This window comes from Mycobacterium venezuelense, from assembly GCF_054919535.1.
Genome location: NZ_JBONDW010000001.1, coordinates 336,240 through 392,538, shown reverse-complemented (window position 1 = coordinate 392,538; position 56,299 = coordinate 336,240). Strand labels below are relative to the sequence as shown.

The 56,299-nt window shown below is 66.8% G+C and carries 57 protein-coding genes and 1 pseudogene (2 of these 58 only partly in view); 45 read left to right on the top strand and 13 right to left on the bottom strand.

All coding sequences use genetic code 11. The annotated features are described in order from the left end of the window. Positions 1-194, bottom strand: partial view of a Na+/H+ antiporter gene (locus ACRCUN_RS01995; RefSeq protein ID WP_462139970.1) — the 5' portion only. It extends 1,399 nt beyond the left edge of the window; only the first 194 of its 1,593 coding nucleotides appear in the window; it begins with the start codon at positions 192-194; its stop codon lies off the left edge, out of view. 43 nt (positions 195-237) lie between these two features. On the opposite strand from ACRCUN_RS01995, the gene ACRCUN_RS01990 reads away from it, so the two are divergent. From ACRCUN_RS01990 to ACRCUN_RS01945, 10 genes are all read left to right on the top strand, one after another. Next, the gene (locus ACRCUN_RS01990) at positions 238-540 is read left to right on the top strand and encodes a UBP-type zinc finger domain-containing protein (RefSeq protein WP_462139969.1); all 303 of its coding nucleotides are present in this window, start codon (positions 238-240) and stop codon (positions 538-540) included. Between the two features lie 24 nt (positions 541-564). After that, positions 565-1,866: a formate-dependent phosphoribosylglycinamide formyltransferase gene (gene purT, locus ACRCUN_RS01985; protein WP_462139968.1), complete on the top strand. Its 1,302-nt coding sequence runs from the start codon at positions 565-567 to the stop codon at positions 1,864-1,866. A 3-nt stretch (positions 1,867-1,869) separates the two neighbouring features. Beyond that, on the top strand, positions 1,870-2,325 hold the full coding sequence (locus ACRCUN_RS01980) for an Rv0361 family membrane protein (protein WP_462139967.1): 456 nt from the start codon (positions 1,870-1,872) through the stop codon (positions 2,323-2,325). Next, positions 2,322-2,735 (top strand): rhodanese-like domain-containing protein, encoded by a 414-nt coding sequence (locus ACRCUN_RS01975; RefSeq protein ID WP_462139966.1) that lies wholly within the window; start codon positions 2,322-2,324, stop codon positions 2,733-2,735. Before ACRCUN_RS01980 ends, ACRCUN_RS01975 begins: the two co-directional genes overlap by 4 nt. Before the next feature lie 8 nt (positions 2,736-2,743). Then, on the top strand, positions 2,744-3,985 hold the full coding sequence (locus tag ACRCUN_RS01970) for an O-succinylhomoserine sulfhydrylase (protein ID WP_462139965.1): 1,242 nt from the start codon (positions 2,744-2,746) through the stop codon (positions 3,983-3,985). A 3-nt stretch (positions 3,986-3,988) separates the two neighbouring features. Beyond that, the gene (locus ACRCUN_RS01965) at positions 3,989-4,393 is read left to right on the top strand and encodes a hypothetical protein (RefSeq protein WP_462139964.1); all 405 of its coding nucleotides are present in this window, start codon (positions 3,989-3,991) and stop codon (positions 4,391-4,393) included. Between the two features lie 9 nt (positions 4,394-4,402). After that, positions 4,403-5,332 (top strand): LysR family transcriptional regulator, encoded by a 930-nt coding sequence (locus ACRCUN_RS01960; protein WP_462139963.1) that lies wholly within the window; start codon positions 4,403-4,405, stop codon positions 5,330-5,332. Positions 5,333-5,436: 104 nt separating this feature from the next. Then, entirely contained in the window at positions 5,437-6,951 is a 1,515-nt protein-coding gene (locus tag ACRCUN_RS01955; protein ID WP_462139962.1) for an APC family permease, read from the top strand. 96 nt (positions 6,952-7,047) lie between these two features. Further along, positions 7,048-8,064 carry an aminotransferase class IV gene (locus tag ACRCUN_RS01950; protein ID WP_462139961.1) on the top strand — a complete coding sequence of 339 codons (1,017 nt, stop codon included), beginning with the start codon at positions 7,048-7,050 and terminating at the stop codon, positions 8,062-8,064. A 30-nt stretch (positions 8,065-8,094) separates the two neighbouring features. Next, positions 8,095-9,747 carry an acyl-CoA synthetase gene (locus ACRCUN_RS01945; RefSeq protein ID WP_462139960.1) on the top strand — a complete coding sequence of 551 codons (1,653 nt, stop codon included), beginning with the start codon at positions 8,095-8,097 and terminating at the stop codon, positions 9,745-9,747. Positions 9,748-9,775: 28 nt separating this feature from the next. Here the strand turns inward: ACRCUN_RS01945 and ACRCUN_RS01940 are convergent, their stop codons facing one another. Continuing rightward, positions 9,776-10,618: an oxidoreductase gene (locus tag ACRCUN_RS01940; protein ID WP_462139959.1), complete on the bottom strand. Its 843-nt coding sequence runs from the start codon at positions 10,616-10,618 to the stop codon at positions 9,776-9,778. A gap of 126 nt (positions 10,619-10,744) precedes the next feature. Here ACRCUN_RS01940 and ACRCUN_RS01935 point away from each other — a divergent pair, with 126 nt between their 5' ends. Then, positions 10,745-11,566: a helix-turn-helix transcriptional regulator gene (locus tag ACRCUN_RS01935; protein WP_462139958.1), complete on the top strand. Its 822-nt coding sequence runs from the start codon at positions 10,745-10,747 to the stop codon at positions 11,564-11,566. Here the strand turns inward: ACRCUN_RS01935 and ACRCUN_RS01930 are convergent. Beyond that, positions 11,529-12,404, bottom strand: a complete 876-nt coding sequence (locus ACRCUN_RS01930; RefSeq protein ID WP_462139957.1) for an SDR family oxidoreductase — start codon at positions 12,402-12,404, stop codon at positions 11,529-11,531. The two genes, ACRCUN_RS01935 and ACRCUN_RS01930, sit on opposite strands and share 38 nt — an antisense overlap. A gap of 180 nt (positions 12,405-12,584) precedes the next feature. On the opposite strand from ACRCUN_RS01930, the gene ACRCUN_RS01925 reads away from it, so the two are divergent. The 5 genes from ACRCUN_RS01925 (at position 12,585) to ACRCUN_RS01905 (ending at position 15,684) form a co-directional block, all read left to right on the top strand. Then, positions 12,585-13,055: a hypothetical protein gene (locus tag ACRCUN_RS01925; RefSeq protein WP_462139956.1), complete on the top strand. Its 471-nt coding sequence runs from the start codon at positions 12,585-12,587 to the stop codon at positions 13,053-13,055. A 120-nt stretch (positions 13,056-13,175) separates the two neighbouring features. Beyond that, positions 13,176-13,685: a GNAT family N-acetyltransferase gene (locus tag ACRCUN_RS01920; protein WP_462139955.1), complete on the top strand. Its 510-nt coding sequence runs from the start codon at positions 13,176-13,178 to the stop codon at positions 13,683-13,685. After that, positions 13,682-14,785: an LLM class flavin-dependent oxidoreductase gene (locus ACRCUN_RS01915; RefSeq protein ID WP_462139954.1), complete on the top strand. Its 1,104-nt coding sequence runs from the start codon at positions 13,682-13,684 to the stop codon at positions 14,783-14,785. Before ACRCUN_RS01920 ends, ACRCUN_RS01915 begins: the two co-directional genes overlap by 4 nt. 42 nt (positions 14,786-14,827) lie before the next feature. After that, positions 14,828-15,139 (top strand): hypothetical protein, encoded by a 312-nt coding sequence (locus ACRCUN_RS01910; RefSeq protein WP_462140119.1) that lies wholly within the window; start codon positions 14,828-14,830, stop codon positions 15,137-15,139. Between the two features lie 89 nt (positions 15,140-15,228). After that, positions 15,229-15,684, top strand: coding sequence for a hypothetical protein (locus tag ACRCUN_RS01905; RefSeq protein ID WP_462139953.1), 456 nt, complete (start codon positions 15,229-15,231; stop codon positions 15,682-15,684). A gap of 19 nt (positions 15,685-15,703) precedes the next feature. Here the strand turns inward: ACRCUN_RS01905 and ACRCUN_RS01900 are convergent, their stop codons facing one another. Next, the gene (locus ACRCUN_RS01900) at positions 15,704-16,444 is read right to left on the bottom strand and encodes an MBL fold metallo-hydrolase (protein WP_462139952.1); all 741 of its coding nucleotides are present in this window, start codon (positions 16,442-16,444) and stop codon (positions 15,704-15,706) included. Positions 16,445-16,479: 35 nt separating this feature from the next. Here ACRCUN_RS01900 and fgd point away from each other — a divergent pair, with 35 nt between their 5' ends. The 12 genes from fgd to ACRCUN_RS01840 all read left to right on the top strand — a co-directional run bounded on the left by fgd (position 16,480) and on the right by ACRCUN_RS01840 (position 28,489). Beyond that, positions 16,480-17,490: a glucose-6-phosphate dehydrogenase (coenzyme-F420) gene (gene fgd, locus ACRCUN_RS01895; protein WP_462139951.1), complete on the top strand. Its 1,011-nt coding sequence runs from the start codon at positions 16,480-16,482 to the stop codon at positions 17,488-17,490. Continuing rightward, a complete protein-coding gene (locus ACRCUN_RS01890; RefSeq protein ID WP_462139950.1) occupies positions 17,490-18,446 on the top strand; it encodes an endonuclease/exonuclease/phosphatase family protein in 957 nt (318 codons plus the stop codon). The genes fgd and ACRCUN_RS01890 overlap by 1 nt, the downstream gene beginning before the upstream one ends. Before the next feature lie 246 nt (positions 18,447-18,692). Then, positions 18,693-19,466, top strand: coding sequence for an NAD(P)-dependent oxidoreductase (locus tag ACRCUN_RS01885; RefSeq protein ID WP_462139949.1), 774 nt, complete (start codon positions 18,693-18,695; stop codon positions 19,464-19,466). Positions 19,467-19,487: 21 nt separating this feature from the next. Next, positions 19,488-20,213 (top strand): PIG-L deacetylase family protein, encoded by a 726-nt coding sequence (locus ACRCUN_RS01880; RefSeq protein ID WP_462139948.1) that lies wholly within the window; start codon positions 19,488-19,490, stop codon positions 20,211-20,213. After that, on the top strand, positions 20,210-20,854 hold the full coding sequence (locus ACRCUN_RS01875; protein WP_462139947.1) for an RraA family protein: 645 nt from the start codon (positions 20,210-20,212) through the stop codon (positions 20,852-20,854). Before ACRCUN_RS01880 ends, ACRCUN_RS01875 begins: the two co-directional genes overlap by 4 nt. A gap of 1 nt (position 20,855) precedes the next feature. Continuing rightward, complete coding sequence (locus tag ACRCUN_RS01870; protein WP_462139946.1) at positions 20,856-21,980, top strand: ABC transporter ATP-binding protein; 1,125 nt, start codon at positions 20,856-20,858, stop codon at positions 21,978-21,980. After that, a complete protein-coding gene (locus ACRCUN_RS01865; protein WP_462139945.1) occupies positions 21,977-23,728 on the top strand; it encodes an ABC transporter permease in 1,752 nt (583 codons plus the stop codon). Before ACRCUN_RS01870 ends, ACRCUN_RS01865 begins: the two co-directional genes overlap by 4 nt. Before the next feature lie 26 nt (positions 23,729-23,754). After that, positions 23,755-24,864, top strand: a complete 1,110-nt coding sequence (locus ACRCUN_RS01860) for an ABC transporter substrate-binding protein (protein WP_462139944.1) — start codon at positions 23,755-23,757, stop codon at positions 24,862-24,864. Position 24,865: 1 nt separating this feature from the next. Beyond that, positions 24,866-25,504, top strand: coding sequence for a GntR family transcriptional regulator (locus ACRCUN_RS01855; RefSeq protein WP_462139943.1), 639 nt, complete (start codon positions 24,866-24,868; stop codon positions 25,502-25,504). Beyond that, positions 25,501-26,547, top strand: coding sequence for a 4-oxalomesaconate tautomerase (locus tag ACRCUN_RS01850; RefSeq protein WP_462139942.1), 1,047 nt, complete (start codon positions 25,501-25,503; stop codon positions 26,545-26,547). The genes ACRCUN_RS01855 and ACRCUN_RS01850 overlap by 4 nt, the downstream gene beginning before the upstream one ends. Further along, complete coding sequence (locus ACRCUN_RS01845) at positions 26,544-27,752, top strand: MFS transporter (protein ID WP_462139941.1); 1,209 nt, start codon at positions 26,544-26,546, stop codon at positions 27,750-27,752. The genes ACRCUN_RS01850 and ACRCUN_RS01845 overlap by 4 nt, the downstream gene beginning before the upstream one ends. A 68-nt stretch (positions 27,753-27,820) precedes the next feature. Further along, a complete protein-coding gene (locus ACRCUN_RS01840; protein WP_462140118.1) occupies positions 27,821-28,489 on the top strand; it encodes a GntR family transcriptional regulator in 669 nt (222 codons plus the stop codon). A gap of 3 nt (positions 28,490-28,492) precedes the next feature. Here the strand turns inward: ACRCUN_RS01840 and ACRCUN_RS01835 are convergent, their stop codons facing one another. The 3 genes from ACRCUN_RS01835 to ACRCUN_RS01825 are packed head-to-tail and all read right to left on the bottom strand — an operon-like array spanning position 28,493 to position 31,052. Beyond that, entirely contained in the window at positions 28,493-29,254 is a 762-nt protein-coding gene (locus ACRCUN_RS01835; protein WP_462139940.1) for a GntR family transcriptional regulator, read from the bottom strand. A gap of 2 nt (positions 29,255-29,256) precedes the next feature. Next, positions 29,257-30,033, bottom strand: coding sequence for a 3-oxoacyl-ACP reductase FabG (fabG, locus tag ACRCUN_RS01830; RefSeq protein ID WP_462139939.1), 777 nt, complete (start codon positions 30,031-30,033; stop codon positions 29,257-29,259). 8 nt (positions 30,034-30,041) lie between these two features. After that, positions 30,042-31,052 (bottom strand): phosphotransferase enzyme family protein, encoded by a 1,011-nt coding sequence (locus ACRCUN_RS01825; protein ID WP_462139938.1) that lies wholly within the window; start codon positions 31,050-31,052, stop codon positions 30,042-30,044. A gap of 219 nt (positions 31,053-31,271) precedes the next feature. Here ACRCUN_RS01825 and ACRCUN_RS01820 point away from each other — a divergent pair, with 219 nt between their 5' ends. Genes ACRCUN_RS01820 through ACRCUN_RS01805 form a run of 4 tightly spaced genes read left to right on the top strand, consistent with a single transcriptional unit; the run spans position 31,272 to position 37,402 of the window. Continuing rightward, positions 31,272-32,837: an APC family permease gene (locus ACRCUN_RS01820; protein ID WP_462139937.1), complete on the top strand. Its 1,566-nt coding sequence runs from the start codon at positions 31,272-31,274 to the stop codon at positions 32,835-32,837. Between the two features lie 17 nt (positions 32,838-32,854). Beyond that, complete coding sequence (locus tag ACRCUN_RS01815) at positions 32,855-34,177, top strand: aspartate aminotransferase family protein (protein WP_462139936.1); 1,323 nt, start codon at positions 32,855-32,857, stop codon at positions 34,175-34,177. Positions 34,178-34,196: 19 nt separating this feature from the next. Beyond that, on the top strand, positions 34,197-36,275 hold the full coding sequence (gene pta / locus ACRCUN_RS01810; protein WP_462139935.1) for a phosphate acetyltransferase: 2,079 nt from the start codon (positions 34,197-34,199) through the stop codon (positions 36,273-36,275). Beyond that, the gene (locus ACRCUN_RS01805; RefSeq protein ID WP_462139934.1) at positions 36,272-37,402 is read left to right on the top strand and encodes an acetate kinase; all 1,131 of its coding nucleotides are present in this window, start codon (positions 36,272-36,274) and stop codon (positions 37,400-37,402) included. Before pta ends, ACRCUN_RS01805 begins: the two co-directional genes overlap by 4 nt. A gap of 54 nt (positions 37,403-37,456) precedes the next feature. Here ACRCUN_RS01805 and ACRCUN_RS01800 read toward each other — a convergent pair whose 3' ends face one another. The 4 genes from ACRCUN_RS01800 to glnX all read right to left on the bottom strand — a co-directional run bounded on the left by ACRCUN_RS01800 (position 37,457) and on the right by glnX (position 43,021). After that, positions 37,457-38,332, bottom strand: coding sequence for an endonuclease domain-containing protein (locus ACRCUN_RS01800; RefSeq protein ID WP_462139933.1), 876 nt, complete (start codon positions 38,330-38,332; stop codon positions 37,457-37,459). Positions 38,333-38,457: 125 nt separating this feature from the next. Then, on the bottom strand, positions 38,458-40,734 hold the full coding sequence (locus tag ACRCUN_RS01795) for a serine/threonine-protein kinase PknG (RefSeq protein WP_462139932.1): 2,277 nt from the start codon (positions 40,732-40,734) through the stop codon (positions 38,458-38,460). Next, entirely contained in the window at positions 40,734-41,693 is a 960-nt protein-coding gene (locus ACRCUN_RS01790; protein ID WP_462139931.1) for a glutamate ABC transporter substrate-binding protein, read from the bottom strand. Before ACRCUN_RS01790 ends, ACRCUN_RS01795 begins: the two co-directional genes overlap by 1 nt. 8 nt (positions 41,694-41,701) lie before the next feature. Beyond that, entirely contained in the window at positions 41,702-43,021 is a 1,320-nt protein-coding gene (gene glnX, locus ACRCUN_RS01785) for a protein kinase G-activating protein GlnX (protein WP_462139930.1), read from the bottom strand. A gap of 156 nt (positions 43,022-43,177) precedes the next feature. On the opposite strand from glnX, the gene ACRCUN_RS01780 reads away from it, so the two are divergent. Continuing rightward, a complete protein-coding gene (locus ACRCUN_RS01780) occupies positions 43,178-43,684 on the top strand; it encodes an NUDIX hydrolase (protein ID WP_462139929.1) in 507 nt (168 codons plus the stop codon). On the opposite strand, the gene thiE is transcribed toward ACRCUN_RS01780, so the two are convergent. Further along, positions 43,668-44,339, bottom strand: a complete 672-nt coding sequence (gene thiE, locus ACRCUN_RS01775) for a thiamine phosphate synthase (RefSeq protein WP_462139928.1) — start codon at positions 44,337-44,339, stop codon at positions 43,668-43,670. The genes ACRCUN_RS01780 and thiE overlap by 17 nt on opposite strands. Positions 44,340-44,490: 151 nt before the next feature. Between thiE and thiO the strand changes: the two genes are divergently transcribed. The 6 genes and pseudogenes from thiO to ACRCUN_RS01745 all read left to right on the top strand — a co-directional run bounded on the left by thiO (position 44,491) and on the right by ACRCUN_RS01745 (position 48,461). Next, complete coding sequence (gene thiO, locus ACRCUN_RS01770) at positions 44,491-45,495, top strand: glycine oxidase ThiO (protein ID WP_462139927.1); 1,005 nt, start codon at positions 44,491-44,493, stop codon at positions 45,493-45,495. Next, on the top strand, positions 45,492-45,692 hold the full coding sequence (gene thiS / locus ACRCUN_RS01765; protein WP_462139926.1) for a sulfur carrier protein ThiS: 201 nt from the start codon (positions 45,492-45,494) through the stop codon (positions 45,690-45,692). The genes thiO and thiS overlap by 4 nt, the downstream gene beginning before the upstream one ends. Positions 45,693-45,735: 43 nt before the next feature. Then, the gene (thiG, locus tag ACRCUN_RS01760) at positions 45,736-46,476 is read left to right on the top strand and encodes a thiazole synthase (protein ID WP_462139925.1); all 741 of its coding nucleotides are present in this window, start codon (positions 45,736-45,738) and stop codon (positions 46,474-46,476) included. Between the two features lie 86 nt (positions 46,477-46,562). Continuing rightward, positions 46,563-46,787, top strand: a pseudogene (locus tag ACRCUN_RS01755) (SGNH/GDSL hydrolase family protein); the annotation flags it as partial. A gap of 13 nt (positions 46,788-46,800) precedes the next feature. Beyond that, entirely contained in the window at positions 46,801-47,712 is a 912-nt protein-coding gene (locus ACRCUN_RS01750; protein ID WP_462139924.1) for an ABC transporter ATP-binding protein, read from the top strand. After that, complete coding sequence (locus tag ACRCUN_RS01745; RefSeq protein WP_462139923.1) at positions 47,709-48,461, top strand: ABC transporter permease; 753 nt, start codon at positions 47,709-47,711, stop codon at positions 48,459-48,461. The genes ACRCUN_RS01750 and ACRCUN_RS01745 overlap by 4 nt, the downstream gene beginning before the upstream one ends. 7 nt (positions 48,462-48,468) lie before the next feature. On the opposite strand, the gene ACRCUN_RS01740 is transcribed toward ACRCUN_RS01745, so the two are convergent. Continuing rightward, on the bottom strand, positions 48,469-49,161 hold the full coding sequence (locus ACRCUN_RS01740) for an SPFH domain-containing protein (RefSeq protein ID WP_462139922.1): 693 nt from the start codon (positions 49,159-49,161) through the stop codon (positions 48,469-48,471). A gap of 332 nt (positions 49,162-49,493) precedes the next feature. Here ACRCUN_RS01740 and ACRCUN_RS01735 point away from each other — a divergent pair, with 332 nt between their 5' ends. The 6 genes in view from ACRCUN_RS01735 to ACRCUN_RS01710 are tightly spaced (at most 38 nt apart) and all read left to right on the top strand, a layout consistent with a single transcriptional unit that may run on beyond the window. After that, entirely contained in the window at positions 49,494-51,005 is a 1,512-nt protein-coding gene (locus ACRCUN_RS01735; RefSeq protein WP_462139921.1) for a M28 family metallopeptidase, read from the top strand. Next, entirely contained in the window at positions 51,002-52,441 is a 1,440-nt protein-coding gene (locus ACRCUN_RS01730; RefSeq protein WP_462139920.1) for a M28 family peptidase, read from the top strand. Before ACRCUN_RS01735 ends, ACRCUN_RS01730 begins: the two co-directional genes overlap by 4 nt. Before the next feature lie 23 nt (positions 52,442-52,464). Beyond that, positions 52,465-54,672, top strand: a complete 2,208-nt coding sequence (locus ACRCUN_RS01725; protein ID WP_462139919.1) for an MMPL family transporter — start codon at positions 52,465-52,467, stop codon at positions 54,670-54,672. Between the two features lie 38 nt (positions 54,673-54,710). Beyond that, on the top strand, positions 54,711-55,778 hold the full coding sequence (locus tag ACRCUN_RS01720; protein ID WP_462139918.1) for a type III polyketide synthase: 1,068 nt from the start codon (positions 54,711-54,713) through the stop codon (positions 55,776-55,778). Beyond that, positions 55,778-56,287, top strand: coding sequence for an isoprenylcysteine carboxyl methyltransferase family protein (locus ACRCUN_RS01715; protein WP_462139917.1), 510 nt, complete (start codon positions 55,778-55,780; stop codon positions 56,285-56,287). The genes ACRCUN_RS01720 and ACRCUN_RS01715 overlap by 1 nt, the downstream gene beginning before the upstream one ends. Continuing rightward, positions 56,284-56,299 carry the 5' portion of an NAD(P)/FAD-dependent oxidoreductase gene (locus tag ACRCUN_RS01710; protein ID WP_462139916.1) on the top strand. The gene runs 1,010 nt beyond the window's last position, so 16 of the gene's 1,026 nt are visible here — the first part of the coding sequence; its start codon is at positions 56,284-56,286; its stop codon lies beyond the right edge, outside the window. The genes ACRCUN_RS01715 and ACRCUN_RS01710 overlap by 4 nt, the downstream gene beginning before the upstream one ends.

Sequence of the window (56,299 nt, the reverse complement as noted above, 5' to 3'; positions counted from 1 at the left end):
GCCGACCACAGCAGTGGCGGCAGGATCACGAACAGCACGAGCTCTGGCTCGAGATGGACGTCGTCGAAGCCGGGGATCGCGCTGCCTGCCAGCCCCGCCACCACGAGCGCCAACGGCGCCGAGACGTCGAAGCGGCGGGCCAGCGCGGCCAGGAGCACCGCTGCCACCAGGGCAGCCAGCAGTGAGGCACCCACGTCGTCAGACCTCCTTCGCGTGCCGTCCTTATCCTTGATCAACATGTTGAGGAGATCACGCCGGCGCGAGCAGAGCTCGGCGCCGCGAACCTGTGAGCACCTCTCAGCTGAAGTCGCCGAGCCTGAACCCCTCACCCCGGGTCGATGCCAGGAGTGCGAGCAACTCGGCGAGAGTAGCTGGGCGCATCTGCGGATGTGTATGACGTGTGGTCACGTCGGCTGTTGTGACTCCAGTCCCCACCAACACGCCACAAAGCACTTCCAGCACACCGGTCATGCCGTCATGCGTTCTGCCGAACCCGGCGAGAGCTGGCGGTGGTGTTATATCGACCATCGCGTTGGTTGACGATCTGGCAGTCTGGGGGATGCGATGAGTGAATCGATTGAGGACGCCGTACACGAGGCAGAAGAAGCCACGGAACCGGAGGACACCGCGCCGGAACCGGCCGAGGCAGTCCAGGAACCGCAGGACGACGAGCAGCCGACGGACCCCCGCGCAACCGTGATGTTGTTGGGCGCCGGTGAGCTGAGCCGTGAGCTCGCGTTGGCGTTCCAGCGGCTCGGCGGCGTCGTCGTCGCGGTCGACCGGTACCACGCGCCGGCGCACGGCGTGGCCGACCGTTCGGCGGTGATCAAGATGAACGACGCCGAGGAACTCGCCGCACTCATCGAACGGGAGAAACCTCGGTACGTGGTCGCGGAGTCCGGCGTGATCGCCGCCGACGCACTCGTCGCGACGGCCGAACGCGGCGACATCGAGGTGCTGCCGACGCCGCGCAGTATCCGCCTCAGCCAGGACCGCGAGGGCCTGCGCAGGCTGGCGTCGGATGAGCTCGGCCTGCCGACCGTGCCGTTCTGGTTCGCGGGCTCGGTCGAGGAACTCAGCGCGGTCGCCGAGCACGCCGGTTACCCGCTTGTGGTCAAGCCAGTCGTCGGCGCGTTGCGTGACGGCGAGTCGGTGCTGCTGCGCCCCGATGACATCGAACCGGCGTGGCAGCGCGCGACAACGGCGGGGCGCATCGCACACAGCCGGGTGCTGGCGGAGTCGGTTGTCGAGGTGGATTACGAGGTCACGCTGCTGGCCATCCGCACCACCGGGCCTGCCGGTCCGGGCGTGCACTTCTGCGAGCCGATCGGACATCGCCAGGTCGACAGTGACGTGCTGGAGGCGTGGCAGCCACAGCAGATGCCGCCCGCTGCGCTCGACTCCGCGAAGTCGATCGCCGCGCGCATCGTCAACTCGCTCGGCGGGCGCGGTGTGTTCGGCGTCGAGCTGCTCGTGCAGGGCGACGACGTGTATTTCTCCGATGTCCGTATCCGGCCGCACGACAGTGGTCTCGTCACGCTGCGCTCGCAACGGCTGTCGGAGTTCGAGCTGCATGCCAGGGCCATCCTGGGCCTCGCGGTCGACACCATCATGATCTCGCCGGCCGCCGCCGAGGTCAGCTACGGCGGTGCCGACGCGGAAACCCCCGACGAGTTGTCCACGAACGTCACCGCGGTGCTGGCCGAGGCGCTGGCCACCTCGGAGAGCGACATCCGGCTGTTCGGCCGTCCCGACGAATCCGATTCGCGGCGCCGCCTCGGGGTGGCGATGGCCACCGCCCCCGACGTGATCGTCGCGCGGGACCGGGCCCGCCGGGTCGGCACAGCACTGCGCAAGCTCTGGTAGGACATGGCTGACACGGAGAATTCAGGGGCCGAGCGGCCCACCACCACACCGTTCTTCGCCGCTTTGGTGATCATTGTGCTCGTGGTGATCGGCATTGCACTCGTCAACGTGTTCCAGGGTGACGGGTTGACCGACGAGCAGCAGGTCGGCCGTGCAGCCGTCGGGCAGAACGACGCCATGCAGCGCGAGGATTTCGCCGCGTTCACCGATTACACGTGCGCCGAGCAGCGCGGCACCGAAGCCGATTTCCTTGCCCGCCAGAAGGATTCGGTGGCAGAGAACGGTGAGCGCTATATCGACGGGGTGACGACGGTGCAGATCGACGGTGAACGCGCGAGCGCGACGGTCGTTTATCACTTCAAGAATCAGCCAGACAACAAGATCAACGTGGAGACCGCGTTCGTGCGTGAGGACGGCGAATGGCGGGTCTGCTCGAGTATGGGAGACTCACGCCCGTGAGCTATGCCGGAGATATCACGCCTGAGGAGGCCTGGAAACTTCTGAGCGAGAACCCCGAGGCCGTACTGGTGGACTGTCGCACCGACGCCGAGTGGCGCTTCGTGGGGGTGCCGGACCTGACCTCGCTTCAGCGCGACGTCGTGTACATCGAGTGGAACCGGACCGACGGCAGTCACAACGACGCGTTCGTCGACGATCTTCAGTCATCCGGTGTCACGCCGGGCGACCGGCCGGTGGTGTTCCTGTGCCGCTCCGGCAACCGTTCGATCGGCGCTGCCGAGGCCGCGACGGCGGCCGGTATCGGGCCGTCGTACAACGTGCTCGACGGTTTCGAGGGCAACCTGGACGAGAACCGGCATCGCGGTGGCACCGGGTGGAAGGCCGTCGGCCTGCCTTGGAAGCAGAGCTAGGGGCAGTCATGAGCGACGACATTCCATCGGTGCGCACGCCCGCCCAGCTTCCCGACGGCGTCAGTCAGGCCACGATCGGCGTGCGCGGCGGCCTGCTGCGGTCTGGTTTCGAGGAGACCGCCGAGGCCATGTACCTGACGTCGGGCTACGTCTACGAGACGGCCGCCGACGCCGAGAAGGCCTTCACCGGCGAGATCGACCGCTACGTGTACTCGCGCTACGGCAACCCGACGATCTCGATGTTCGAGGAGCGGCTGCGCCTGATCGAAGGCGCGCCCGCCTGTTTCGCAACGGCCACCGGTATGTCCGCGGTGTTCACGGCTCTCGGTGCGCTGCTGGGCGCAGGCGATCGGTTGGTCGCCGCGCGCAGCCTCTTCGGTTCGTGCTTCGTGGTGTGCAACGAGATCCTGCCGCGCTGGGGTGTCGAGACCGTGTTCGTCGACGGCGACGACCTCGCGCAGTGGGAGGAGGCGCTGAGCAAACCGACCCAGGCGGTGTTCTTCGAGACCCCGTCGAACCCGATGCAGTCGCTGGTCGACATCGCCGCGGTCTCCGACCTCGCCCACGCTGCTGGCGCAAAGGTCGTGCTGGACAACGTCTTTGCGACACCGCTGCTGCAGCAGGGGTTGCCGCTCGGCGCAGACGTCGTGGTGTACTCCGGGACCAAGCACATCGACGGGCAGGGCCGCGTGCTCGGCGGAGCGATCCTGGGCGACCAGGAGTACATCGACGGCCCGGTGCAGAAACTCATGCGCCACACGGGCCCGGCGATCAGCGCATTCAACGCCTGGACGTTGCTGAAAGGTCTTGAGACGCTGTCGGTTCGGGTGGACTACGCGAACCGCTCGGCGCAGCGCGTCGCCGAATTCCTGGAGGGGCATCCCTCGGTGCGATGGGTGAAGTACCCGTTCCTGGAATCACATCCGCAGTACGACCTCGCCAAGCGGCAGATGCGGGGCGGCGGCACCGTCGTCACGTTCGAACTGGACGCGGTGCGGTCATCTGCCGCCTGCGGCAGCGCTGGCAAGGCGCGGGCTTTCGAGGTGCTCGACAAGCTGCGCGTCATCGACATCTCCAACAACCTCGGCGACGCCAAGTCCCTCATCACCCATCCGGCCACCACGACGCACCGGGCCATGGGGCCCGAGGGCCGGGCGGCCATCGGGCTTGGCGACGGTGTGGTCCGTGTTTCGGTCGGCCTGGAGGGAACCGAGGATTTGATCGCCGATCTGGACCAGGCGCTGGGTTAGCACATGTCCAAACAGAGCGCGGCCAAGAAAGCCCGTCGCAAGAAGCGGCAGGCGAGTCGCGACGCGCGCTGGGTGCCGGACGAGGTTGTGCAGCAACTGTCGGAGATACAGGACGCCGTCGTCGCCGACCTCGCCGAGTTCGACGAGCGAATCACCGAGCGCGGCTGGACTTTTGACGAGGAAGAATCCGACGACAATTTCGCGATCTGGTTCTACGAACCGTCCGGAAGCGAGGTCGAGGACGGTATCCCGGTGACGTCGCTGTGGCTCGATGCGGCCGAGGACGGTGAACTCGTACACGTGACGTTCGTCGGCACCGTCGACAAGATCACGTTCACGCACGAGGACCTGTTCGAAAACCTCGATGCGATCGAGGCATACCGCGTCGGTGATCCCACTCCTTTCTAAGTCGCCGGCATGACCGAGGTGACGCTGCGCCAGCTGCGCTACTTCGCCGTGTTGGGGGAGGAACTCAACTACCGCCGCGCAGCGCAACGGTTGTTCATCACGCAACCCGCGCTGTCGACCGCGATCAAGCAGCTGGAACAGGCCTTCGGTGTGGTTCTGCTCAACCGCAACACCCGCGAAGTGGCGCTCACCGACCTCGGCGCGGCTTGGTTGCCTCAGGTGCAGCAGGTGCTCAGCGGGATCGACGCGGTGGTGGAAAACCTGGTCACGCTCTCGGGCACCCGGCAGGGGCGGCTGCGGTTCGGTTATCTGATCGGGACGGGCGCCGACCTGTTGTTCCGGATCGTGCGGCACTTCGAAACGGCCTATCCCGACGTCAGTGTCGAGCCGATCGAGTACGACTTCGCCGACCCCACCGCGGGGCTCGCGGACGGGAGTGCCGAGGTCGCGCTGATCCGCCCGCCCGTGGATCTGCCAGAACATCGCATGCTGATCCTCGACTCCGAGTCATGGGTGGCCTGCCTGCCCAGGGATCATCGGTTGGCGGGGCGCCGTGAGGTCGCGATCGCCGAACTGCTCGACGATCCGATCGTGTGTGCGCCGCTGACCGCGGGCCCGTGGCGCGATTACTGGATGGCGATGGACGTCCGCGGAAACCGCCCGCCGACGATCGCCGCCGTGGCCGCGACGTACGAGGCCGAGACGACGGCGATCGCGCGCGGGCTGGGGATCAGCTTCACGACGGCGTCGGTGTCGCGGTTCTATGACCGGCCCGGCATCGTCTACGTACCCATAATCGACCGGCCGCCGAGTCACGTCGCGCTCGCCTGGCATCCCGGCACGCTCAGCCCGCAGGCGGATGCGCTGGTCAAACACGTGCAGCAGCAGTGGAGTTTCGGCGACGGCGAGGACGTGGCGGTGCCCGCCACGCAGTATTGATAACCCACAGTTATCAGTCCATCAAAAGATGGAACTTCCGGTGACCGGCCGGTGGCGCTTTCCTTACATCAATCGTTTTGCCTCACGTCTGACCTGGAGTGTTCATGACCGACGCCTTAGATGCCGCGGCTTCACCCACTCATTCGGCGCACCCGGATGCACTGGGAGCCGAGGACGCCAAACTCGCCCAGTTCGGTTACACGCAGAAGCTGGATCGCTCGGTGGGCAAGCTCGCGTCTTTCGCGATCGGCTTCGCGACCATCAGCGCCACCACCGCGGTATTCACCGGTTTCGGCGCCGGCTATTTCACCGCGGGCGCGCCGTTCGTGTGGACGCTCCTGCTCGCCGGTGCGGTGTTCTCACTGTGGGCCTTCATCGCCGCCGACCTGACGGCGAAGATTCCGCTGGCCGGTTACTCGTATCAGTGGATCAGCCGGATCAACGGGCCGAGCCTCGGCTGGTTCACCGGCTTCATCGCCTTGATGGGCTGGGTGTGCGGCATGACCGGCGTCGGGTTCATCCTGTCCGGTTATCTCGGTGGGCTGTTCGGCTGGAACATGAGCCAGTCCGAACAGATTCTCGTCGCCATCGGCGTGGTGTTCCTGTGTGTGCTCATCAACATCTACGGCGTCCGGTTCGCGACGATGGTCAACAACATCGGTGTCAGCCTGGAGTTGGTCATCACGGTCGGTGCCACCGCGCTGGTCGCGATCATCGCGTTCTCGGCGCCCGAGAACCATCAGCCGATCTCGGTGCTGTTCACCGGTGGCGAGGCCGGCGACAAGGATTCGTATCTGCTGGCGTGGCTCGCGGCCGCGCTGGGACCATTCTTCGGGTTGATCGGCGTTGAGTCCGGTGCCGATGTCGCCGAGGAGACCAAGGACGCGCGCCGGGTGGTGCCGAAGACGATGTTCTACGCGCTGGTCACCTCGATCGTCATCGAGCTGCTGATGTACATCGTCTACGTGCTGGCGATCCGCGACGTCAGTGCGGTCGAGGCCAACTCGGCCGCGCCGATCGAAGAGATCATCAACCAGCAGGCCGGTCCCTTCGTCACGAAAATCATTGTGGCGGTGGCCCTGACCAACATCCTGGCGTGCCTGCTCGCCAACATCCTGGTTGCCACTCGGCTGACGTACTCGATGGCGCGCGACAACATGCTGCCGCTGTCACACATCTGGCGCCACGTCTCGCCCAAGACCAAGGCGCCCACGTATGCGGTGATCGGTCTCGGCTGCCTGTCGACGCTGCTGCTGCTCTCGGCGCTGGTCAACGAGAAGGCGTTCAACTACATCATCGGCATCGCCTCGCTGCTGTTCTTCTTCGTCTACATCCTGCAGACCGTCGGCCTGCTGGTCGGTTACCGCAACGGCACCATCCCCAAGGGCGAACCCGGCACGTTCGACCTCGGCCGCTGGCGCCTGCCGCTCTACGTCACCTCACTGGTGGTGTTCGGCGCGGTCGCGGTCGCCTTGCTCTTCCTGCCGCAGTTCACCAGCAACAAGTGGGTGTTCTTGGGAGTGGTTGTGCTGGCCGCGATCTGGTGGGCAACCGGTCTCAAGGCTCGGCTGCGTTCCGGTGAAGCCGGATCCGACTACGCCAGGACTCATCTCAACTGACCACCCGCGTTTGAGTCTGCGTGCACGGCGGCGGCAACTCGTACTTCGGCGCCGTGGGCGCAGAGTCAACGCACATCTTTTGAAAGGGAATCGAATATGACTGTTACCGATCTCGGCACCAGCAATCTCGTCGCCGTCGAACCAGGCGCAATCCGCGAGGACACCCCGCCCGGTTCGGTGATCCAGTACAGCGACTACGAACTCGACACCACGAGCCCGTTCGCCGGGGGCGTCGCGTGGATCGAAGGGGAGTACCTGCCTGCCGCCGAGGCCAAGATCTCGATCTTCGACACCGGGTTCGGCCACTCCGATCTGACCTACACCGTCGCACATGTGTGGCACGGCAACATTTTCCGGCTCGGCGACCACCTCGACCGGCTGCTCGACGGTGCGCGCAAGCTGAGGCTCGATCCGGGCATGAGCAAGGACGAGTTGGCTGAGATCACGAAGAAATGCGTCTCGTTGTCACAGCTGCGGGAGTCGTTCGTGAACCTGACCGTTACGCGCGGCTACGGAAAGCGCAAGGGCGAGAAGGATTTGTCGAAGCTCACCCATCAGGTCTACATCTACGCGATCCCCTACCTGTGGGCGTTCCCGCCGAGCGAGCAGATCTTCGGGACCACAGCGATCGTGCCGCGCCACGTCCGACGCGCCGGGCGCAACACCGTCGACCCGACCATCAAGAACTACCAGTGGGGCGACCTGACCGCGGCCAGCTTCGAGGCCAAGGACCGTGGCGCCCGCACCGCCATCCTGATGGACGCCGACAACTGCGTGGCCGAAGGGCCGGGCTTCAACGTCGTCATCGTCAAAGATGGCAAGCTGGCCTCCCCGTCCCGAAATGCCTTGCCGGGCATCACCCGCAAGACGGTGTTCGAGATTGCCGACGCCATGGGCATCGAGGCCGAACTGCGCGACGTGACGAGCCATGAGCTCTACGACGCCGACGAACTCATGGCCGTCACCACCGCCGGCGGGGTCACACCCATCAACTCCCTTGACGGCGAGCCCATCGGAGACGGCGCGCCAGGACCCCTCACCGTCGCGATTCGGGACCGGTTCTGGGCGCTCATGGATGAGCCGTCGCCGCTGATCGAGGCGATCCAGTACTGAGCCCAGCCTGCTCGCCCTAGTCTTGGCGTCATGGCTGATCTACTGACCGGCATTCGCAAGAACCTGCAGCAGATGTCCGAGGCGGGCCGCGCGATCAAGAGACTCGTCGAAAGCGGTGTGCTCGACCTCAAGGATCTGGGCGGAACCGTTCAGGGCGCGAAGCTCGTGAAGGTCTATGGACCGCAGGCCACGATGGCCATCCAGGGCGCACGCCGGTTCCCGGACCTGCCCGCGGTCGTCGACGAACGCGGAACGTTGACCTACAAGCAGGTCAACGACCAGTCGTGGGCGTTGGCGAACGGTCTGAAGTCGCTCGGCGTATCCGCGGGCTCCGTCGTCGGAATCCTGTGCCGCGATCACCGGGGCCTTCTCATCGCGATGGCCGCGTGCGGCAAGCTCGGCGCCCGTCTGGTGTTGATGAACACCGGCTTCGCCAAGCCACAGTTCGCCGAGGTCTGCAAGCGTGAGGGCGTGCGTGTGGTGCTGCACGACAGCGAATTCCTCGGTCTGCTCGACGCGCTGCCCGCCGACCTTCCGCGGATCCTCACCTGGGTCGACGAGGGCGCCGAGCTGCCCGAGGGCGCGCAGACGCTCGACGACATCATCGCGACGAACTCCACCGAGCCGCTGCCGCCGCCGAGCAAGGCGGGCGGATCCGTCATCCTCACCAGCGGCACCACCGGCCTGCCCAAGGGCGCACCCCGCGACACGGTGTCGCCGCTGGCGACCGCGCAGATCATCGACCGGATCCCGTTCCCCCGCAAGGGAACAATGGTGATCGTCTCCCCGATCTTCCACAGCACCGGTTGGGCGACGTACACGGTCGGGGCCGCGTTGGGCAACAAGGTGGTGACGGCGAGAAGGTTCAAAGCCGAGGCGACGCTCGAACTCATCGCCAAGCACAAGGCCGACATGCTGGTGGCGGTCCCGACGATGCTGCACCGAATCGTCGAGCTCGGTCCCGAGATCATCGGCAGGTACGACACGTCTTCGTTGAAGGTGATCCTGATCGCCGGGTCGGCGTTGAGCCCCGAACTGTCCAACCGCGTGCAGGACACGTTCGGTGACGTTCTCTACAACATGTACGGCTCGACCGAGTGCGCGATCGCGAGCATCGCGACGCCCGCCGAACTGCGTATCGCCCCGGGCACCGCGGGCCGCCCCCCGGTGACGTGTGAAGTGGTGCTGTACGACGAGAACGACCAACGCATCGAGGGCACCAATCGCCGCGGCCGGCTGTTCATCCGCAACGGTGCGCCGTTCCAGGGCTACACCGATGGCCGCAGCAAGCAGATCATCGACGGCTACATGTCCAGCGGCGACATGGGCCACTTCGACGAGAACGGCCTGCTGTTCGTCGACGGCCGCGATGACGACATGATCGTGTCCGGCGGTGAGAACGTCTTCCCGCAGGAAGTCGAGAATCTGCTCGAGGAGCGCCCGGACGTCGCGGAGGTCGCGGTGGTGGGCGTCGACGACGTCGAATTCGGAAAGCGGTTGCGCGCCTTCATCGTTTCCGAGCCAGGTGCGGCACACGACGCCGCTGACATCAAGCAGTACGTGAAGGACAACCTGGCTCGCCACAAGGTGCCGCGCGACGTGGTGTTCATCGACGAGCTACCCCGCAACGCCACCGGAAAGCTATTGCGCCGCGTGCTCGCCGAGATGGACGTCGACGCCTGAGCAGACGTCCATCCCCGGGCGTTGCCTCTCAGGCCTCGGCGGTCTCGTAGTCGGCCGACAGCGCGATCTCACGCCAGGCCTCCTGGTCGCGAGCGGTGCGCTCCACCTTGGCGGCGATCCGATCGAAGGCGTTGCGGCCGAGCTGGATTCGTTCCGGCAGCTCGTCGTAGGCCGGCAGGTCGACGATGATCTTGGCCGCCTTGAGCGGATCGCCGTCCTGTGCGTAGTTCGTGTCGTCGGCCCACTTGCGGGTGGCGCCGGAGGTCTCGGCGTAGTCGGCGATCTCGTTGGCCGCGATGGCCAGGCTCGAACCGTCCAGGAAATTCGTGCGGAACGGGCCGGGCTCGATCGCCACGACCTTGATGCCCAGCGGCGCGAGCTCGTGAGTCATCGCCTCCGACAACCCTTCGACGGCGAACTTCGTCGACGAGTAGACGCCCCAGCCCGGGCCGGAGACGAAGCCGCCGACCGAGGACAGGTTGATGACCGTGCCGGAACGCTGCGCCCGCAGGGTCGGCAGCACCGCGCGGGTCACGGCCAGCAGCCCGAACACGTTGACGTCGTAGACCGCACGCACCTCTTCGTCGGTGGCTTCTTCGACTGCGCCGAGCAGGCCGCGGCCCGCATTGTTCACGAGCACGTCGATGCGGCCGAACTTGTCGACCGCGGCCTGCACGGCGGCGTCGATCTGAGCGGCGTTGTGGACGTCGAGCGCAACGGCCAGCAGCCGGTCGCCCGCGTCGGGAATGGCGTCGTAGACCACCTGCGGGTTGCGGGCGGTGGCGACCACCGAGTCGCCGCGGGAAAGCGCTTCGCGAGCGATCTCCAAGCCGAATCCCCGTGAGGCCCCGGTGATGAACCAGACATTCATGATGCTCTCCGTTCGATGTGGTCTGGGTGGTACGCACCTGTCAACATCGCGATTCTCGTGGCTGATTGCCGTGAGCGCGCCCCGATGAACCTAGGTCTGGCAGTCCCAGGTTCGATAATGATGGCCATGACGGCATCGAACGAGTTGGGCGAATTCCTGCGGTCGCGTCGGGCCAGGCTCAACCCTGCCGAGGTCGGGCTGCGCGGCGCCGCCACCGGTCGCCGGGTCGCCGGGTTGCGTCGCGAGGAACTCGCGATGCTCGCAGGCGTCAGTGCTGACTATTACGCCAGGCTCGAACAGGGCCGGGCCCGCAACGTGTCCGAGCAGGTGCTGGCGGCGGTGGCCGATGCGCTGCGGCTCGACGACGTGGAGCGGCGTCACCTCAACGACCTTGTGCGCCCGGGCGGCACCGCGGCACGTCCCGCGCCGAAGGTTCGGGCCGCATTGCGATCTATGGTGCATGCGCTCGACCCGGTGCCCGCCGTCCTGCACGGCCCGCTGCTCGAGGTGCTGGCGATCAACCGGCCCGGCAAGGCGCTCATCGCGGACTTCGAGACCATGCCAGCGGCCGAACGGAACATGGTTCGCTGGATGTTCTTGAACCCCAATGCTCGTCGGGTGTATCCGGACTGGGCCGAGATCGCCGCGCAGATGGTGGCGATCCTGCGGGCGGCGGGTAACGGCCCGGCGCTGGCTGAGCTTGTCGGTGAGCTCACGGCGCAGTCACCGGAGTTCGCCCGCTGCTGGGCCGAGTACCGGGTGTATCAACACACTTACGGGCCCAAGCGGTTTCATCACGACACGGTCGGCACCATGGTGCTCAACTACGAAACGCTGAGGCTTCCGGCCGATCCGGGCCTGTCGGTGATTCTCTACACCGCAGACACCGGATCGCCGTCAGCCGAACGCCTTACGGAGTTGGTGAGTTCTTACCGTCCGACTCGATGACGCCCTGCGCGGCCTGCGCGCGGTCCTCGTAGCTCTTGCGCTTGGCGGCGTCGAACTCCAGGAACACGCTGTCCAGACCGAGCTTCTTGTTGAGCCACCGGCGTCCCTTCGGCGGCAGCATCTGCGCGGCCTGCGCGGTGAACCGCAGCGGCGGCGGGACCGACACGTGGGTCTTGGGCTTGTCCAGGGTCTTGACGATGGCCGCCGCGATGTCTTCCGGCTCGACCGGCTTGATCGCGCCGCCGGACTTGGTGCCCGAGATCAGGTCGGTGTTGGTGAACGGCGGCATGATCACCGAAACGTCGACCCCGTGCGGTGCCATCTCGTCGGCAAGCGCGGTGGACAGCCCGACGACGGCGTACTTCGCGCCCACGTAGACCACCTGGCCGGGCAGCGGGATCAAACCCGAGAGCGACGCGATGTTGATGATGTGGCCGCTGCGGCGCTTGACCATGTCCGGCAGCGCCAATTGGCAGCCGGTGAGCACGCCGTAGACGTTGACCTCGATGTTGGACCGGATCGACTGTTCACTCTGTTCGAGGAACGGGCCGACCGGCATGACACCGGCGTTGTTGATGAGTACGTCGATGTGGCCGCCGCCGTCGGTGCGGGCCTTGTCCAGGAACGTCGCGAACGACTCGCGGTCGGTGACGTCGAGCGGGTAACCCGAGACCTGGCCGAGCTTGGTGAGTTCGACGACTGCCGACTCCTGCAGGGCCACGTCACGGTCGCCGATCACGACACGGGCGCCGCGGGCCAGCAGGGCCTTGGCGGTGGCATAACCAATACCGCGAGCGGCGCCGGTGATCGCGATGGTCTTGCCCCTGATGTTGTCCATGGCGGCGAACTTTACACGTGTCAAGTTTTATAGGGAAGGGGTGGGTGAGTGCTGGGCCACACGGTTACTGACGCCTCCGTTACCTGGGTTTCTTGCGCGCCCGCGAAGCGGGCGTGGGACGATATTCGGGCGTTATGCCGACAGCGGCAAACATCATGGCTCGTTCGTGAGGAGTGATCGATGAGAGTGGCCTCTGGATTTCGCGCCGTAGTCGTACGAACGGCTGTGGTCGTCGCCGTTACCGGTATGGCAACAGCGGGTGCGACGATTCCGGCCAACGCGATGCCCGGTTTGGCGGGCATGCCCGGCGTGCCTCTCGAACCGCCCGATCCTGGCGGCCAGCCGACGAACCCAGACGATCCGAGGTGTGCCGCCATGCCGTACGTGGCCCAATGCCAGGGCGGCCCATTCGCCGCGCCCACCGGTCCGTCGGATATCGAGTGCATCAGCCAGCCGGCCGACCCCGTCTGTGCGGGCGGCCCGTACGCGATTCCGTCGGCGCCGCCGCCTCCTCCGCCTGCACCGGCCATCGCGCCGCCGCCCGTCGCTCCACCGCCCATGCCACCGGTGGCTCCGCCGCCGATGGCCCCGCCAGTGATCGCACCGCCGCCGATGAGTGGCGGAATGGCCGGCATGCCCGGAGCCATATAACTCTCGAACGTCGTGTGGGCCTCAGACCGACCGGCGAACAACTCTGACCCGACCTGGGCAGATTTCAGATCACGCTGAGTCCAGCGGGCATACCGCCGATTGGTCGGCGTTGAATGTGCCATGGGTATAGAAACGGTGGTGATGTCCGGACCTGTGCAGTTTGTCGCGGTCGGCCTGGGCGATCCACTGGCCGAACCCCTGCTGGCCGAGCTGGCCGTGGAGTACTCGGGCCGTTACGGCGGCACTGTCGAGCGGGTCCGGACGTGGCTGGACAGCCAGCCCGCACATGAGTTCGCCCCGCCCGGCGGTGGCCTGTTCATCGGGTTGCTCGACGGCGACCCGGTAACCGGGGGTGCGTTTCAGCGGTTCGATGACGAGACCGCTGAACTCAAACGGATCTGGACCGCGGCCGGTCATCGGCAGCGCGGCTTGGCCAAGGCGCTGCTCGGTCATCTGGAAGCCGAGATCGCCGCGCGCGGTTATCGGCGCGTGTATCTGACGACGGGACATCTCCAGCCGGAAGCCGAGGCGCTCTATGCGTCTGCCGGCTACACCCGGCTCCGTGAGCCGCTGCCGGCCGAGGGCGAGGGCACGGTCTTTCCGATCGCGTTCGAGAAGGTGCTGGCATGACCGGAAACGTGCCGCTCTCGATCCTCGATCTCGCCCCGATCAGTGCGGGCAGCGACGCCGCGACCGCGCTACGCAACACCGTGGACCTCGCCCAGCATGCCGAACAGTGGGGCTACAAACGGTATTGGGTTGCCGAGCATCACTTCGTCGCGGTCGCGAGTTCGGCACCCGCGGTCCTGGTGGGCCAGATCGCGGCGGCAACCGAACGGATCCGTGTGGGTACCGCCGCAGTCCAACTCGGGCACACCACCGCGGTCGCGGTTGTCGAGAGTTTCGGCACGCTCGCGGCGTTCCATCCGGGGCGCATCGATATGGGGGTGGGGCGCTCCGGTCAGCGCCGCGCCGAGGCCGCGCGCGAGAAACCGAAAGAGCCGAAACCACCCCGCGAATGGCATGAAGTCGACGGTGTCGTCGTGCCCGCCCCGTTCGACATCGCCGCCTTGTTACGCAATCCTCGGTTGCGGGCCCGGATGGCGGTGTTGCAGCAACCGGAAGCGGTCGCACCGGATTTCGCCGATCAAGTCGACGACATTCTGGCCATGCTGAACGGCAGTTACGAAGTGGGGACGGCGGTTCCGGGTGCGGGAGCCGGACTTACCCCGTGGGTGTTCGGCAGCAGCAAGGGGCAGAGCGCCAGGGTCGCCGCGGCCCGCGGGCTGCCGTTCGTCGCCAGCTATCACATCACGCCCGCCACCGCGCTTGAGGCAATCGAGGTATACCGCAACGGGTTTACGCCTTCGGCTTTCTTGTCGGAGCCGTATGTGGTGGTCTCGGCCGACATCGTGGTTGCCGACGACGAATCCACCGCACGCCGACTGGCTGCCGGATACGGCCACTGGGTGTACTCGATCCGCGCCGGTGACGGCGCCGTGCCATACCCGGATTCGGCCGATCTCGCACCGCTGACCGACGAACAACGCGAAGTGGTCAGAGACCGCACGGCAACGCAATTCGTCGGCGATCCGGGCCAGGTGGCCGACCGGCTCCAAGCGCTGCAACGGGTCACCCGGGCCGACGAACTCGTCGTCACGTCCGTAACCCACAACCATGAGGACCGGCTGCGATCACACGAATTGATCGCCAAGCGTTGGGGTCTTTGACAGCTTTCGCCTATAGGCTGGCTCGAAGGTGTCAGACACCGGCTGGGGGTGTGTTTGCCGAGTCCGCAGGTAATCGTCGGATCGCTGCTGCTGGCAGCGGCTGTGCTGGTGTTCGCCTTCGGCATCGCGCTACGGCTGTTCATCGGCCGTAGGGCCGATTCCGACCGCATGCGGCGCCGGATGTACGCGTTCCGCCGAACCGCGGTGGCCCGGGTGTTCTTCGGGCAGATCGACGACGACGAGGTGTTCGACCCCGACGAACTCGATCAGATGGTGCTGATGCCGACGATCGTGCTGGCCTGCGGTCTATGCCTGACCGGCTTTTTCCTGCTGGGCTACAAAGTGCTCGATTGATTTTCGGGTACCCGACTACTCGCGATCTTGATGTTCAGCCGAAATAGCCTCGCCTTCACCGGACAAGATTTGTCGCGAAAGGCACTGGCATGACATTCACAAACGGCCGAAAGGCATTGGCCCGGGTAGCTGTCGCCGCTGTCAGCGGGTTCGCGGCCGTCGCGCTCGCGGTTCCATCGACGGCGGAATCCTGGACCAGGGGGATCGCGATCGAACCGTGTGAACGGCCGTGGACGCAGATGTGCACAACAGTCCCCACCTGGGATGCAGACGTGCAGGAGCGGATGAAGATCCAAGTCACCGCAGACCCGACACACTGCTCCGACATCATCGCGCACGTACTCGTCGACGATCGTGAGGTCATGTCCGAACGGCTGGGGCCAGGTGACAGCACCACTCCTTACGAGATGCCGTTCGGCCACCACACCATCGGCGTGCAGGCCGAAGGCGTCGACGGCGGCTGCAACGACGGTTATCTGGCGGCGTGGGGCGGGACACTGCGGGTGTGGACGCTGGGCGCCCCGCAGATCATCGATCGCGGCTGAGTCATTCGCGGTGCGATTACTAACCGTGGCGCGCCGTGGCCTGCTGTGTCGCGTCGGCGATCGAGCCGCGCCACACCGGCCCGTGGCCGGGCAGCAACACGTCGGTGTCGAGCATGCCCAGCGCGCTGAGACTGCGCAGGCAGCCGTCCTCATCGTGGTTGAACACCGAAGGCAGCAATTGCGGTCCGATCCCGCGCGACAGCGGATGGCCCGTCACGATCGCGTCGCCGCTGACGAGGACCCCGTCGACGATGAACGAGCAGTGCCCGCCCGTGTGGCCCGGGGTGGGGATGGCAACCGGTGATCCCGGAAGTCCGGCTGCCACCTCGTTGCTGAGCGGTTGGGTGGTGGGGATGCCCGCATGGTTCATCCCGCCCTTGGCGGTGATGGTGGCCGACCACTTGAGCCAGCGGGGTTGCCAGATGTGTCGCACCACATCGGCCGGCGACGCTTGCTCCAGATACTCGCGCTTGGCGTGCCCGACTTCGTTGGCGTGGCAAAACACCGGTGTGCCATGGGTTTTCGCGAGCCAGATCGCGGTGCCGAAGTGATCGACATGGGCGTGGGTGAGCAGCACGGCTTTGATGTCGTCGACGCCGAAACCCAGCTGTCGTACCGAGCCGAGCACGTCCTCGCGTTGTCCGGGAAAGCCCGCGTCGATCAGCAGGACGCCGTCGCCGTCGGTCACCAGAGTCCAGTTCACGAGGTCGGTCTGTGCGAAGTGGACATGCTCGGTGATCGCGCTGAGGGCTGCTGCCATGCCGCGAGTGTAGGCACAGGAGTAGAAACGAACTCGTGGCTGAACTGAAACTGGGATACAAGGCATCGGCGGAGCAGTTTGCCCCGCGGGAACTGGTCGAGCTGGCGGTCGCCGCCGAGGCGGCCGGCATGGACAGCGCGACAGTCAGTGATCACTTCCAACCGTGGCGCCACGAAGGCGGGCACGCGCCGTTCTCGCTGGCGTGGATGACCGCGGTGGGGGAGCGGACCGAGCGGCTGCAGCTTGGCACGTCGGTGCTGACACCGACCTTCCGTTACAACCCGGCGGTCATCGCACAGGCCTTCGCGACGATGGGATGTCTGTACCCGGGGCGGATCTTCCTCGGCGTCGGCACGGGTGAGGCACTCAACGAGATCGCCACGGGCTACATCGGCGAGTGGCCGGAGTTCAAGGAACGGTTCGCACGGCTGCGCGAGTCGGTCAAGCTCATGCGTGAGCTGTGGCTGGGCGACCGCGTCGATTTCGAGGGCGAGTACTACAACACCAAGGGCGCCTCGATCTACGACGTGCCCGAAGGCGGCATTCCGGTGTACATCGCCGCGGGCGGCCCGGTGGTGGCCAAGTACGCGGGCCGGGCCGGTGACGGGTTCATCTGCACGTCGGGCAAGGGTGAGGAGCTCTACAAGGACAAGCTCATCCCGGCCGTGAAAGAGGGCGCCGAGGCCGCAGGCCGCAATGCCGAGGACATCGACCGGATGATCGAGATCAAGATCTCCTACGACCCGGATCCCGAGAAGGCACTGGAGAACACGCGGTTCTGGGCGCCGCTGTCGCTGACGGCCGAGCAGAAGCACAGCATCGACGACCCGATCGAGATGGAGAAGGCGGCCGACGCGCTGCCCATCGAGCAGGTGGCCAAGCGCTGGATCGTCGCATCCGATCCCGACGAGGCCGTCGAGAAGGTCGGCCAGTACGTCACGTGGGGCCTCAACCACCTGGTGTTCCACGCACCCGGACATGATCAGCGCCGCTTCCTCGACCTGTTCAAGAACGACCTGGAGCCGCGGCTGCGCAAGCTCGGCTGATGATCCGGCTGATCGCGACCTTCTTCGGAGTGGTCGCGTTCGGTATTGCTGCGGTGGGCCTGGCGGTGCGCTATCTGCCGCTGGGCCGCCACAGCGTCTTGCTCGCGGCGACCGCTTCGCCGTACCTCATGCTGGCGGCTCCGGTGGCGGTGCTGTTTTTGGCGCTGGGTCGACGATGGGTGCTGACAGCGCTCGCGGTCGTGCTGGCCCTGGCGGTCGTCAGTATTCAGACGCCGCACTATCTCGGCCCCGAGCCCGCCGCGACGCCGTCCGCGTCGGTTCGGGTAATCACGTCCAATCTCGGTATGGGCCTGGGGGATCCGGCTGCAGTGGTCGCGTCGGCGCGGAATTCGGCCGATGTCGTCGTGTTGCAGGAGCTGACACAGGAAGCCGCCGACGGGCTGGCCGCAGCCGGTCTCGACGACACCTTCCCGCACCGGATCAGCAATCCGGAACCGTTGGCAGGCGGCATCGGCATCTGGAGCCGATTCCCGCTTGTCGACACCGCCCATATACCCGGCTATTCCCTGGCAATGGTGCGGGCGCGGCTGCAGGTGCCTGACGTGGCCGTGAATCCGATTGTGCTGGGCATACATTTCGCCGCGCCGTGGCCGGCCCCGATCGGCCCGTGGGCCCAGGACATGGAGAAGTTCCCGACGCTGCTGCGCGAGCTTGCGCACGAAGCCGGCAGCGGCGCGGTGATCGTCGCGGGCGACTTCAACGCCACGCACGACATGCTTCCGTTCCGCAAGCTCCTCGATACGGGCTATCGCGACGCCGGTGAACAGGCCGGTGCGGGAATGGCGCGCACGTTTCCGGTCGGCCCGCGGCGGGTGCCCGCCATCGGCATCGACCACGTGCTGTTGCGCAACGCCAATGCCGCCGCCGTACGGCGCGAATTCATACCGCGCGCCGACCACATGGCGTTGATCGCCGACGTGGAGATCCCGAACTAACGCGGCGCGGCGCCGAGTGTGCGGGTTCGTACGCGGACCTCGGCGAGTCGCGGATGAAACCGCACGTTCGCCGACCCGTCGGCCTATGGGCGGCAAACCACTCGAACCTCGCGTGGCCTGCTACGGGCCTCTATATCGACGTGGCGACGTCTTTCACAATATCGTCAGCAAAGTCGTTGACTAAATTGGCGACAATCTTGTACGGTGGCTCTCATCACACTTCCTGCTCACTCGAAGCGAGGTCACATGCCGAAAGTCGCCGTCGTCGGACTCGGGGAAGCTGGTGCGCTCTATGCGCGCGGAATGCGTGATTCCGGATTCGAAGTCAGCGGCTATGACCCGTACACCAAGCTCGACGAGGCAGGCATCGCCCAGCATGAGCGGCTCGAAAATGCACTCGCCGATGCCGAACTCGTCATTACTCTCGTGGGAGCGACTGCGGCGCAAGGGGTTACCGAGGCGGTGCTCGCGCACCTGAAGCCCGGTGCGATGATCGCCGACCTGAACACCGGTGGGCCAGAACTCAAGCGGCGGCTCGGTGCGGCCGCGGCCGAGCGTGGTGTGCGCTTCGTCGACGTCGCGGTGCTCGCCCCGGTGCCCCGCGCCGGTGTCCGTACTCCGCTCATGGCGAGCGGCGCCGGGGCCGACGAGTTCGCCGAACTTTTCGTGGCTACCGGTGCACCGGTCGAATCCATCGGCGGAGAGCCGGGAGATGCTGCCGCGCGCAAGCTGATTCGCAGCGTGTTCATGAAAGGGCTTGCCGCCGCGGTCCTGGAGAGCTTCGGGGCGGCCGAGGTCGCGGGCTGTGCCTCATGGCTGCGTGAACAGGTCGCCGCCGAACTCGCCGGTGACCCACACGCTCTCATCGATCGGCTCATCGACGGTTCCCATGCCCACGCCGCCCGCCGGGTGCACGAGGTCACCGACGCCCGCGACTACCTGGAAAGCATCGACCAACCGACCTGGACCATGCAGGCCGCCCGCTCCTGGCTCTCCAGCCTGGACCGCGCGAACGTTTAACGACAAGGAGAGAACCCACCCGTGAGTGAAGTAGAACCCAAGCGGCTCTTGGTGGTCGGAGCGCACAGCGCCGATTTCGTCTGGCGTTCGGCCGGTGCGATCGCCAAGCACACGGCTGCCGGCGGCGAGGCCAGGGTGGTCGCGCTGTCGTACGGCGAACGCGGTGAATCGGGTGAGCTGTGGAAGGAGCCCGGCCAGACGGTCGACAACGTCAAGCGCCACCGGCATGCCGAGGCCACCGAGGCCGCCGAGGCGGTCGGCGCGACGTTCGAGTGCTTCGACCTCGGGGACTACCCGCTGGAAGTGGGACCGGACGCGATCGATCGGCTTGCCGAGCTCATGCGCGATTTCGCCCCGCATGTCGTGCTCACCCATCCCGACAAAGACCCGTTCAATCCGGACCATCCCGTCGCGAATGTGGCTGTCTCCAAGGCCCGTCTGCTCACCGCGGGCGCGGTGGTCGAGGCCGGTTTCCGTACCGCGCCTCCGAGCGAGTTCCTCGTGTTCGAGCCACATCAGCCCGAGCTGTGCGGCTTCACGCCGAGTGTTTTCGTCGATATCACCGACGTGTTCGAGTTGAAGCGTAAGGCGATGGCGGCGATGCGGGCACAGTCCTACCTGCAGCAGTACTACGCCGAACGTGCCGATCACCGCGGCAACCATGCACGAAAGGTGACCGGACGCAAGCAGATCCGACAGGCCGAGGCGTTCCAGCGGCTGGTGCCGAACGTAGTGGCGGCGCTGTGACCGACCTCGCGATCGACGCCGACACCATCGCGGAACTGCGCCGGGCCGGAGTGGCGACGGTGTACGAGGCCCGCGGCAGGCAGGGCCTCGTCGACGCCGACTTCATCCAGCTCATCCCGGGCAGCCGTGCCGCTGGGCCGGCCCGCACCGTCCGGTGTGCGCAGAACGACAACCGCGGCGTGCATGAACTCGTCGCGCGTCTGCAGCCCGGTGAGATCGCGGTGCTCACCATGCCGGAGCCCGCGCCGGTGGCGCTCATCGGGGATCTGCTCGTCACCCAGATCCGAGAGCGCGGTGCAGCGGGAATCCTCGTCGACGCGTCGGTGCGTGACGCCGAAGAGCTGCGAAAGATGGGGCTGCCCATCTGGACTCGGTGGATCCGGGTCCGTGGCGCGACCAAAGACACGCGCGGCGAGGTCGACGCGAGTGTCGAGGTCGGCGGTGCCACGATCCGCACGGGCGACATCGTGATCCTCGACTCCGACGGCGCCGCCGTCGTGCCGGCCGCCGAGGCCGAACGCGCCGTCGAACTGGCACGTGCCCGCGAGGACAAGGAGGCCGCATCGCGGGCCCAATACCTCGCCGGGCACATCTCCTACGACCTGTACGGCTTCCGCGCCGAGGACGAAGGGAACACCTGAGATGGACATCCGTGTCGAAGGCCTGACCCTGCGTTACGGGGAGGCGGTCGCCGTACACAACCTCGATCTCACCGTCGGTGACGGCGAATCGCTGGTCCTGCTGGGCGAATCCGGTTGCGGAAAGACCAGCACGATGCGCTGTATCGCCGGTTTGGAGCGGCCCAGCGCGGGCCGCATCACGATCGGTGGCGACGTGCTCTTCGACGGCGAACGGAACATCGACCGCCCGCCGCACAAGCGCAACATCGGCATGGTCTTCCAGTCGTATGCGATCTGGCCGCACATGACGGTGTTCGAGAACGTGGCGTTCCCGCTCACGATGCAGCGCGTGGGCAAGGCCGACATCGCGCCGCGGGTACGCGAAACACTCGAACTGGTCGGCTTGGCGGAGTTCGCCGACCGTGGCGCGAGCATGCTGTCGGGCGGCCAGATGCAGCGCGTCGCCCTCGCGCGCAGCGTGGTCATGCAGCCGTCGGTGATGCTGCTCGACGAGCCGCTGTCGAACCTCGATGCCCGGCTGCGGCACCGGTTGCGCGGCGACCTCCGTGAACTGCAGACGCGACTGGGCCTCACGTCGGTGTACGTCACCCACGACCAGGAAGAGGCGTTGGCCCTGGCGGACCGGATCGCGATGATGCAACACGGCCGCATCGTGCAGATCGGCAGGCCCAACGAGATCTACGCCAAACCCTTGAGCGCCTCGATCGCCGATTTCCTCGGGGTGGGCAACATACTGCCCGTCCAGGCGCTGGATTCCACGGGCGTGCGCATCGCCGACAGCGCGGTCACGCTCAGTGTGGCGCCGTACGACGGCGCCGGTGAACTGAAAGCCTGCATCCGCGGTGAGGACATCGCCGTCGGCGACGACGTCGAACCGGGCATGAATGTGCTTGAGGGAAAGCTCCTTACGAAGGAGTTCCTGGGTGCGAGCGCGACCTATCGCGTTGCGATCGCCGACACCGCCGAGCTCGAGATCATCGGCGGCAAGCACCGGCAGCTGACCGCCGCGCCTGGCGACACCGTGCGCATCGGTATACCCGCCGACGCCGTGCAGGTGCTGCCCCACGAGGTGGAGCTATCCGCGGGGCAACCGCAGGCCGCGACGCCGGTTCAGGCCGCGTCATGACGGCGACGATTCAGGCCCCGGTGGCACCGCCGCCGGACCCGGGTGTGGCCCGCACCGCCCCGAGGCTGCGGCGGTCGCTGTTACCGATCGCGCTGTACGCGATCCTGGCGATACTCATCGTGCTACCGGTTGCCCTGGTTGTGCTGTCCGCCTTCACCACAACCACACCGAGGCCCGGCAACATCGACCTGTCGTCGCTGACGTTCGACAACTTCGCGGCCGTGTTCGGCCCGGGTGCACGCCAGGCCGCGCTGAATTCGCTGTTGATCGGAATCGGGGCGTCGGTGCTGGCGCTCGCGATCGGCGGCTTCCTCGCGTTCGTCTCCGCGCGCACGAATGTGCGGGGCGCGCGGTTCCTGTACTTCGTCGGTCTGGTGCCGATGTTCCTGCCCTCGTACGTCGGGGCGCTGGCCTGGTCGCTGCTCGGCGGCCCGAATGCGGGCCTGCTCAATGTCTTTGCCCGCGATTTAAAGCTTCCCGACGTCGTCAACATCTACAACATCGGCGGGCTCATCTTCGTGCTCGCCCTGTACTACGCCCCCTACGCATTCCTGCTCACCCACTCGGCGTTCAGTCTGATGAACCCCGACCTCGAGGAAGCCGCACGCACACATGGCGCCAAGCCGCTCACGGTGTTGCGTACGGTGACGGTCCCGCTGGCGACACCGGCACTGCTCGGTTCGGCGATCCTCATCTTCGTCCTCACGGTCGAGAACTTCCCGGTCGCCCAGATCACGAGCGGCGGACGGCTCGACACGCTGCCGACCTATATTTTCCGGCTCATGAACTCCGCGCCCGCGCGGGGCAATGAGGCTGCGGCGGTGGCGATCACGCTGGTCGTCATCGTGCTCGCGGTGACCGCGCTGCAGCGGCGGGTGGTCGCTCGGCGGTCGTTCACCACGGTCGCGGGCAAGGGCATGAAGCTCGGCAAGTTCGATCTCGGGAGGTTCCGCACGCCCGCGCTGGTGATCGGAATCGGCTACTTCACGCTCTCCACGGTGTTGCCGCTGCTCGCGCTCGCGTTTGTCGCCCTACACGAATCGCCTTATGTGAACAGCGTTATCGGCGCATTCACCAACGGGCGCATGGGCCTGGACGCCATCACCGAGGCGATCACGAGCGATGTCGTGATCAAGGCGACCGGCAACTCGGTGGTCGTGGCGGTCGCGGCGGCCGTCGTCGGCACCGTGCTGGCGTTCATCGTGTCGTACGTGGTGAACCGGACGACACTGCCCGGCCGCGAAGGCCTCGGCTACCTCAGCATGCTGCCCCTGGCAGTGCCCGCGATCGTTCTCGGTCTCGGCTTGCTGTGGACGTGGCTCATGCTGCCGGTGCCCGTGTACGGCACGTTGCTCGTCATGGTGATCGCGTTCGTGGCCGCGCAGATGCCACAGGGCTACCAGGGCGCGTCATCGTCGATCCTGCAGATCCACCGGGACCTCGAGGACAGCGCTGTCATGCACGGCGCCAACCGGCCGCGTGCGGTATGGCGGGTGACGGCGCCACTGTTGCGCGTCCCGCTGACCTCGACATTCCTACTGCTGCTGATGCTTTCGATGCGCGAACTCACCGTGCCGCTGTTCCTCTTCACCACCGACACCCGGCTGCTGTCGATCGTCATCTTCGACGACTTCGAGAACGGCATCATGCAGCGCAGCGCCGCCACAAGCCTGGTGTACTGCGTCGTCATCTTCGCGCTCGCCTATCTGGCGCGGCGATTCGGCGCCGACACCAAACAATCCCACTGACCCACGTACACGTAAGGAGAAAGACCATGCACACCAAAGTGAGGCGCCTCGCGGTCGCCGCGGTCGCGGCCGTCGGGCTCGTTCTGACGGGATGCTCGAGCGGCGGCGGGAGCGGCTCGGCGGAGACCAACGAGAACGGCGATCTGGTGATCGAGGGCGAGGTCATCGCCACCGCCGACGTGTATCAGAAGGCGCAGCAGGAAGGCAGCCTGGTCTTCTACACCGGCGGCAGTGAGCAATCGGAGAAGCAGGCCGCGGACGCCTTCACGGAGGCGACCGGAATTAACGTCGAGATCGTGCGGCTCGCCCCGAACCGACTCAGCGAGCGGATCCTCAGCGAGCAGGCCGCGGGCAAGCTCGGTGCCGATGTCATCCGGATCTCGGGTGAGGACCTCATCGTGGCGATCGCCGATTCCGGGGCATTCCAGCCGACGCAGATCAGCCAGGGCATCGCGGACGCGCTCGACCCGGCCGCCACGTATGAGAACGGGCTGTACTTCAACAGTTATGACCGCGTCTACAGCTTCGGTTATAACAACCAGGTCGTCTCCGAGCAGGACGCCCCGAAGAACTGGTCGGACCTGCTGGACCCCAAGTGGAACGGAAAACTCGGCATCGTTCAGGTCGGCGCAGGCGGGTCGACGACCGCGCTGACCCGGTTCCAACTCGGTGAACTGGGTGCCGACTACCTCAAGGGCTACGCGGCCAACCATCCGCGCATATTCGATTCCTCTGCCGCACTGACCGATTCGCTGGCCCGCGGTGAGATCGCGGTGGGCCCGGTTCCGATCGCCACGGCATATGCGTCGACGTTGGAGGGTGCGCCTATCACCATAGCGACACCCGAAGAAGGTGCCGCGGCCTATCCGTTCTACCTCGGCCAGGCCGCCAAGACCGAGCATTCCAATGCGGCAACGGTATTCATCAACTGGCTGCTGTCGTCCTCCGGACAGAAGCTGGCCGCCTCGATCGGCGACTACCCCGTGCACCAGAACATGCCGAGCCCGACGATCGGCGAGATCGAGTTGCCCGCGGCCGATGCCGGATTCCTGCATCGCGCCACGATCGACGAATCGCTCAAGAACCTCGAGCCCGACGCAGGCACGTGGCGGCAGATCTTCGGTTACACGGGCTGACATGGGTGTCGCAGAACAAATCCGGACGCTGATCCTCAGAGGGGAACTCGTGCCCAATCAGCGGCTTGTCGAGGCCGATCTCGCCGAGCAGTTCGGTGCCTCGCGGGCAGCCGTCCGCACGGCGCTCGGTGAGCTCGCGGTACAGGGGCTCGTCGAGCGCGAACAGAATCGCGGCGCGCGGGTGCGTGTCATCTCATTCGAGGAGGCGATCGAGATCGCGGAGGTGCGCCGTGCGCTCGAAAGCCTTTGTGCCGGTAAGGCGGCGGCGGTCGTGACCGACGACGAGATATCCGAACTCAACGCGATCGGGGAGGCGATGGTGGAGGCGGTGGCCGGTGGAGACCTCGGCGGCTATTCGGCGAAAAACCGTGAACTGCACGCACGTATCCACCAGATCAGCGGGCAGCGTACCGCGCTTTCGCTGATCGAGCGTCTGCGCGCGCAGAGTGTGCGCCAGCAGTTCGCGCTCGCGATGAAACCCGGCCGACCCAGCGTCTCACTCGGAGAACATCTCGCCATCATCGAAGCGATCGCGCACCGGGACCCGGCCGCCGCAGAGCTTGCGATGACCGTGCACCTCAACAGCGTCGTGGCGGCGATGCGCGAGGTGCACGCCCGGCAACCCACGTCAGTCGCATGACCGCGCGCGGAGTGACGTGCATGCTGATGCGCGGCGGAACGTCTAAGGGGGCCTACTTCCTCGCCGACGACCTTCCGCGGGATCCGGGCGAACGCGACGAGCTGTTGCTGCGCATCATGGGTTCCCCGGACCAACTGCAGATCGACGGTGTCGGCGGCGGGCATCCGCTGACTAGCAAGGTTGCGGTCGTCAGCGGCAATGGTGCCGGCGTCGATTACCTCTTTCTGCAGGTGAGCGTCGACCAGGCGCTGGTATCGGACCGGCAGAACTGTGGGAACCTGCTCGCCGGTGTCGGCCCGTTCGCGATCGAACGAGGACTGGTCGCAGCGACTGACGGCGAGACTGCGGTGCCGATCCGGATGACCAACACCGGGGGCCGTGCGATCGCCCACGTGCCGACGCCCGCAGGCGTGGTCGAGTACGCGGGCACGACGTCGATCGACGGGGTTCCGGGTACCGCCGCCGCGATTGTGCTGGATTTCGAGGACACCGCGGGGTCGAGCTGCGGCGCGCTGTTGCCGACCGGACAGGTCCAGGACGTGATCGCCGAGGTCCCGGTCACGTGCGTCGACAACGGGATGCCGACGGTCGTGCTGCGGGCCGCGGATCTCGGTGTGCGGGGCGACGAATCGCCGACCGAACTCGAATCCGATCAGCGGCTGCGCGAACTGCTTGAGCGTGTCCGACTGGAAGCCGGCAAGCGGATGAATCTCGGTGATGTCAGCGATCTCACCGTTCCGAAGCTGACGATCGTGTCGCCACCCCGCTCCGGGGGCGTGATCGCGACGCGCACGTTCATACCGCATCGCGTGCACGCATCCATCGGCGTGCTCGGGGCCGCGAGTGTCGCAGTGGCTGCCGCGCTTCCGGGCAGCGTCGCGGCCGGGATTGCGGAGCCTTCCGGCAGCCCACGTATGCACATCGAGCACCCGACCGGTGCGTTGGAGGTCGAGGTCGAACTCGACGGCGAGCGCGTCCACCGGACGGCGATCGTGCGGACGGCCCGAAAGTTGTTCGACGGCATCGTCTTTCCGCGACCTTGACGCCGCCATCGACACCTCGGCCCGGCAACCTCGCCCTTGGGCTGCTGCTCGTGCATGCGGTCGGGGTCCAGATCGTCTCGTATGCGCTGCGTCCGGCGATCTCGTACGCGATCCTCGACCTCGGGCACGGCCCGGCCTGGCTCGGTGTCGCGACGGCCGCCTTCGCGGTTCCCCCGCTGTTGCTCGCCGTGCCGGCGGGAAGATTCGTCGACCGCGTCGGTGAGCGGACGAGCATGGTGTTCGGCGCGCTCGCGTTCGTAGGAGCGGCGGCCGTCCTGGTGTCCGTCGGGGCGACCCTGGCCGGGCTGTTGGCCGCGACCGTCCTGCTCGGTCTCGGCGTGCTGTTTTCCGTTGTCGCCGAACAGGCCTGGGTCATGCGCGATGCGGCCGCCGGACGCCTCGACTTCGTGTTCGGCGTCTACACGTTCGCGACGTCGGGTGGACAGATGCTGGGGCCCGCATTACTGCTTTTGCCGTCCGCGGAGGCACACTCGCCGGCATTCACCACGATCGCGTGGGCAACGCTAGGGATTGCCCTTGTGGGACTGGTGCTTTCGCTGGTGATTCCGTCGACGGCGCGTCCTGACGCGACGACGGACAAGCCCACGGCCATGTGGCCGGTCGCGTCGCGTCTGCTGCGGACCAGGGGCGTGGTGCCCGCCCTGGTCACTAGCAGCCTGGTGTTGTCCTCGCTGGATATCGTGCTCGCCTACCTGCCGTTGCTCGCACGGGAACGCGGCCTCAGCCCGGCCTGGCTGACGGCGCTGCTGGTGACGCGTGGGGTCGCCACGATGGCTTCGCGCCTGACCCTCGGGCGGATGACGAACGCGTTCGGGCGGCGACGGGTGCTCGTCGTGGCAGGCGCCGTCGCGGCCGTGTCGCTGATCGCGCTGGTGCTGCCGGTGCCTGCCGTGGTGCTCGTGGTCTGTATGGCGTGTTACGGCCTGGCGGCCGGAACGGTCCAACCTCTCACGATGTCGTGGATGACGCTCGTGACGCCGCGGCCCGATCGTGGCGTCGCGGCATCGCTGCGTCTGGTCGGGAATCGCGCTGGGCAAACGGGGATACCGCTTGCCGTGGCCGGGATCTCGGCGGTGGGCGGTGCATCGGTGGTGTTCGCGGCCACGGGCGCCACTTTGCTCGTGTCGGCGCGGTTGTCCCGGTGGGCGCCGGACGGCGACGATCAAGAAGGTTCGACCAGGTAGGCGCGTCGTCCAGGCGCCCTGCGACGGTAGAATCTCGTCGACGATCTTGGCGACGATCTGGGGTGGGGATGCTGGTTGACGAGCGGGGGCGCGGGAGCGAGTCGGCCGATGTGGCCGGCCGGATCCGTGCGGCCATCCTCGATGGGGAGTTCGCGCCCAATCAGCGACTGGTCGAGGCCGATCTGTGCGAGCAGTTCGCCGTCAGCCGCAGCGCCGTGCGCGGTGCGCTGCAAGAACTCGCCACGCAGGGCCTGATCGAACGTATCCAGAACCGCGGTGCGCGGGTGCGCTCCGTCTCGCTCGAAGAAGCTGTCGAGATCACCGAGGTCCGGATGGTGGTGGAGGGGCTCTGTGCGGCGAAGGCGGCCCAGCACATCACCGATGAGCAGATCGCTGAACTGGCCGAGCTGCGCACCGAGCTCACCGCGTCGGTCGAGTCCGGCGACGTGATGGGCTACTCGAAGCTCAACCAATTGCTGCACAAGCGGGTTCGCGAAATCGGCGCCCAGCACACCGCGGCCGACATCCTGGAGCGACTAAGAGGGCAACTGGTACGCCATCAGTTCCGGTTGGCGATGCATCCGGGCCGGATCACCGTGTCACTGGCCGAGCACATCGCGATCATCGACACGGTATGCGCCAGAGATCCAGAGCGAGCCGAGGCCGCGATGCGCGATCACCTCAAGAGCGTGATCCTGGCGTTGAAGGACGTGGCTGCCGCCCAGCAGGGAAGCTGACCGTCAGGCACTGCTCACCGAACGTTCGACCGCCCCCACTGTGCCGTGACTCGTGGCGGTCAGCCGGACCCGGTCGGCGCGGAACAGGTCATAGGCGTATTCGAACGGCCGGCCCGTACTGTCGCGCGTCACTCGCGTGATCGCCAGCAGCGGCTTGCGATGTGCGATCTCGAGCCAGTGCGCTTCGCGCTGGCTGGCGCTGACGACCTCGATGGTCTCGGTCGTGGTGGCAGGCGCGAGGCCGTACCGCACCCGCAGCAGTTCGTAGAGTGAGCCACCGAGCGGTTGCTCGAGCAGGTCGTCCATCTGGTCGGCGACGAAGCAGGCCAGATCGACCGACAACGGAACGCCGTCGGCGAAGCGCAGCCGGCGGACCGTGAAAATATCTGTCGCATCGGGGATTTCGAGTGCGTGTGCCTCGACCGGGGTGGCCGGACGGCGGTCGGTCCCCAGCACCCTGCTCGTGCTGGTGTGACCGCCGCTGTGCAACCGTGCGGGCAACCCGGCCAGTTCGGCGGCGTTGCGCTCGACGATATCGGCGCGCACGAACGTGCCGCCGTTTCGCCCCGTGCGACGTTCCAGCACGCCGGCCTGGCTCAACGGCAGCAGCGCGCTGCGCAACGTGGACCGCGACACCGCGAAGATGTCGGCCATCTCGCGCTCGGTACCGAGCCGCGAGCCGGGCCGAAGCGTGCCCTGCGCCAGCATTGACAGGATTCGGCGGCGCACATCTTCGGCGACCGGCCCCCCGGGCGACTCCTCCATGATCAGGTGACGATCGCGTCCAGCGACTCGGGCAGCACCTGTCCGCCGTCGACGGCGATGGCCTGCCCGGTGATGTAGCCGGCCTCCTTGGTGGCCAGGAACGCCGCGAGGTGGCCGATGTCCTCCGGCGTCCCGAGTGCACCCGCGGGGATCGATCGGGCCATGCTCGCGATGTACTCTTCGCCGTTCTCGATCATGCCCTCGGACATGATGTTGCCGGGCAGGATCGCGTTCACCGTGATCTTGTGCGGGGCCAATTCGATTGCGGCCGTACGCATGAACCCCAACTGAGCGGATTTGGTCGCACCGTAGTGCGACCAGCCGGGGTACCCGGTGATCGGGCCCGTGATCGACGAGGTCAGGATGACCCGGCCGGAGCCCGACGCGATGAGGGCGTCCAGACAGGCCTGGACCGCGAAGAACGTGCCGTTGACGTTGACGGCGAAGATGTCGGTGAGCTGCTCGGGGGTCATGGTGGCCAGTGGTGCGTCGGGAAAGATCCCGGCGTTGGCGCACACGACGTCGATCCCGCCGAACGCCTCGCGCGCCGCCGAGGCCAGCTCGTCGCACGATTTCCGGTCACTGACGTCGGTCACGACGCCGATGACCTTGCCCGATCCGAGGCCGTCGATATCTGCGACGCAAGCGTCGAGACCGGCTGACGACCGTGCCGCCACCGCGACGTTGGCCCCGGCGCGTGCGAACACCGTCGCGATGCCGCGCCCGATGCCCTTGCTGCCTCCGGTGATAAGCACCGAGCGGTTCTTCAGGTCAAACATCCTTGCTCCTATGCGGTAGTGAAAACGGCGTCATGCAGCCAGGTTTGATCGCCAAGGTAGCGGTCGGCCAGCCGCGCGGTGCCCCGGGCATAGTCCGCGCCGACGGCGATGGCGGCGTCCGCATCGGCATGCGAGGCGATCCACGCCGTCAACTGGATCCGGCGCAACATCACGAACGTCGGCACGAGCGTCAGGTGATCGTCGGGCAGATGCCGCACGGACCGGTAACCCCGCAGCCATTCGGTGACGATGCCACCGGCCTGCGGGGCATCCTCGATCCACGACAAGACGGCGGCCAGGTCGGCGAGATGCCACGACCAGCCGCAATCGTCGAAGTCGATCGCCGTGATGCCCGTGCCCGGCGCGGCGGGATCCACCATGAGGTTCGACAGCCGCAGGTCGGCATGAACGAGTCCGAAGCGATCCGGGCCCGTGCCGAACGCGTCAAGTCGTCGGGTGATCTCGGTCACCGCGGCCTGGATCGAGGCGCGGTCGTCGGCGGTGAGAGCCGGAGCCACCCGCCAGTTCCCCCAGCGGGCCCGCGGCCCCAGGATCGCATCGAGGTCCCAGCTGAACCGCGTGAAGCCGGCCGGCCGGGCCCAGCGTTGCGTGTGCTCGTGCATGATCGCCGTCAGCTCGCCGAGTTCGGCGAACCCCACGACGTCGGGGGCTTCCTCGGCCGTACACCCTGGCACGAAAGTCACCGCGTCGACATGCAGTTCCCGATCGCCGACGGCTGCCGTCACCACCTGCTCACCACTCGCCGCATGTACGAGTTGCGGTGTCTTGACCGGGGTTTCACGTCGTAGGGCGGCCATCCACTCGAGTTCGGAGGCGATACCGGCCAGCGAGTGATAGCCCGGCCGGTGTACCCGCAGCACGATCGGGTCGTCATCGTCGACCAGATACGTGGCGTTCTCCGACAGGCTCAGTAGGCGCAGCGGCGCATCGCCGCCACGCCGATACGACGGCAGGGCGGCCCTGGCGAACAGTTCGTGATCAGCAGGCAGTCCCGGCATGCACCGAGTGTGGACCAAATGAGCAACACGAGCAGACCAAATGGACCGGTTTAACCTCGCTGTTGCACGATTGCCAGGTTCGAAACATTCCCGCAACAAACGCCTTGTTGTACAGGTAATCCCAAGTTGACCAAGCGATCTGGGGGCGGTAGAAATGGCCTCCGTCGCACCACAACGCTGTCGTCGACGCGTTGAAACCAGACCAAAAGTGGGACCACAATGAGCGAGATCATCGATCCTCCATCTCCATCTCAAGCGCCATCCGGCGGCATCCAACGCCTCAAACCCAATGCGGTCGGTTTGGTCGGCGTGTTGTTCATGGCGGTGGCGACCGCCGCACCGATCACCGCCATGGTCGGCAACGTCCCGATCTCGGTGGGATTCGGCAACGGTGCGTACGCGCCGGCAGGCTACTTCGTGGCGACGATCGTGCTGACGCTGTTCGCGATCGGCTACGCCGCGATGAGCAAGCACATCACCGCGACCGGTGCCTTCTACGGATACATCTCCCATGGGCTCGGCCGCATCGTGGGCTTGGGCGCGGGTTTCCTGACAGCGTTGGCGTACATGGTGTTCGAGGCCTCGCTCATCGGCATCTTCTCGTTCTTCGGAAACGATCTGTTCAAGTCGTTCTTCGGCATCGATGTGCCCTGGATCGTTTTCGCGGTCGTCATGCTCGCCGTCAACGCGGTGCTGACCTACTTCGACATCAATCTCGCGGCCAAGGTGCTGGGCGTATTCCTGATCACCGAGATCGTGATGCTGGCGATGATGGCCCTCTCGGTGGTCTTCACCGGTGGCGGCCCGCAGGGCTGGTCTCTCGGATCGCTCAACCCGCTCAACGGTTTTCACAGTTTGTCCGGCGAGGTTGCCGGCGCCGACGGAAGCATGATCGCGGTTGCCGGATCGGCAGGCGTCGGCCTGTTCTTCGCCTTCTGGTCGTGGGTGGGCTTCGAGTCGAGCGCCATGTACGGCGAGGAATCGCGTAACCCCAAGAAGATCATCCCCATCGCGGTGATCAGCTCGGTGGTCGGCATCGGCGTGTTCTACGTGCTGGTCTCGTGGCTGGCCATCGTCGGCACCGGGCCGCAGAATGCCATTGCCCTGGCGCAGGATTCGTCGACCGCGGGCAACATCTTCTTCAACCCGGTGCACGAGCACCTCGGGCAATGGGCAGTCGACATGTTCAAGATCCTGCTGATGACCGGGTCCTTCGCCTGCGGCATGGCGTTCCACAACTGCGCCGCCCGCTACCTCTACGCGCTCGGGCGAGAGAACATCATCCCCGGGATGCGCAAGACCATCGGCGCGACGCATCCAGTGCACGGCTCACCGCACATCGCCGGATTCGTGCAGACCGGCTTCGCGACACTCGTGGTCTTGTTCTTCGACCTCACCGGCCGCGACCCCTACACCGGGCTCTACGGTCTGATGGCGCTCCTTGGCACCACAGCCATCATGATCGTGCAGGCGCTGGCTGCGTTCTCGGTGATCTCGTACTTCCATGTGCAAAAACGTCATCCGGAAACAGCCAACTGGTTCACCACGTTCCTGGCTCCGCTGCTGGGTGGAACCGGCATGTTGTATGTGATCTACCTACTGGCCAAGAACGCGTCCTTCGCGGCGGGCGCGGCCGCATCGGACTGGATCTTCACTGCGATCCCGTATGTTGTTGGCATCGCCGGAATCGGTGGTGTGCTGTTGGCGCTGTTCCTGAAATACCGGGATCCGCAGCGGTATTCCGACTTGGGACGCACAGTGTTGGAGGAAGCACACGAACGCTGAATAAGGGGGACGCGGGCATGAGTTTTTCCAACATCATGGATTCGAACAGCTACACGGGCGGTCTGGCGACCGATCCGGGTACCGAACAACTGATCTCGGCCCGCACCCGCCTGCTCGGACCGGCGTACCGGCTGTTCTACGAACGGCCGGTACATCTGGTCCGCGGCCGGGGCAGCCACATGTTCGACGCGGACGGCGTGCGCTACCTCGACGCCTACAACAACGTCGTCAGCGTCGGACACTGCCACCCGCACGTCGTATCCGCGGTCACCCGGCAGCTCGAAACGCTCAACACCCACACCCGTTACCTGCACGAGGGCATCGTCGACTACTCGGCGCGGCTACTGGCCACCATGTCCGGTGAGCTGGACCAGGTGATGTACGCGTGCACCGGTTCGGAGGCCAACGACCTCGCCCTGCGGGTCGCCCAGATGTACACCGGCGCAACGGGTGTGATCGTCACGCGGGATGCCTATCACGGCAACACCGAAGCGGTGACGGCGATTTCGCCGTCGATCGGTGGTGACACGGCCATCGGCCCGCATGTCCGGACGGTGCCCGCCCCGGACAGTTACCGCGCGGGCACGGGAGTGGCCGCCAAGTTTCGTGCCGACGTCTCAGCGGCCATCACCGACCTGCAGGCGGCCGGCTACGGGGTGCGGTGCCTGATCGTCGACACCATCTTCTCCTCGGACGGCATCTACCCGGATCCGTCGGTGCTCGGCCCCGCGGTCGAGGCCGTCCGCGCCGCGGGCGGGGTGTTCATCGCCGACGAGGTCCAGCCCGGCTTCGGCCGGACCGGCGACTCGATGTGGGGCTTCATCCGCCACGGCGTGGTTCCCGACCTGGTCACGATGGGCAAGCCGATGGCCAACGGCCTGCCCGTCGCGGCGATGGCCGCGCGCAGCGAGGTGCTCGAGGCATTTGCCCGCGGCGTGCCCTACTTCAACACGTTCGGCGGCAATCCGGTGTCGATGGCCGCCTCGGGCGCGGTCCTCGACGTGATCGAGGACGAGCAGTTGATCGCCAACGCCGCCCGGGTCGGGGCGGCGCTACGGGCCGAACTCGCCCGGATCACGGCAGGTCATCCCCGTATCGGTGACGTCCGCGGGTGCGGGCTCTACGTCGGGGTCGAGGTGATCACCGACACCGACAGCGCCGAACCCGACCGAACCGGCGCCCACGATCTCGTCAACGCGATGCGCGATCGGCGGGTGCTCATCTCGGTGTGCGGATCGGACGGCAACGTCCTCAAGATCCGGCCGCCGCTCGTGTTCTCCATGGCCGACGTCGACTGGTTGTGCACCGAGTTCGGGGCCGCGCTGGCGGAGCTGACCTGATCTAGGGAATGCTGTAGTCGTGCCGGATGGAAACATCGCGACCGCGATCTACATAGCCTCACCCGAAGGCGACACCGGTAAGTCGACCATTGCGCTGGGCATCCTGCATCGGCTGGCGGCGACGGTGCCCAAGGTCGGGGTGTTCCGGCCCATCACGCGGTTGGGGGAGGACCGCGACTACATCCTCGAACTGTTGCTGGCCGGGACGACGGCAGGCTTGACCTACGAGGAGTGCGTCGGAGTCGGCTACCAGCAGGTCCACGAAGATCCGGACGCCGCGATCACCGAGATCGTCGACCGCTTCCACCGCGTCGCCGACCAGTGCGATGCGGTGCTGATCGTCGGCAGCGATTACACCGATGTGGCCACGCCGAGCGAGCTGAGCATGAACGCGCGCATCGCGGTGAACCTCGGCGCACCCGTCGTGCTCGCCGTCAAGGCCGCAGACCGCACGCCCGACGAGGTCGCCCACGTCGTCGAGGTATGTCTGGCCGAGCTCGCCGGCCAGCACGCCCACGCCGCTGCCGTGGTGGCCAACCGGTGCGACCCGGCTCAGCTGACCGCGATGGCCAACGCCCTCAAACCGCTCGGGCCACCCGCGTACGTGCTGCCCGAGGAGCCGCTGTTGGTCGCGCCGTCGGTGGCCGAACTCCAGAAAGCCGTCGACGGTACCGTGATCGCAGGTGACCCCGCACTGCTGTCGCGCGAGGCGATGGACGTGTTGGTGGCCGGCATGACCGCCGAGCATGTGCTGGAACGCCTCACCGAAGGCGTCGCGGTGATCACCCCGGGTGATCGCTCCGACGTGGTGCTCGCCGTCGTGAGTGCCCATGCGGCCGAAGGCTTTCCGTCGCTGTCGGGCATCATCCTCAACGGGGGGCTCGATCTGCACCCGGCGATCGCATCGCTGGTGTCCGGTCTGGGTCTGCGGTTGCCGATCGTGGCGACCAAGTACGGCACATTCGAGACCGCCAGCCGCGTGGCGGGTACGCGTGGTCGGGTCACTGCGGCGTCGCAACGCAAGATCGATACCGCGCTGGCGTTGATGGACGACCATGTCGACGTCAATGACCTACTGGCACAGCTCAGTATCTCGATCCCCACCGTCACCACCCCGCAGATGTTCACCTACCAGCTGCTGGATCGCGCGCGCTCCGACGTCAGGCGCATCGTGTTGCCCGAGGGTGAGGACGACCGCATCCTCAAGGCGGCAGGGCGCCTGCTGCAGCGCAGCGTCGCCGATCTCACGATCCTGGGCGACGAAAGCCAGATCCGTTCCCGCGCTGCAGAACTCGGTGTCGACCTGGCGGCCGCCACGGTGCTCAATCCGCGTACCAGCGAGCTGTGCGACCAGTTCGCCGATCAGTACGCCGAACTGCGCAAACACAAGGGTGTGACGGTCGAGCAGGCCCGCGAGATCATCCACGACGTGTCCTACTTCGGCACGATGCTCGTACACAACGACATGGTCGACGGCATGGTGTCGGGTGCCATGCACACCACGGCGCACACCGTCCGGCCTGCATTCGAGATCATCAAGACGCTGCCCGACGTCTCGACCGTGTCGAGCATCTTCTTGATGTGCCTGGAGGATCGCGTACTGGCGTATGGCGACTGCGCGATCGTGCCCGATCCGACGTCTGAGCAACTCGCCGACATCGCGATCTCCTCGGCGCGCACCGCGGCCCAGTTCGGCATCGACCCGCGCGTCGCGATGCTTTCCTACTCGACCGGAACCTCGGGCACCGGAGCTGATGTCGACAAGGTAAGAGCCGCAACCGAATTGGTGCGACAACGCGAACCGTCGCTGCTTGTCGAGGGGCCCATCCAGTACGACGCCGCGGTGGAACCGTCGGTGGCGAAGACGAAGATGCCCGATTCGGAGGTGGCCGGGCGAGCCACGGTGCTGATCTTCCCCGACCTCAACACGGGCAACAACACCTATAAGGCCGTGCAGCGCAGCGCGGGTGCGATCGCGATCGGCCCGGTGCTGCAAGGTCTCAACAAACCGGTGAACGATCTGTCGCGCGGCGCGCTTGTCGAAGACATCGTCAACACCGTGGCGATCACGGCGATTCAGGCGCAGGGGCGGCCATGACTGTTCTGGTGGTCAATTCCGGCTCGTCGTCACTGAAATATGCCGTGGTGCAGCCGGGTTCGCGAGAGTTCCTGGCCGACGGGATCATCGAGGAGATCGGTTCTGGTGCGGTACCCGATCACGATGCCGCGTTGCGCGCCGCGTTCGACGAACTCGCGGCCGGCGGGCTCGACCTCGACGCCCTGGGACTGGTCGCGGTGGGCCATCGTGTCGTACACGGCGGCAAGACGTTCTACCGCCCGACGATCATCGACGACGCCCTGATCGCCAAGGTCGAGGAACTCGCGCCGTTGGCGCCGTTGCACAATCCGCCCGCCGTGCTCGGTATCAAGGTGGCCCGCAAGCTGCTGCCCGACCTGCCGCACGTGGCGGTGTTCGACACCGCGTTCTTCCATCATCTGCCTGCCGCCGCCGCGACATACGCGATCGACGACGAGTTGGCCGAGCAGTGGAAGATCCGCCGGTACGGCTTTCACGGCACGTCGCACGAGTACGTCAGCCAACAAGCCGCGGCGTTCGTCGACCGGCCGTACGAATCGCTGAATCAAATTGTGCTGCACCTGGGTAACGGCGCGTCGGCATCGGCGATCGCCGGCGGCAGGCCCGTAGACACCTCGATGGGCCTGACTCCGATGGAGGGTCTGGTGATGGGCACCCGCAGCGGTGACATCGACCCCGGCATCGTCATGTACCTGTGGCGCACGGCCGGGATGGGCGTCGAGGACATCGAGTCGATGCTCAACCGCCGCTCGGGCGTTCTCGGACTCGGCGGCGAGAACGACTTCCGGAAACTGCACCAGCGCATCGACGCCGGGGATGAGTCAGCACAACTGGCCTACGACGTCTACATCCACCGGCTGCGGAAGTACATCGGCGCATACCTCGCCGTGCTGGGCAACACCGACGTCATCACGTTCACCGCCGGGGTGGGGGAGAACGATGCCGCGGTCCGCCGTGACGCGCTCGCCGGGCTGAGCGGCCTCGGGATCGAGATCGACGAGACGGTCAACTCCGTGCGATCCAAAGAGGCACGGCGGATTTCGACGCCCGACTCGCCGACGACCGTGCTGGTGGTGCCGACCAACGAGGAGTTGGCGATCGCACAGGCCTGTGTGGAGGTTGTTTAGCTTCCAGGCGCGACTGTGCGCGTAGGGCGCCGAGTGTGACCGGATGGTGGTGTTTCAGCTGGCTTTTCGCCCTGAACGCACACTCATCTGCCGTTGAGCCAATGCCGCTCGCACGCGGCGCACGATGTCGGCCGGACGGTCTTCGGCCACCACGCGAATCACGATCCAGCCGAGTTCCTTGAGCATCTCCAAACGATGGACGTCCTTGACGTACTGCCAGCGGTCGGTGCGATGTTGGTCTCCGTCGTACTCCGCGGCAACCATCCACTCCTCCCACCCCATGTCCAGATAGGCAACCGGCGCCCCGTCCACCGTGACCGGGATCTGGGTGGTGGGCCTCGGGAACCCGTTCCGGATCAGCAGCAACCGTAGCCAGCTCTCCTTGGGAGATTGCGCGCCCGGATCGACCAGGGTCAAAGCTGTTTCGAGCAGACGAACGCCACGGGCGCCGGGGTGTTTCGCCGCCAGCGCCTCGATATCGGCGACTGTGCACCCCGTCGCTCTGCACAAGGCGTCGAGACGCGACACGCTCGCGGTGACGCTGATTTGCCGTCCGACATCGAAGGCCGTTCGCGGCGCGGTGGTCATTTCCATGCCCCGGCGGTCGACGATCTCGTCATCCAGGAGTGTGTAGCGGCGGGTGATGATGCCCCTTGGCGCCCGCGGATTCGTGTGTATCAACTCGACAGACGTGCCGGGGTCGACCCATTTTGTGCCAAGCATCGCGGCTGCCGCGAGTCCCACGACGACGCCGCGGCGCTGCGACCACAACCACGCGCCGATGGTGCGGTCGCGGAGGCTGGGCACTCGGTCGGCGGGCACGTACACATTCGGGTAGATGGGCGTGAAGCGCGTCCGTAATTGGTGACGGTTCACCATGGCACTGGTCAGCGCCTCGCTGCCGATAAATGGCGTCGATAACGGAGTCATGGGGGGAGGTTGGCATGATGACCCGACAGGTTCAGCCGAGTGTGCGTCCAGGGCGCGAAATCTATCCACAACTCGCCGTCTGTGCACGGTGGTCGCCGTCAACGCACGCTCGGCGGCATAGCCAACTAGAACGTCGACATCGGCCGCACACTGTTGGCGAGATCGACCAGTGCGTACCGGTGTGACTGCGTGGGCGCGACTCGCGCCAGGGCACGCAGTGACGCCTCGACCCCGAGCTTCAGGCCGTGCTCGGTGAACGGGAAGCCCAGGATGTGGTTGCTGCTGGCGGAATTGTCGGCCAGCCAGTCCATCGCGGTACCCAGCACCAGGGCGCGGATCTGCAGTACACGCGGCTCGGAATCCGGCAGGGCCTCGACGCGCCTGGCGGCGTCGCGGATGTGCTGCTCGCTGATCTCACTGGTTGACCGACCGGACAGCAGGGTCACCGCGCTCGTGAGCCGGGCCGTGGTGAAATGCCTTGAGGTGGGCGGTACTTCGTCAAGCGTCTGGACGGCCTTGTCACGCTCACCGGCCACCGATTCGGCCCTGGCCAATCCGAACCCCGCCGAGATCACGCCGTTGTCGGTGCTCCACACGGTCTTGTAGAACTTGAGCTCATCGGCGGTACCGGCGAGTTCGGCCGTCGCGGCCAACGCAAGCTTCGGCGCCAACTCACCCGGCAGCGTGTCCAGCACCTCGGTGAAATGCTTTGTCGCCGACTCGTAGTCGGCAGACAACATCTCGGCGACCGCACGGAACCAGATCAGCCGCCAGCGCCAGCCGACTCGCGCGGCGAGATCGTCGAGCTTGCGGGTGGCCTTGGCGACGTCGCCGAGATCCAGCAGCGCGCGTGCCTCCATCAGCGGCAGCTCAACGGATTCCGAGAGGTCGACACCGTCGGAGTCGAGGGCGCCGTGGCGGGCCGCCCGCAGTTGGTCGAGCGTGTGTACGGGCTGGCTGAGCACACTGGCCACCAGCATCGGGGCTCCGACGTCGGTGCGGTCGACAAGCGGTACGGGCAGCGCCCGCACGATCTCCTGCGCGGTGAGCTTCTCGGAATGCACTTGGCCGTCGACATATACGTCGGTGTGCGCGACGAGCAGATCCACGCCGAACGTCGACCGCGATGGGCTGAACACCGTCGACAGACCGGGCCGCGGCACGCCGCTGTCGGTGGCGACCACTTCACGCAGTACACCGAGCAGCTGTCCCGACATCTCGTCGGCACTGACGAAGCGGCGCCGCGGATCGGGATCGATCGCCCGGCGCAGCAACCGGCCGAACGAGTCGTAGGTGACGAGCACCGGGTCCTCGGACGGCAGCCCGTCGACATAGCGCCCCCGGCGTGTGCGCAGATCCAGCGTCAACGCGGCCAGCGTGCGGCCCACGGTGTAGATGTCGGTTGCCACCGTCGGACCGGTCCGCACGATCTCGGGAGCTTGGTAACCCGGTGTGCCATACAGGTATCCGTAGGAGTTGAGCCGCGACACCGCACCGAGGTCGATCAGCTTGAGCTGGGCCTCGGTGATCATGATGTTCTCGGGCTTGAGGTCGTTGTAGGCCAGCCCGATCGAATGCAGGTAGGCGAGCGCCGGCAGAATCTCCAGCATGTAGCCGATGGCCTCGGCCACCGGCAGTTTCGTTCCCCTGGCCTGCTTGAGCGACGTTCCGCCGACGTACTCCATGACGATGTAGCCGACAGGGTTGCCGTGCTTGTCGTTGTGTTCGACGAAGTTGTAGATCTTGACGATTCCCGGGTGGGTCACCTCGGCGAGGAACTGGCGCTCGGCCATGGCGATGGCCTGTGCCTCGGCGTCTCCGGAATGCACCAGGCCTTTCAGCACCACGGGACGATCGTTGACGTTCTTGTCGAAGGCCAGGTAGACCCAGCCGAGCCCACCGTGGGCGATGCAGCCCTTGATCTCGTACTGATCGGCCACGATGTCGCCAGGGGACAACTGCGGCAGAAACGAATACGCGCTGCCGCAATGTGGACACCAGCCTTCGGACAGGGCGTGACCGTCCGGCGAGGAGCGGCCGACCGGTTTACCGCAGTTCCAGCAGAACCGTTTCGACTCGGCCACCACCGGATTCGTCATCAACGCGGTCAGCGGATCCCGCTCGGGCACGCGGGGAATCTCGACCAGCCCGCCACCGAGCCGGCGGATCGGCGACAGCATGCGGGTGGCGATCGTGGCGTGCTCGTGTGGCTCGGTGTCGCCCGAACCGAGGGAGATGTCGTCGGAGTCGTCGAACTCGGGCCGGTACACCGCCTGGGTCGCCATCGGCCGCATGGTCGACGCCGAATCGAAGTCGAGGTCTTCCAGGCTCGCCGGTTGGGTGCCGGGCCCCTCGTCGGTATCGGGTGATGCCGAAAATTCAGGGTCGTCGGACTGGTTCATCAATCCACATACCTCGCAACCGGTGGGGCCGGCGCCGGGCCCAACACCGTCAACCACTTGCGGTACAACGTGTTCCAGGTGCCGTCGCGGCGAATCCGCTCCAGCGTGCCGTTGACGACGCGCACGAGCCCGGTGTTCTCCAGGTTCACCCCGATACCGTAGGGCTCCTGGTTGAGACTCGGACCCACGATGTGCAGATACGGATCCTGGGCCACGAGCCCCGCCAGTATCGAATCGTCGGTGCTGACGGCGTCGGCCTGGCGCTGCTGCAGCGCCACCAGGCAGTCGGCCCAGGTCACCACCGACACGATGATCGGTGACGGGCTGATCTGCTGGATGCGCTCGAGGGATGTGGTGCCGTCCACCACGCACACGCGCTTGCCGGACAGATCCGATGCCTGCGTGATGTTGGAGTCCCTGGCCGCAAGGATGCGCTGGTTGGCCATCAGGTACACCGTCGAGAAATTCACCAGCTCCTTGCGCTCACACGTGATCGTCATGGTCTTGACGACGATGTCGACCTGATTGTTCTGCAGGGCGGCGATCCGGTCGGCCGAGGACAGGATGCGGTACTCGACCTGCGACGGGGTGCCGAAGATGTCGCGGGCCACCTCACCGGCGATGTCGACGTCGAATCCGTTGATCTGGCCGGTGATCGGATCGCGGAAGGAGAACAGGTTGCTGCCGATGTCCAGGCCGACGATGAGCCTGCCGCGGGCGCGGATGTTGGCGACCGCGGCGTCGGCGTCGGCCTTGTTGCTGAACGGGCGCAGGCTCGCGGTGCGGTTGCAGTCGTCGTCCTCCTCGACCGGGACCCGCACCGGTTCGGGCGCGAGTTCCTCCATGCCCGCCGGGGTGGGCGGCGCGAGCGTCAACGCGGGCAACGTCAGCGCGGGCGCGGTCTGGCTGCAGCCGGCCACCGCGAGGACCGCCGCCAGCAGGATCAGAAGTTTTCTCATCATTTGCATCATCGGTACTCGCTGAGTCTCGGCCACAACCCCAACGCAACCGCGATCGCGGCGGCCACACTGAGCAGCGCGGCGCCGACGGTCGCGCCGGAGAGCACGCGGCGGGCGTTGGCGATGTCATTGCGAAGCTGGCTGCGGCTCTGCTCGATGCCCTTCGACAGCGCGGCGTCGAGCTTGTCGAACGCGGGTGTCGAGTCGTCCTCACCCGTGCCCAGCGCAACCTGCGTCGCGGCCTGATAGTTGCCGACCGCGATGTAGGCGTTGATCCGGTCATCGGCCGCCCGCCACTTCGTGAGCAGTTGTTCGGCGCCGACCAGATCGCTCGTGTCGATTCCGGTGTCGCGCGCCAAGTAGTCCGAAAGCTGCTGCTGCATCATGTCGATGCGCTGGTAGTAGGACTGCTTGCGCACGTTCTCGTCGCCGCGCCGGATCAGGGCGAGGGTCTCGTCGGCGCGGGCTTGCTGTGCGGTGATGGCCAGGTTCGTCACGGTCTTCAAGGATTCGGCGGCGGTCTCTTTCGCGCTGCGGCTGTCTGATGTCGATATCACGAGCGCGGTGCTCACCCAGATCAACATGATCAGCACGGCCAGGCCGCCCGCCACGAATCCGATGTTCACGCGCCGCCGGGTGCGCCGCGCCAGCCAGCGGTTCGCGAATGCCCCGAACAACAACGTCGCGAGCACCACGAGCATCACGGGCGTCGGAATCTGGGCCGACGCCGTCGTCTCCGCGTCCACGCGCGCCGACGTCTGCTCGTACAGGCGTTGCGCGTCCGGCAGGATTTGCGTCTGCATCATCGCCGACGCCTCGGACAGATAGGACGACCCGACCGGGTTGCCCGCGCGGTTGTTGGTCCGGGCGGTCTCGACCAGCCCGGTGTACACCGCCAAGCGGGCGTTGATCCGGCCGAGCAGTTGGACGAGTTCCTCGTCGGTCAGCCCGCTCGACGCGCGGGTCACCGCGACCGACGCATCGGTGATCGCCTGTTCGTAGCGCTGGCGCACATCGCGGGGTTCGGCGCCGGCGATGAACGCCGTGGCCGCAGCGGCGTCGGCGACCGACAGCGTGGTGTAGAGCCGGCCTGCCGCGAACGACAGCGGTTCGGTGTGGTCGAGAACCGTCGTCAACGCCTGCTGGCGATCGTTGATCGTGGTCGATGTCGCGAATGCGCTCGCGATGACAAGCGCGCACAGCACCACGCCGATGGTGAGGATGCGGCCTGGCGTGGTCCACAGAAACCACCAACGCGGGTGGGCAGGGGTGGTCGGCGACCGAGACGCGAGCGGTTCGGTCGAGGGATGTGCCAACTCCACAGTCACCTGCGCGCGGACCTCATTTAGTTTCGGTGTCTTCGGCTTTGGGTCGGGTCATGTACGGCTGTTCCCAACTCTATAAAAGAATTCTAAGAGCTCGTGGAATGGCTCGCGTCGATTCGGGGCCCAACCAATTTCAGCGGTGTTCCTTATTCTGTACGGGTGCGTGGCGACGGTGACGGCTGGGTGATTTCCGACAACGGCGCCCGGTTCTGGGGCCGTCACGGTGCGGCCGGATTGCTGTTGCGGGCTCCATGGCCGGACGGCTCGGCCGCCGTGCTGTTGCAACACCGGGCGCCGTGGAGCCATCAGGGCGGCACCTGGGCGCTGCCGGGCGGCGCCCGCGACAGCCACGAGACTCCAGAGCAGGCCGCGGTCCGCGAGGCTCACGAGGAGGCTGGGTTGCCTGCCGAACAGATGACCGTGCGGACCACCGTGATCACCGCCGAGGTCGCGGGCATGGGCGGCACGCAATGGACATACACCACGGTCATCGCAGACGCACCGGAGTTACTCGAGACGATTCCCAACCGTGAGAGCTCGGAGTTGCGCTGGGTTGTCGAGGATCAGGTGGCCGAACTGCCGCTGCACCCCGGCTTCGCGGCCAGCTGGCAGCATCTGCGGACCGTGACCGCCACGATCCCGCTCCTCGTCAACCGGCAGCGCTGAGCGCGTTCTTGAGTCCTTGCGCCGCGGCGCGCGGATCGTCGGCGGCCGTGATCGCGCGCACGACCACGATGCGGCGCGCACCCGCTGCGAGCACCTCGGGCAGCCGCTGCGCATCGATTCCGCCGATCGCGAACCACGGCTTGGCCGCGTTGAGCGTGGCCGTGTGGCGTACGAGATCGAGACCGGGCGCCGGCCGTCCCGGCTTGGTGGGGGTGGGCCAGCACGGCCCGACACAGAAGTAATCGACTTCCTCGTCGATCGCGGCAACGACCTGCTCGGCGTCGTGCGTCGACCGGCCGATCACCGGCCGGTCACCGATGATGCCGCGCGCGACTGCCAGCGGCAGATCGTCCTGGCCGAGGTGCAGTACGTCGGCCCCGGCGGCGAGCGCGATGTCGGCGCGGTCGTTGACGGCCAGCAGCGCACCGTGCCTGCGGGCGGCGTCGGCCAGCACCTCAAGCGCGTCGAGTTCCTGACGGGCCTCCAGCGGGCCGAACTTCTGCTCGCCGGGCGAGCCCTTGTCGCGCAACTGGATGAGATCCACCCCGCCCGCCAGTGCGGCGTCGGCAAATTCGGCCAGGTCACCGCGCTCGCGGCGGGCGTCGGTGCACAGGTACAGCGAAGCGCGCTGCAGTCGGTCGACGGGTGATTCCACACCGCGACGGTAGCGTGTGCCCGCCGAGTACCCTGGACTGGCAACACACGGGAGTCCCGGGAACGGGGACTGAGAGTGGGCTACGAGACGCCGAGCACCAGCCCTTACCGTCACACCTGATCCGGGTCATGCCGGCGAAGGGAGTTAAGGAATGGCACGCACACTTGCCGTCATCGGTGGCGGCGTCATCGGGCTGTCCATCGCCCGTCGCGCCGCGCTCGACGGTTGGACCGTGCGACTGCACTCCACCACCGAACGCGGCGCGTCGTGGGTGGCCGGCGGCATGCTCGCACCGCACAGCGAGGGCTGGCCCGGCGAGGAGCGGCTGCTGCGGATCGGCCTTGAGTCGCTGCGGCTGTGGCACTCGGGATTTCTGGACGGGATGCCGCCCGCGGTTGTGACCGCGCGGGAGTCGCTGGTGGTCGCGGTAGACCGCGCCGACGCCGCCGATCTGCACACGGTGGCCGAGTGGTTGGCCGGCCAGGGCCATCCCGTCGAGCTCACGACCGCGGCCCGCGATGTGGAACCGCTTTTGGCGCAGGGCATCCGGCACGGGTTTCTGGCGACCACCGAACTTGCGGTGGACAACCGTGCCGTGGTCGACGCGCTGACCGCGCAATGCGAGCGGCTTTCGGTGCACCGCGCGGGGCCCGTCGGCGGCCTGGCCGACGTCGAAGCCGATGCGGTCGTGATCGCGAACGGGATCGACGCCCCGCGGTTGTGGCCGGACCTGCCGATACGTCCGGTCAAGGGTGAGGTGCTGCGGCTGCGGTGGCGCAAGGGCTGCATGCCGGTGCCGCACCGCGTGGTCCGTGCCCGCGTGCACGGGCGCCCGGTGTATCTGGTGCCGCGCCGGGACGGCGTGGTGGTCGGCGCAACGCAGTACGAGCACGGCCGCGACACCGCGCCCGTGGTGAGCGGGGTCCGCGATCTGCTCGACGACGCGTGCGCGGTCATGCCTGCGCTCGGCGAATACGAGCTCGCCGAGACCGCGGCCGGGCTGCGGCCGATGACACCGGATGGTGTGCCGATCGTCGAACGGGTCGACGAGCGCACCCTGGTCGCGGCCGGGCACGGCCGCAATGGATTTCTATTGGCGCCGTGGACCGCTGAGCGGATCGCGGCCGAACTCGAGGTGAGCGTGGGAGCTGAATGATCACCATCACGGTCAACGACGAAATCATCGAGGTGGACGACGCCACCACGGTCGAGGGGCTGCTGGAGACCCGCGGGTTCCCGGACAAGGGCATCGCGGTGGCACTCGACTGGTCGGTGCTGCCGCGCTCGGAGTGGGACCGCACGTTGTCCGACGGGGCCCGGGTCGAGGTCGTGACGGCGGTGCAGGGTGGCTAGTGCTGTTGCTCTTCGCGCAAGCGGCTCATCGGCTTCAAAGCTCATGATCGGCGGCCGCGAATTCGGCTCACGGCTCATCATGGGCACCGGCGGTGCACCGAATCTCGCCGTGCTTGAGGAGGCTTTGGTGGCTTCGGGCACCGAGCTGACCACGGTCGCGATGCGCCGTATCGATGCCGAGACCGGGACCGGCGTGCTCGACCTCCTCAACCGGCTCGGCATCGCCGCACTGCCCAACACCGCTGGTTGCCGCGGCGCGGCCGAGGCAGTGCTGACCGCGCAGCTCGCGCGCGAGGCGCTGGGCACCGACCTCGTCAAGCTCGAAGTCATCGCCGACGAACGCACGCTGCTGCCCGACGCCATCGAATTGGTCAAGGCCGCCGAACAGTTGGTCGACGACGGATTCATCGTCCTGCCCTACACCAACGACGATCCGGTGCTGGCTCGCCGGCTGGAGGACACCGGCTGCGCCGCGGTCATGCCGCTCGGCTCACCGATCGGCACCGGGCTCGGCATCTCCAACCCGCACAACATCGAGATGATCGTCGAGCAGGCCGGCGTCCCCGTGGTTCTCGACGCAGGCATCGGCACCGCGAGCGATGCCGCGCTTGCGATGGAACTGGGTTGCGACGCCGTGCTGTTGGCCACGGCCGTCACCCGCGCGTCCGATCCGCCGACCATGGCCGCGGCGATGTCAGCCGCCGTCACCGCCGGATACCTGGCCCGTCAAGCCGGGCGCATCCCGAAACGGTTCTGGGCGCAGGCGTCGAGCCCGGCGCTGTGACACCGGCGTCTGCTTGGTATCGCCGAGCGTGCACTGAGATCGTGGCCCGACGCGAAAACACGATCTGGAAGCACACTCGCGTTAACGGCCGACACGTCGCCGACACGCTGGAGCAGCACACCGGCGCGGCCGCGGCTCAGACCGGCTGCGGTTGGGTGCGCGCAGCGCGCGCAAGCGTGGCCCATCACGCCTGGTCAACCGAGCCATGGACGACACGGCCGGGTTTGCCGATGCTTCGCCCAGCACCGTTGCACCCCAACGCGGCCGGTATGCGGGCGGTCGCGGATCTGGTGGCAGCCCACACGGGCTGAGATCATGGGGGCGATGATCGAACTGGCCGGGCTGACGAAGCTCTACGGATCCCATCGCGCCGTCGACGACCTCAGCTTCACCGTCGAACCCGGCGTGGTGACCGGCTTCCTCGGGCCCAACGGCGCGGGCAAGACCACCACGATGCGGCTGATCCTCGGCCTCGACCACCCCAACGCGGGGACGGCGACCATCGACGGCAAGCGGTACCGGGAGCTGCGCGATCCGCTGCGGACCGTCGGTGCCCTGCTGGACGCGCGGCAGGCACACCCGAACCGCAGTGCGCGCAACCACCTGCGCTGGATCGCCGCCGCCAACCGCATCCCGGCCGCGCGCGTCGACGAGGTCCTGGAGATGGTCGGGCTGACCGAAGCAGCCGAGCGAAATGCCGGGGCGCTGTCGCTCGGCATGAGCCAGCGGCTGGGTATCGCCGCGGCGCTGCTCGGGGATCCGCCGGTACTGCTGTTCGACGAGCCGGTCAACGGGCTGGACCCGGAGGGCATCCACTGGGTCCGCACGCTCATGCGCGAGCTCGCGGCGGACGGCCGGACGGTGTTCGTCTCAAGCCATCTGCTTGCCGAGATGGCCAACACCGCCGATCGGTTGGTGGTGATCGGCCAGGGCAGGTTGATCGCGTCGACCACTGTGGCCGAATTCGTCAACGGCACCGCGGCCGACACCGTGCGGGTACGCAGCCCGCAGCTGGAGACGCTGCGCGATGTGCTGTCCGACGCCGATCTGGAAGTGGTCGCCGATCCGGACGGGTCGGCGCTGACCGTGCACGGCGTGGCCATCGAGGTGATCGGAGACCTCGCGGGGCGCAACGCGATCACACTGCACGAGCTGAGCACACGTCAGGCGTCGCTCGAGGAGGCGTATCTGAAGCTCACCGATGACGCGGTCGCCTACCGGGCGGCCAGGCCGTGAGCGCACTCGCGGCGCTCGACGCCGAACGCATCAAGCTGTCGACCACACGCTCACCGCTGTGGTCGGTGGTCGGCGTGGCGGTGCTCAGCTTCGGCGTGGCGGCTCTGCAGGGCTGGTCCGCCTACGGCTACACGCCGCTGGAACCGGGGAAGGCCGCGCTGGGTGTCGCGGTGTTCGGCGTCCCGGTGCTGATGGTCTTGGCGTCCATGACGGTTACCGGTGAATACCGCACCGGCCTGATCCGGACGACATTCCTGGCCACGCCCAGCCGGACCAAGGTGTTGATCGCGAAAGCCGTTGTCTGCGCTGCTTTCTCTTCGGTGTGCGCCGTGGTGATGGTGCTTGGTGCGGTGCTCGTCGCGCGGCTGTTCGCCGAACCCGTCATCGGTGCCGAACTGTCGCCGACGAATCCCGCGACGTGGTCGGTGGCCGGCGGCTTCGCGCTGTACGCCGCACTGGCCGCGGTCCTCGGTGTGGGGGTCGGTGCGCTGGTGCGGTTCGCGGCGGGCGCGGTGGCGGCGCTGCTGCTGTGGCCGCTGGTGGCCGAACCACTGCTGGGCAACATGCCCAACCTGGAGGCCGGGCCCTGGCTGCCGTTTGCCAACATGTTCCGGTTCCTCGGCGTGGAGTGGTTGTTCCCGACCTACGACATGCCGTGGGGCGAGGTGGGCTCGCTGGTGTACTTCCTGGTCTGGGTGGCCGCGGTGTTCATTGCCGCGGTGGTGGTGCTGAACAGGCGTGACGCCTGACCCGGAATCACTCCGGGTCAGACGCCACATCCGTCGGCGCGCCATCGGCGGAGCCGAGCGACAGCACGACCTTCGACCCGTACGGGACGTGCTGGATCAGCCGCAGCTGAGCCAGCGCGGGGTGCGCGTCGAGCAGCTTGCCCGCGTTGGCCAGGGCACGCAGTGCCGCGGTCTCGGCGCGGGCGGCCTCGAGCCGCGCCGCACCATTGGCCTTGGCCGTCACCAGCTGCATTGCCGCGGTGCGGATCTCGGCCGGCACGATGACGTCCTTGACGAACACCTCGGTGACGGCGACGCCGGTGCGGGCACCGGCCGCCGCCGCCGCGGCGGTGATCGCGGCGGCGTCGATACGCGCACTGCGCTGCATGACCTCCTCGGCCGTCATGCCGGACACGTTGTCGCGCAGCGCGATCTGTGCGGCCAGGTACACCGCGGCCATCGGATCGGCCGCCGCCTCGGTGTAGGCCGCCGCATCGGTCACGGCGAACCGCAGCGCGACGGTCACGCGCAGCGACACCGCATCGGAGGTCAGCACCTCCTGCGGGGCCAGCGTCAGCACCTGCTCGCGCATCTCCACGCGCACCACCGCGGCGTCGCGGGCGATGCGGTGCCTGCCCGGCGACAGGACACGCGCGAGCGTGCCGTCGCGGTACTCGAGCGCGCACTGGCCTGCGGTAACTGTGATTCGGTTGATGAACATGCGTGTCCTCCTCTCGGCGTATCTGTCTGCGCAGCACGGGGATACCGCCGGCCGGGCGCAACCATCGGCGGGGCGTCACACCCCCGTGCCGGCGGGTGCGGGCCGCAAGGCCGCTGGCTACGGACTCCCGGACGACGGGTATCGAAGGGTGGAGAGGATTCGAACCTCGGCCTTAACCGTGCCACGGTGTCCCGAGCAACTCACAGAAACGTCGCGGTACCCCGCTGTGCCTGCTACCTCGGTGACTCCGGGCAAAACCATCGCACTTCAGCAAAGCCCGCCGCAATCGATTTATCGCCGGGCCGCTGTCGGCACCGGCTACCGTGGGTGCAATGCGACGTAGTTTGACGGGGGCGGTGCTGGGTGCGGTCGTGCTGACCATGGCGCTGGCCGGCTGTGATGCGAAGACCGAACTGCAGAGTGATACACCGACGCGGGAGACGCAGACGTCGTCACCGGAGGCCACAGAGTTCGCCAACCAGCTGCGCGAGCGCGTCTCGGCCGACGCCATGATGGGCCATCTGACCAAACTGCAGGAAATCGCCGACGCCCACGACGGCAACCGCGCACTGGGCACCGCGGGTTACGACGCCAGTGTGGAGTTCGTCGCCAACGCGCTGCGCGATAAGGGCTTTGACGTGCAGACCCCGGAATTCGAGGTGCGCCTGCCGTTCTCCGAGGATCCGCAGGTGACCGTGGGCGGTCAACCCGTGACGGCCAGGCCGCTGGAGTTCACGATCGGCACGCCGCCCGAAGGGGTGTCCGGCCCGCTCGTCGCGGCGCGCACCGAGGATTCGCCCGGCTGCGATGCGAGCGACTACGACGGTCTGCCGGTCGCAGGTGCGGTGGTGCTCGTCGACCGGGGCGCCTGCCCGTTTGGCGTCAAGCAGGCCGCGGCCGCCGAGCGCGGCGCCGTCGCGATGATCGTCGCCAACAACGTCGACGGCGACGAGATGGGCGGAACCCTCGGGCGCCGCACGGACGTCAAGATCCCCGTCGTCAGCGTCACCAAGGACGACGGCGAACGGCTGCGCGCCAACCCGGGCCCGACGACCATCAGGCTCAATGCGGGGGTGCGCACCGAGCGCACCCGCAACGTCATCGCGCAGACCAAGACCGGCTCCACATCGGACGTGGTGATGGTCGGCGCTCACCTCGACAGCGTGCCCGAGGGGCCGGGCATCAACGACAACGGATCGGGTGTCGCGGCGGTACTGGAGACCGCGTTGCAGCTCGGCAGTTCCCCCGACGTGAAGAACGCGGTGCGGTTCGGATTCTGGGGCGCCGAGGAGGAAGGTCTGCTCGGATCGACGAACTATGTCGAGTCGCTCGATACCGAAGGCCTCAAGGACATCGCGCTGTATCTGAACTTCGACATGCTCGGCTCGCCGAACCCCGGTTACTTCACCTATGACGGCGATCAGTCCGCGCCCATCGAGGGGCGAGGTGTGCCGCGCGTGCCCGAGGGCTCGGCCGGCATCGAGCGGACGCTGACGGCCTATCTGGCCGATGCGGGAAAGATGCCGCAGGACACCAGTTTCGACGGACGTTCGGACTATGACGGGTTCACGCTCGCCGGTATCCCAGCGGGTGGTCTGTTCTCCGGCGCCGAGGACAAGATGACCGCGGAACAGGCCGAGGAGTGGGGCGGGCAGGCCGACCAACCATTCGACCCGAACTATCACAAGAACACCGATACCCTGGACCACGTGGACCGGGATGCGCTGCAGATCCATGGTGAAGGCGTTCCGTTCGCCGTCGGCTTGTATGCACAGGATCAACGGGGCCGCAACGGGATACCGGTCCGGTCCGACCGGACCCGCCACGAGATCAGTCCACAGTGAGATGGCGACTGCTGACCGCGGCGGCATTGGCGGCCGCGGTCGCGGCGGGGTGTTCCTCCGGGCCGACGCCGCCCTCGACCGAGCTGCCGCACGATCTGGCGGAGCGCATCACCGTCGACGCGATGTTCACGCATCTGCGCAAGTTCGCCGAGATCGCCGACGCCAACGACGGCAACCGGGGGCAGGGCACACCGGGCTACGACGCGAGCCTGGACTATGTCGCGCAGCTCTTGCGGGACAAGGGTTTCGACGTTTCGACGCCTGAGTTCGAGCGCCTCGGCACGATGCGCGGCGGCAGTCCCAACCTGACCGTGTCGGGGCGTCGCTATCCCGCCGACCAGGCCTCGCTGCTCGTCACCACCGCGCCCGGCGGGCTCAACGCCCCCACGCTGCGCCCGGGTAAACCGGCCGGCTGTACCGCCGCGGACTATGCGGGCGTGCAGGTCGACGGTGCCATCGCGGTGGTCGACGACACCGGCTGCTCCATCGTGGTCAAGCAGAACACCGCACTGGCCGAAGGCGCCGTGGGGTTGCTCGTGGTCAGTACAACGCGGCCCAGCCCCGCCGGCCTGTTCACGTCCGGCTACTACGGCCAGCTCAAGGTCCCGGTCGGCGTCATCGACAAGACCGCGGACAACGCGCTGCGCCGCACCTCGGCGCCGGTGCGGTTGACTCTCGACAGCAAAGCCGAGATGGTGAAGTCACGAAACTTGCTTGCGCAGACCAAAACCGGATCGACGACCGATGTCGTGATGGTCGGGGCGCATCTCGACAGCATCGCCGCCGGGCCGGGCATCAACGACAACGGCACCGGGGTGGCCGCGGTGTTGGAGACCGCGCTGCAGCTCGGCGGTTCGCCGCAGATCCACAACGCCGTCCGGTTCGCGTTCTGGGGCGCCGAAGAGACGGGACTGGAGGGCTCGACGCAGTATGTCCGCGGCCTGCAGCCCGACCAGCTCGACGAGCTGGCGCTCTACCTCAACTTCGACATGCTCGGTTCGACCAATGCCGGCTACTTCACGTATGACGGCGATCAGTCGGCACAGGCCGGCGATGCCAAGCCGGTGCCCGAGGGCTCGGCCGGTATCGAGCGAACCATCGCCGGGTATCTCAACCTGGCCGGCGTGCGGCCAGCCGACATGCCGTTGAGCGCCAACACCGATTACGGCCCGTTCCTGACGGCCGGCATTCCCATCGGCGGCGCGACCACGGGTTCGTCACAGCGGAAAACCGAAGTGCAGGCCCGACTCTGGGGTGGACGCGCCGGAGTTGCCTTCGACCCGAACTATCACACCGCGCGCGACACCATCGACAACGTCGACGCCAAAACGCTGTCGATCATGGGACCGGCCGTCGGATTCGTCGTCGGCACCTACGCGTTGTCGACGGACGGGCCCAACGGGGTCCCGCCCCGTGACCAACGCCACCACGGCTGAGCGCTGTCGGGCACGATAGGCCGGTGGAAAAACCCGGCGCCCTCGAACGTCTCGCGCGACTGGCCATCGCCGCGCCCCGCCGGATCATCGGCATCGCGGTGCTGGTCGTGGTGGCGGCAGCGATATTCGGCATCCCCGTAACCCAGAAACTCTCCGCCGGGGGCTTTCAGGATCCGAACGCCGAATCCTCGCGGGCCGAGGCGATGTTGGCGGGCAAGTTCGACCGCGGCGATCAGCAGCTTCTGATCGTCGTGTCCGCACCGGACGGCGCGATGAGCCCGGCGGCGCGTGAGGTCGCGGTCGGCATCGTCGCCGAGTTGGAGCGCTCGCCCCATGTGGCGCAGGTGACGTCGGCGTGGACGGCGCCGCAGCCCGCGGTGGCCGAATTGCTGAGCAAGGATCGCCGTGCCGGCCTGATCGTCGCTGGAATCACCGGCGGGGAGAAGTACGCGCAGAACCACGCCGAGGAACTGACCGAAGCCCTCGTCTACGACCGTGACGGGGTGAGCGTGATCGCCGGCGGCATGGCGATGGTGAACACCCAGATCACCGAGCAGTCGCAGCGCGATCTGTTGTTGATGGAGTCGATCGCGATCCCGCTCAGCTTCCTGGTCTTGGTGTGGGTGTTCGGCGGGTTGATTGCCGCCGCGTTGCCCGTCGTGGTCGGGGTGATGGCGATCCTGGGATCGCTCGCGGTGCTGCGCGCCATCACGATGTTGACCGACGTGTCGGTGTTCGCGCTCAACCTGTGCATGGCCATGGGTCTCGCGCTGGCGATCGACTACACGCTTCTGATGATCAGCCGGTTCCGCGACGAGTTGGCCGACGGCATGGACCGGGAAGACGCGTTGGTGCGCACCATGGTCACAGCCGGCCGCACGGTCGTGTTCTCGGCGACCACGGTGGCGTTGCCGATGTCGGTGCTCGTGCTGTTCCCGATGTACTTCCTCAAATCTTTCGCGTATGCCGGCGTGGCGACCGTGGTGTTCGCCGCGATCGCGGCACTCGTCATAACCCCGGCGGCGATCGTGCTGCTCGGAAGCCGAATCGACGGCCGCGAACGCAGATCCAAGCCCGTCGAACGGCAGTTCTGGTACCGCTCCACCAAGTTCGTTCTGCGGCGGGCCATTCCGATCGGCTTGGCCGTTGTAACCCTCCTGGTGCTGCTGGGCCTGCCGTTCTTCAACGTCAAGTGGGGCTTCCCCGACGATCGTGTTCTGCCCAGGACCGCGTCCGCGCACCAGGTCGGCGATCAACTGCGCAACGACTTCGAGAACAACTCGGCCACCGAGGTCAAAGTCGTCATCCCCGACTCCGGCGGCGTGCCGAGAGCCGAGATGGACCGCTACGCAGCCGAACTCTCGCGTGTCGTGGATGTCTCGGCAGTCTCCACGCCGACCGCGACGTTCGTCGACGGACGGCCGGCCGGTCCGCCGAGCGCAGCGGCCGACGAACGCGACGGCTCGACGTTCCTCACGGTGTCGAGTACCGCGCCGCTGTTCTCGGACGCCTCCGACGCGCAACTCGACCGGCTGCACGAGGTCGCCGGTCCGGGCGGCAGGGCGGTCGAGATGACCGGAGTCGCGCAAACCGACCGCGACAGCGTCAACGCCATCACGTCGCGGCTACCGCTTGTGCTCGGGCTGATCGCCGCCATCACGTTCTGTCTGCTGTTCCTGCTGACAGGCAGCGTGGTGTTACCTGCGAAAGCGCTTGTTCTCAACGTTCTTTCGCTGACCGCGGCGTTCGGGGCCATGGTGTGGATCTTCCAGGACGGACACCTCGGGGCTTTCGGAACCACCTCCACCGGCACGCTCGTCGCGAACATCCCGGTGCTCCTGTTCTGCATAGCGTTCGGCTTGTCGATGGACTACGAGGTGTTCCTGCTTTCCCGCATCCGCGAGTATTGGCTCGCTTCGGACCGTACGTCGGCCGATGTCGGTGAGAGTGTGGCGCTCGGACTCGCCCGGACCGGCCGCGTCGTCACCGCCGCGGCGCTTGTGATGTCCATCTCGTTCGCGGCGCTCATCGCGGCCAACGTTTCGTTCATGCGGATGTTCGGCCTCGGTCTGACGCTCGCGGTCCTCATGGACGCGACGCTGGTCAGAATGGTTTTGGTACCGGCATTCATGCATGTGATGGGCCGGTGGAATTGGTGGGCACCGCGGCCTTTGGTGCTTATCCATGACCGGCTCGGATTCACAGACGAACCGTTGAACCAGACGAGGTAGGCCCCCGTATATCGAGTATGGGAATTAATGTCGCGGGAATGTCTCGATACTGCACTATTGCCGGCGTACACGGCGTCCTGCCGCCCCATAGATACACCCAGGAAGAGGTCACGCAGACCCTGCTTGACCTGCCTGGATATGCCGAGTACGAGGAAATCGTCCGGTCCCTGCATAAAAGCGCAAAAGTTAACAGTAGGTACCTGGTAAGACCCATTGAGGAATATGCCCGGTTGAGCGATTTCGGTGAGACGAACAATTTATTCATCGAACACGCAACAGATCTTGGGTGTGAGGCGTTATCCGGTGCACTCGACGAGGCCGGCCTGCGGCCGGAGGACGTCGATCTGATCGTCACCACAACGGTCACCGGCGCAGTCGTGCCGTCCCTGGATGCGCGGATCGCGGGCCGGCTCGGCCTGCGCCCGGACGTGCGCCGCATCCCGATTTTCGGGCTGGGCTGTGTGGCCGGAGCGGCCGGTATCGCCAGGCTCAACGACTATCTGCGCGGCGCACCAGACAAGGTCGCGGTGCTGGTGTCGGTCGAGTTGTGCTCGCTGACGCGTAAGCACAATCCGTCGATGCCGACGCTCGTGGCCGGCGCGCTGTTCGGTGACGGTGCGTCAGCGGTGGTTGCCGTGGGCGAACAGCGCGCGCAAGAGCTCGACCCGACCGGCCCCGACGTGCTCGACTCGCGCAGCCACCTGTACCCGGACTCGTTGCACGCGATGGGCTGGGACATCGGCACACAGGGATTCGAGATCGTGCTGAGCGCCGAGGTTCCCGGCTTCGTCGGGCGGTACCTGGGTGACGACGTCACCGGATTCCTCGGCGAACACGGGCTGACGGTCGGCGACGTGGGGGCGTGGGTGAGCCACCCCGGCGGGCCGAAGGTGATCGAGGCCATCATCGACACTCTCGGATTGCCTACGGACGCCCTTGATCTCACGTGGCAGTCGTTGGCGGAGGTCGGCAATCTCTCGTCGTCCTCGGTGCTGCACGTGTTGCGCGACACGATCCGTAAGCGGCCGCCGGCGGGCAGCCCGGGGGTCTTGATGGCGATGGGCCCGGGCTTCTGCTCCGAGCTGGTTCTGCTGCGTTGGCGTTGATGGGCGTGAAGAGTTACACAGCGTTGATCCTTGCCGTCGCCGCCGAGCGACTGGTCGAACTGGTGGTGTCCAAGCGCAACCTCGAATGGAGTAAGGCCAACGGCGGCAAGGAGTTCGGAGCCGGCCACTATCCGGTGATGGTGGCACTGCACACCGGTCTGCTCGTCGGCGCGCTTGCCGAGGGACGCAGGCGCAGGTTCCGGCCTGCGCTCGGGTGGCCGATGTTCGCGGTCGTGCTGGCGGCGCAGGGGCTGCGCTGGTGGTGCATCACGACCCTGGGACGTCAGTGGAACACGCGGGTCGTGGTGGTGCCGGGCGCGAGCCGGGTTGTCGGCGGCCCATACCGCGTGATCCCGCACCCCAACTATGTGGCCGTGGTGGCCGAAGGCGCGGCCCTGCCGCTGGTGCGCGGTGGCTGGATCACCGCGCTCGTGTTCTCGATTGCCAACGCGGTGTTGTTGCGGACCCGTATCCGCGTGGAAAACGAAGCGCTGCAGGGCTTGACGTGATCGATCTGCTCG

Excerpts from the sequence above, each read along its gene's own strand:
- ACRCUN_RS01930 (WP_462139957.1), bottom strand. The coding sequence starts at position 12,404 with ATGGACAACATCAGGGGCAAGACCATCGCGATCACCGGCGCCGCTCGC.
- ACRCUN_RS01905 (WP_462139953.1), top strand. The coding sequence starts at position 15,229 with ATGACATTCACAAACGGCCGAAAGGCATTGGCCCGGGTAGCTGTCGCC.
- ACRCUN_RS01715 (WP_462139917.1), top strand. The coding sequence starts at position 55,778 with ATGGGCGTGAAGAGTTACACAGCGTTGATCCTTGCCGTCGCCGCCGAG.
- ACRCUN_RS01735 (WP_462139921.1), top strand. The coding sequence starts at position 49,494 with ATGCGACGTAGTTTGACGGGGGCGGTGCTGGGTGCGGTCGTGCTGACC.
- ACRCUN_RS01920 (WP_462139955.1), top strand. The coding sequence starts at position 13,176 with ATGGGTATAGAAACGGTGGTGATGTCCGGACCTGTGCAGTTTGTCGCG.
- ACRCUN_RS01850 (WP_462139942.1), top strand. The coding sequence starts at position 25,501 with ATGACCGCGCGCGGAGTGACGTGCATGCTGATGCGCGGCGGAACGTCT.
- ACRCUN_RS01935 (WP_462139958.1), top strand. The coding sequence starts at position 10,745 with ATGACGGCATCGAACGAGTTGGGCGAATTCCTGCGGTCGCGTCGGGCC.
- ACRCUN_RS01825 (WP_462139938.1), bottom strand. The coding sequence starts at position 31,052 with ATGCCGGGACTGCCTGCTGATCACGAACTGTTCGCCAGGGCCGCCCTG.
- ACRCUN_RS01960 (WP_462139963.1), top strand. The coding sequence starts at position 4,403 with ATGACCGAGGTGACGCTGCGCCAGCTGCGCTACTTCGCCGTGTTGGGG.
- thiS (WP_462139926.1), top strand. The coding sequence starts at position 45,492 with ATGATCACCATCACGGTCAACGACGAAATCATCGAGGTGGACGACGCC.
- ACRCUN_RS01925 (WP_462139956.1), top strand. The coding sequence starts at position 12,585 with ATGAGAGTGGCCTCTGGATTTCGCGCCGTAGTCGTACGAACGGCTGTG.
- fabG (WP_462139939.1), bottom strand. The coding sequence starts at position 30,033 with ATGTTTGACCTGAAGAACCGCTCGGTGCTTATCACCGGAGGCAGCAAG.
- ACRCUN_RS01950 (WP_462139961.1), top strand. The coding sequence starts at position 7,048 with ATGACTGTTACCGATCTCGGCACCAGCAATCTCGTCGCCGTCGAACCA.
- ACRCUN_RS01885 (WP_462139949.1), top strand. The coding sequence starts at position 18,693 with ATGCCGAAAGTCGCCGTCGTCGGACTCGGGGAAGCTGGTGCGCTCTAT.
- ACRCUN_RS01815 (WP_462139936.1), top strand. The coding sequence starts at position 32,855 with ATGAGTTTTTCCAACATCATGGATTCGAACAGCTACACGGGCGGTCTG.
- ACRCUN_RS01915 (WP_462139954.1), top strand. The coding sequence starts at position 13,682 with ATGACCGGAAACGTGCCGCTCTCGATCCTCGATCTCGCCCCGATCAGT.
- ACRCUN_RS01965 (WP_462139964.1), top strand. The coding sequence starts at position 3,989 with ATGTCCAAACAGAGCGCGGCCAAGAAAGCCCGTCGCAAGAAGCGGCAG.
- ACRCUN_RS01945 (WP_462139960.1), top strand. The coding sequence starts at position 8,095 with ATGGCTGATCTACTGACCGGCATTCGCAAGAACCTGCAGCAGATGTCC.
- ACRCUN_RS01835 (WP_462139940.1), bottom strand. The coding sequence starts at position 29,254 with ATGGAGGAGTCGCCCGGGGGGCCGGTCGCCGAAGATGTGCGCCGCCGA.
- thiG (WP_462139925.1), top strand. The coding sequence starts at position 45,736 with ATGATCGGCGGCCGCGAATTCGGCTCACGGCTCATCATGGGCACCGGC.
- ACRCUN_RS01750 (WP_462139924.1), top strand. The coding sequence starts at position 46,801 with ATGATCGAACTGGCCGGGCTGACGAAGCTCTACGGATCCCATCGCGCC.
- ACRCUN_RS01870 (WP_462139946.1), top strand. The coding sequence starts at position 20,856 with ATGGACATCCGTGTCGAAGGCCTGACCCTGCGTTACGGGGAGGCGGTC.
- ACRCUN_RS01890 (WP_462139950.1), top strand. The coding sequence starts at position 17,490 with ATGATCCGGCTGATCGCGACCTTCTTCGGAGTGGTCGCGTTCGGTATT.
- ACRCUN_RS01840 (WP_462140118.1), top strand. The coding sequence starts at position 27,821 with ATGCTGGTTGACGAGCGGGGGCGCGGGAGCGAGTCGGCCGATGTGGCC.
- ACRCUN_RS01865 (WP_462139945.1), top strand. The coding sequence starts at position 21,977 with ATGACGGCGACGATTCAGGCCCCGGTGGCACCGCCGCCGGACCCGGGT.
- ACRCUN_RS01990 (WP_462139969.1), top strand. The coding sequence starts at position 238 with ATGTTGAGGAGATCACGCCGGCGCGAGCAGAGCTCGGCGCCGCGAACC.
- thiO (WP_462139927.1), top strand. The coding sequence starts at position 44,491 with ATGGCACGCACACTTGCCGTCATCGGTGGCGGCGTCATCGGGCTGTCC.
- ACRCUN_RS01860 (WP_462139944.1), top strand. The coding sequence starts at position 23,755 with ATGCACACCAAAGTGAGGCGCCTCGCGGTCGCCGCGGTCGCGGCCGTC.
- ACRCUN_RS01720 (WP_462139918.1), top strand. The coding sequence starts at position 54,711 with ATGTCTCGATACTGCACTATTGCCGGCGTACACGGCGTCCTGCCGCCC.
- purT (WP_462139968.1), top strand. The coding sequence starts at position 565 with ATGAGTGAATCGATTGAGGACGCCGTACACGAGGCAGAAGAAGCCACG.
- ACRCUN_RS01790 (WP_462139931.1), bottom strand. The coding sequence starts at position 41,693 with ATGAGAAAACTTCTGATCCTGCTGGCGGCGGTCCTCGCGGTGGCCGGC.
- ACRCUN_RS01795 (WP_462139932.1), bottom strand. The coding sequence starts at position 40,734 with ATGAACCAGTCCGACGACCCTGAATTTTCGGCATCACCCGATACCGAC.
- ACRCUN_RS01900 (WP_462139952.1), bottom strand. The coding sequence starts at position 16,444 with ATGGCAGCAGCCCTCAGCGCGATCACCGAGCATGTCCACTTCGCACAG.
- ACRCUN_RS01940 (WP_462139959.1), bottom strand. The coding sequence starts at position 10,618 with ATGAATGTCTGGTTCATCACCGGGGCCTCACGGGGATTCGGCTTGGAG.
- ACRCUN_RS01970 (WP_462139965.1), top strand. The coding sequence starts at position 2,744 with ATGAGCGACGACATTCCATCGGTGCGCACGCCCGCCCAGCTTCCCGAC.
- ACRCUN_RS01820 (WP_462139937.1), top strand. The coding sequence starts at position 31,272 with ATGAGCGAGATCATCGATCCTCCATCTCCATCTCAAGCGCCATCCGGC.
- ACRCUN_RS01740 (WP_462139922.1), bottom strand. The coding sequence starts at position 49,161 with ATGTTCATCAACCGAATCACAGTTACCGCAGGCCAGTGCGCGCTCGAG.
- ACRCUN_RS01805 (WP_462139934.1), top strand. The coding sequence starts at position 36,272 with ATGACTGTTCTGGTGGTCAATTCCGGCTCGTCGTCACTGAAATATGCC.
- ACRCUN_RS01855 (WP_462139943.1), top strand. The coding sequence starts at position 24,866 with ATGGGTGTCGCAGAACAAATCCGGACGCTGATCCTCAGAGGGGAACTC.
- ACRCUN_RS01980 (WP_462139967.1), top strand. The coding sequence starts at position 1,870 with ATGGCTGACACGGAGAATTCAGGGGCCGAGCGGCCCACCACCACACCG.
- ACRCUN_RS01955 (WP_462139962.1), top strand. The coding sequence starts at position 5,437 with ATGACCGACGCCTTAGATGCCGCGGCTTCACCCACTCATTCGGCGCAC.
- ACRCUN_RS01800 (WP_462139933.1), bottom strand. The coding sequence starts at position 38,332 with ATGACTCCGTTATCGACGCCATTTATCGGCAGCGAGGCGCTGACCAGT.